The sequence below is a fragment of the Halorubrum sp. ARQ200 genome, from assembly GCF_005435115.1.
Classification (GTDB): domain Archaea; phylum Halobacteriota; class Halobacteria; order Halobacteriales; family Haloferacaceae; genus Halorubrum; species Halorubrum tropicale.
Genome location: NZ_SGTZ01000015.1, coordinates 52,715 through 94,208 on the forward strand (window position 1 = coordinate 52,715; position 41,494 = coordinate 94,208).

A 41,494-nucleotide genomic window follows, 5' to 3' on the forward strand; every position below is an offset into this window, starting at 1 on the left:
TCGGACCTCGAAGAGCCGGTCCGCGTCGAGCCGCTCCCGCACGCCGAGGTGACGAAGGACCTCGTCGTCGACATGGAGCACTTCTACGACCAGATGGAGGCCGTCGAGCCGTACTTCCAGACGAACGAGTACCCGGACGGCGAGCTCGAAGAGCAGCGCCAGGACCGGGCGAACCGCGAGAAGATCAAGATGTCCACGCGCTGTATCTGGTGTGGCGCGTGCATGTCCTCGTGTAACATCGCCGCGGGAGACAACGAGTACCTCGGGCCGGCCGCGATCAACAAGGCGTACCGGTTCGCGATGGACGAGCGCGAGGGCGAGGAGATGAAACAGAAGCGCCTGGAGATCATCGAGCAGGAACACGGCGTCTGGCGGTGTCAGACCCAGTTCTCCTGTACGGAGGTGTGCCCGAAGGACATCCCCCTCACCGAGCACATCCAGGAGCTGAAGCGGGAGGCAGTCAAAAACAATCTGAAGTTCTGGTAAACCCGACAGACAGTATCAAGGGACTCCGGAACTTACGAAATTACATACCAACCATGTACGAACACGACGTCGTCGTCGTCGGGGCCGGCGGGGCGGGACTCCGGGCGGCGATCGCGGCACAGGAAGCGGGCGCGGACGTGGCGATGGTGTCGAAGCTCCATCCCGTCCGGTCCCACACCGGCGCGGCAGAGGGCGGCATCAACGCGGCGCTGCGCGACGCCGACTCCTGGGAGGACCACGCGTACGACACGATGAAGGGGTCCGACTACCTCGGCGACGCGCCCGCGGTCGAGGCGCTCTGCCAAGAGAGCCCCGAGGAGGTCATCCGCCTCGAACACTGGGGGATGCCGTTCTCCCGCGAGGACGACGGCCGCGTCTCCCAGCGGCCGTTCGGCGGCCTCTCCTTCCCGCGGACGACGTACGCGGGCGCCGAGACCGGCCACCAGATGCTCCACACGATGTACGAGCAGGTGGTCAAACGCGGGATCACGGTGTACGACGAGTGGCACGTGATGGACCTGGCGGTCACCGACGAGGACGACCCCGCCGAGCGGACCTGTCACGGCGTCGTCGCCTACGACATCCAGAGCGGCGAGATCAGCGGGTTCCAAGCCAACGACGGCGTCATCCTCGCCACCGGCGGGATGGGCCAGGTGTTCGACCACACCACGAACGCGGTCGCCAACACCGGCGACGGCGTCGCGATGGCGTACCGCGCGGGCGTCCCGATGGAGGACATGGAGTTCATCCAGTTCCACCCGACGACGCTGCCGTCGACCGGCGTCCTCATCTCCGAGGGCGTCCGCGGCGAGGGGGGAATCCTCTACAACAGCGAGGGCGAGCGGTTCATGTTCGAGCACGGCTACGCGAACAACGCGGGCGAGCTGGCCTCCCGCGACGTGGTCTCCCGCGCCGAGCTGACCGAGGTCAACGAGGGGCGCGGCATCGAGGACGAGTACGTCCACCTCGACATGCGCCACCTCGGCGAGGAGCGCATCCTCGACCGCCTGGAGAACATCCTCCACCTCGCGGAGGACTTCGAGGGCGCCGACGGGCTCACGGAGCCGATGCCGGTCAAGCCCGGCCAGCACTACGCGATGGGCGGCATCGAGACGAACGAGTTCGGCGAGACCGTCATCGACGGGCTGTACGCCGCCGGCGAGTGCGCCTGCGCCTCCGTCCACGGCGCGAACCGCCTCGGCGGGAACGCGCTGCCGGAGCTCATCGTCTTCGGCAAGCGCGCCGGCCGCCACGCCGCCGGCGAGGAGATGGGCGAGGCCGAGATCGAGACCGGCCGCTCGGGCGACTGGCAGCCGGCCGACTACGAGTTCGGCGTCGAGGTCGGCGAGACCGGCGGCTCGGGGCCCGCAGCGGCCGACGGCGGCGCCGTGGCGACCGACGCCGACAGCGTCCTCGGAGCGGCCGTCGACCGGGCCCAGGAGCGCGTCGAGGAGCTGCTCTCCCGGAAGGGGCGCAACCACGCGGAGATCCGCTCGGCCGTCCAGGAGACGATGACGGCCAACGTCAACGTGTTCCGCGAGGAGGGCCGGTTGGAGGAGACGCTCGAAGACCTCCGCGAGGCCCGCGAGGCGTACAAGGACGTCGCGGTGTCGGACCCGTCGCGGACGTTCAACACCGACCTCATCCACACCATCGAGACGCGGAACATCCTCGACATTGCGGAGGCGCTCACGATGGGCGCGCTCGCGCGCGAGGAGTTCCGCGGCGCCCACTGGCGTAAGGAGCACCAGGAGCGCAAAGACGAGGACTGGCTGAAGCACACGCTCATCTCGTGGAACGACGGCGAGCCCGAGCTGTGGTACAAGCCGGTCGTCCTCGAGGGCGAGAACAAGACGTACGAGCCGAAGAGCCGCTCGTACTGAGCCGTCAAACGACGCGCGGCCGCCGGCGACTCGCTTCGGTATCCCCTCGCTTTCACCCGATCGATCCGGATCGTTCACGGTCTCCTATCCGTCGACGGTCGAAACCGGCCGTCGATACGCGTCGATTTCCGGTTCGTTAATCGACGTTGCCCGCACGAGCCCCGAGGGAACCGGCGGAAGACGTGCTCTCCTGTGCCTTCCGGCGATTTCGACGAACGTTGAATAGGGGATTTATTATCGTCGAACTACACTGATCGGACAAGATGATCGAGACGGAAACCGCGTCCGCGGCCGCCCCGGCGTTGCCCCGGGAGCTCCAGTCGCCCCGCGCCAAACTCGTGTACCTCTACCTGACCACGAACGGCGACGCCACGGTCTCGGAGATGGGCGAGTCGCTCGGCATGAAGAAGCTCTCCCTGTACAGCATCCTGAAGACCCTCCGCAACGAGGGGCTCGTCGACTGCGACGGCGACTGTTACGTCCCCAACTGACCGCGGCCGCGGCGCCGACCGAGCGGCCCCCCGGCTCGCGACCTCCGGCCCGCGACGTCGCTGTTCTCCCTTCGCGCTCCCCGCCGCAGCGGAGCGTTTAGGGTGGCGGAGCGCCCACGTCGACCGTGGACGCGAACCAGACGGAGTTCGAGAACCCGTTCGCGATGGACACCGACTGCGAGAACTGCGAGGCGCTGTGCGGCGCCCGCGACCGCGTCGTCCACGGCTACGGCGACGTCGGCGCCGAGTTCCTCGTGGTCGGGACGGCGCCGACGGCGGCCGCCGAGCGCAACGGCGTCCCCTTCACCGGAGAGGGGGGCGGCGAGCGCGTCCAGGCTATCTTCGCCGACCTCGGCTTCGTCCGGTCTGCGCCGGGCGCCGCGGAGCCGGACGTACAGAACGTCTTCTTCACGAACCTGACGCGGTGTCGCCACCCGGAGCGCGGGCCGACCGACCGCGAGGTCGACACCTGCGAGCCGTTCCTCAACGCTGAGATCCGGATGATCAACCCCCAGATCATCGTGCCGGTCGGCGAGCGGCCGCTCAGGGAGCTGGCCGTCGAGTACACGACGCGCCGACCGGACTCCTTCGACGTCGACGCGGAGCACGCGACGACGATCCGCGGGCGTGGGTTCGAGCTCGTGCCGATGACCGAGCCGGCCGCGATGACCGACGAGGAGGCCGACGCCTTCCGCGACCACATGCGCGAGAACGTGTTGAGCCGGGACTACCGGCAGACGAAGGGGCGGCGGAGCCGGTAGCTTTCGCGGCCCGGCCTCAGTCGTCGAGGTCGACGTCGTCTAAGATCCCCTCGGTCGCGTCCTTGCTGTCCGCGCCGAACGCGCAGTCGACGAGGATGTGCCCGCCGAGCGTCGACGGCGAGATGACCTGATCGGCGCCGGCGCGGCGGAGCTTGTCGACGTTCTCCCGCTGCGTCGCCGCCGCGACGATCCGCACGTCCGGGTTGAGCTGGCGGGCGGTGAGGATGGCGAGCGCGTCGCGCGCGTCGTCCTCGGTGGCGGCGACGACGGCGCGGGCCCCGGCGACGTTGACCCGTTCGAGCGGGTCGACGTCGCTGGGGTCGGCGGTGTACACGGGCACGTCGTGGTCCGTGAGCCGCCTGGCGACGTTTTCGTCCGGCGTCACCACCGCGTACTCGACGCCGTCGCGGGCGTCGAGCTCTTCGAGGATCGGTTCCGTCAGGTCCCCGTAGCCTAACACGAGGACGTGGTCGTCGAGGAGGTCTATCTGTCTGTCTGTCATTTTCCCGAGCGCCTTGGAGAGCTGCGCCTCGATTGCGGGCGTGAGGAGGACCCCGAGCGCCACCGCGAAGGCGGCGACGTTCACCACGAGCGACGAGAGCGCGAACAGCTGCGCGATGTCGGAGGCCGGGCCGGTCGCCGGGTGGACGTCCCCGTACCCGACGGTCGAGGCCGTGACCACGGTGAAGTAGAACGCGTCGACGATCGTCTCGATCCCCTCGAACTGGTCCCTGAGGGCGTACGAGCCGACCGTTCCGTACGCGACCGCCCCGACGAGCGCCGCGCCCGCGGCCAACTGCGTGGGCGAGGGGCTGAACCGCCGGTCGAACCGCCCCCGGTTGATCACGAGCGTCGGCGCGGACAGGACCGACAGCGCCACGAGCGGGAACGACAGGACGGACGCCTGTAACAGCCCTTGAAGCGCCGTCAGCGGCAGCAGCACCGCCGTGGAGTACCACCCCACCCGGTACCCGTCCCGCAGCGCGAACCCGCTCGCGAACATCGCGAAGCCGGTGATCGTCCCGGTGAACCCGACCGTCTGCCGGACGACGCCGCCGACGTACGGGGCGAGCGGGCCGTCGACGCCGAGCCCGCCGATCTGCGCGAGCCCGGCGAGGATGGAGAGGATCGCGACCCCGAACGTCAACGCGATCGACGCGCGGACGGTAACCCAGTCCCGGGTCAGCTCCATATCCCCGGGTCGCCGAGACCCAACTTAAACCCCGCGAGGCCGGTCCGACCCGCTCGCCGCCGGCGGGAACGGCGGTCGCCCGCGGCGCCCCCGCGACCCGCCCGGATCGGCGCGCCGACACACGTTTAACCCCGCCGGCGGTTGGGTGGCCCATGTCGCTGCCCGTCGAGATCGTCTTCGGCGTCTACCTCGGCGTCATCACCGGGATCGTCCCCGCGCTGGTGGCCGGGGCCCTCGGGTTCGTGTTCAAGTACGTCACGGACGTGACGATTCCAGGGCTCGGGGTGGTCGTGCTGTCGCTCGCCATCGCCGGCGTCAACGGCGGGCTGCTCGCGCTCAACGACGAGACGATCCGGTCCTCGGAGCGCGCGCCGGCGATCCTGACGGCGATCGTCGTGGTGCTCATGCTCTCGATGTACGCCCACGCGCAGGGGGACAAGCTCGGCGCCAGTGTCCCCAAGCGGATCTCGCTCAAACAGCTCCGCGACCGGACGCTCTCGACCGACGTGATCGAACTGGTCGGCGGCCGCGGCCGCGTCTCCGTCGAGGTGAGCGGCGAGGTGGACGACATGGAGGGGTACCCGCCGCTGCCGACGGACACGCGCCGCGCGATCGTCGACGGCGACTGGACGTTCCCCGCCGACCTCCCGCTCGCGGAGCTCGAAAGCCGGTTCGCGGAGCGGCTCCGGACCGAGCTGGACCTCGCCGACGTGGCCGTGCGGATCGACGAACAGGCGCGCGCGACGGTGTCGGCCGCGCCGCCGACCGGCGCGCTCTCGAAGCGGGTGCCCGCCGGGAAGCGCGCGGTGTCCGTGTCGGCGCTGGTCCCGACCGGCATCGCCCGCGGCGACATCGTCCGCGTGATAACCCCGGACCTCGACGCCGAGGGCGCCGTGATCGCCGCCCGGTCGAGCGGGGAGCCGGAGCCCGGGGCCGCCGCCGCGTCGACGCCCGCCGCCGCGGGCGACGACCCGGACCCGGACGACGACGCCCGGACGGACGGCGGCGAGGCGGCCGTCGCCGCGCCCCCCGCGGCGACCGCGCCCACGACGACCGGCGGCGAGGGGCGCGTCACGCTCGCGCTCGACCGCTCGGAGGCGACGGCGCTCCTCCGGGCCGACCGCGGGCGCGTGCTGGTGCTGTCGCGGGGCACCCGTCGCGAGTACGAGCTCACGGCCCTGCTGCGTCGCGCCGGGAAGCGGTTCCGGAAGGTCTCGGTGGTCGCCGACGGCCCGCTCGACGGCCACACGATCGGCGAGGCCGAGGTCCGCGAGGCGTACGACGTGGCCGTCCTCGCGGCGCGCCACGAGACGTGGATGGTCGCGCCGGACGGCTCGCAGTCGCTGTCAGCGGGCGACGACCTGTTCGTCGTCGGGAGCCGCGACGCGCTCGACCGGTTCGCGGGGGTGGCCGCGTGAGTCCCGCCGGGTCGGCCGCGGTCGCCGCTGGCTTCGACGCCGGCGTCGCCGCGAGCGGCCTCGCCGTCGGGGCGGTCGACGTCGGCTTCGCCCGCCCGCGGCAGGCGGCGGTCACGCTCGTCACGTTCGCGGTCGTCGCCGTGATCGTCGCGGCCGGCGCCGCCCTGGCTTACCGCTGGTACTTCCGCACGGAGATCCCGGAGGGGGTGACCTGGCTCCTCGGCGTCTCGGTCGTCGCGCTGTACCTCAACACGACCTCGCTGGGGTCGGTGGCGGTCGGCGACAATCCCGCCCTGCTGGCGCCCGAGAGCGTCTTCTTCAACCTCGTCTCGCTCGGCGTGGCGGCGGTGACCGCGCCCGTCGGCCGGTACGCCGGCGACCGGCTCGCGGTCGACGTGTTCGCGCTCTCCGGCGCCAAACAGCTCGACGGCGAGCTGAGCGGTATCGTCCGCGCGGTCGGGCGCTTCACGGCGGTGACGCTCCCGTCGGTCGACGAGATACGCGACATGGACACGTACGACCCGGTCTCGGCGGACAAGAAGGCGGAGCTCGCGGAGACGACCCTGCTGTTCCCGCGGAAGCTCTCCGAGACCGAGCTCCGCGAGCGGCTCATCGCCCGGCTCAAAGACGAGTACGGGGTCGGCTACGTCGACGCCGACCTCGGACCGGACGGGACCGTGGGGTACTTCGCGGTCGGCTCCCGCGCCGCCGGGCTCGGCCCGACGCTCGCGCCGGGGTCGGCCGCGGTCGCCGTCGCCGCGGATCCCCCGAACAACGCCACCGTCGGCGACACGGTCCAGCTGTGGCGCGACGACCCCGAGCCGGAGCGGGTCGCGACCGGCGAGCTGCGCGGCGTCGCCGGCGACGCCGTCACGGTCGCGCTCGACGAGTCGGACGCCGAGCGGCTGACCGACGAGGGCGGCTACCGGCTCGTCACGCTGCCCGCGGAGCCGCAGGCCGACCGCGAGTTCGCCTCCCTGCTGCGAAACGCGGACGAGACCATGGCCTCCGTCACCGTCGCGGCCGGCAGCGAGCTCGACGGGAGCACCGTCGGGGAGGTCGGGGCCGTCGTCGCCGCGGTCCGACCGGCGGGCGGCTCCGTCGAGCCGATCCCGCCGCGAGCGTACGTCTTCGGCGCCGGAGACCTGGTGTACCTCGTCGGCCGCCCGGGCGCGATCCGGCGGTTCGAGACCGCCGCCGCGGTCGGGGGCGCCGGCGACACAGACGACGGCGGCGCGGACCCCGACGGGACGCAACGCTCTTGAGTCGTCCGCGCGGGGATCCGGCATGGAGTGGAAGCTGTTCGCCGACCTCGCGGAAATCGCGGGCGACCGCACGGTGGCGGTCGACCCGGGGCCGGGCGACACGGTCGGCGACGCGCTTGACGCGCTGCTTGACGCACACCCCGACCTGCGGGACCGCGTGATGGAAGACGGCGCCGTCGCGGACCACATCAACGTCCTTCGGAACGGGCGGAGCGTCCGCCACGACGAGGGGCTCGACGCCACGCTGGAGGCGGGCGACGAGCTCGCGCTGTTCCCGCCCGTGAGCGGCGGCCGCTCCGTCCGATAGATCGGTCGTTTCAAACGCGCGCCGACCCCATCCGGAGCCATGACCGACAGCGACGAGGGCGACCACGGCGACGACGGCGGCCACGACCCGCACCGCGAGGAGTTCCACGAGGACCCGGTCGGCCACACGCGCGCGGCCGCCGGGATGACGGTGAGCGAACTCGTCGACGGTTACGGGGACGCGGGGATCGGTGCCGCCGCGGTCAACGAGGCCGGGGACGTGCTCGCGGAGATGTTCGACAACGACGACTGCACCGTCTTCCTCTCGCTGGCGGGCGCGATGGTCCCCGCCGGCATGCGCCGGATCGTCGCGGACCTGATCCGCGACGGTTACGTCGACGCCCTGGTGACCACGGGCGCGAACCTCACCCACGACGCCATCGAGGCCATCGGCGGGAAACACCACCACGGACGCACCCGCGACCCCGAGAAGACGCCGCGCGAGCACGACGAGGGGCTCCGCGACGAGGGGGTCGACCGCATCTACAACGTCTACCTCCCGCAGGAGCACTTCGCCGACTTCGAGGGCCACCTCCGCGAGGAGGTGTTCCCGGCGCTGGAGGCCGACCCGGACGACGCGGGGAGCGGCGCCGTCTCCATCGCCGACCTCACGCGCGAGCTCGGCCGCGCGAACGCCGCGGTCAACGAGCGCGACGACGTCCCCGAGGGGCCGGGCGTCGCGGCCGCCGCCTACGAGCACGACGTGCCGATATACTGCCCGGCGGTCCAGGACTCCGTGTTAGGGCTTCAGGCGTGGATGTACGCCCAGACGGCCGACTTCACCATCGACGCCCTCGCGGACATGACCGAGCTGACGGACCTCGCGTTCGAGGCCGACGACGCGGGCTGCCTGCTCGTCGGCGGCGGCGTCCCGAAGAACTTCACGCTCCAGACGATGCTCGTCACGCCGCGCGCCTACGACTACGCGGTCCAGGTCACGATGGACCCCGAGGCGACCGGCGGGCTCTCCGGCGCGAGCCTCGACGAGGCGCGCTCGTGGGGCAAGCTTGAGAAGGACGCCCGCAACGCCTCCGTCCACGGCGACGCGACGGTGATGCTCCCGATGCTCGTCGCCGCCGCCCGCGAGCGCGTGGAGTAGCGGCGCGGGTTCGATCACGACCACGTCTCCGTTTATAAACCGACCCGCGGCGGCGCGTGCCGACGAGCGCCCGAAGGGCGCGGGTCGCACGCGCGAGGTCGCCGGCGCGTAGCGCCGGCTGCCAGAGAATCTTCGATTCTCGCTGGACGCGGCGACCGGAGCGAAGCGGAGGGAGCCGCGAGGCTGGGGAGGTGTGAAGCGCGGTGCTGTGCGGGGCGGGACTCAAAGGGGCAGTCGCGAGGACGGCGCACGCTCGTTGCGCGCTTCAGTCGCTCACTCCGTTCGCTCCTTCCAGTGCTTACGTCGCCTGCGCCGTCCTCGCGGCCGGGGCTTTGGCAGCGTTCACCGCCGATCCGTCAGCACTCAGTTATAAATGAGCGACCGTTACACACACAGCTACGCGAGCGAAAGCGAGAAGAAACCGAAGAGACGCCGGTTCAGTTGTCGCCGTTCTTCGACTGCCAGGCGTAGTCGCGCCGGGATGCGGACTCGCCGAAGCCGCACGAGGAGCAGCGCTCCTTTTTGACGTGGTAGGACTTCTCACCGCAGCGTCGACACTTCACGTGGACCGTCTTGTTCTTCTTTCCCTGAGAGGGCGTACCTGCGCCGGTCATGCTTTGATGGTGACGACGTTATCGCCGCGTATAATCGTTGTGTCTTCGATCGCGACCGCGAACTCGCCGTCGAGGTCGCCGTCGACGCGGTCGTCCACGTCGGCTTCGGGCTCGATGACGACGTTCATGTGCTGGTCGTAGCCGCCGAGGACGCCGTAGTAGGTCGTCCCGTCCTTCAGGTGTACCGTCACGGGCTCCTCGAGCGACGCTTCGAGCACGTCGAGGGGTCGTCCACTCATTGTCGGATCGCCGCCCGTCGCGGTAATAAAAATACCGGGACGGAGCCCCCGAGGCCGGTCGGTTTGACACGACCGCGGGCCCGCCCCTCTCGGCCCGGCACTCACCCCAGTCGCTCGCGCACGAACGCGGTCGCCGGCGGGACCGCCCGCGCGTACAGGGCCGCGTACGTCAGCTCCGCCTGGGTCCGTCTCGGGTCGGCGTACCCGGCGTCGATCTCGTCGGCGACGCGTCCGAGCGAGGCCAGCGCCGGGCGGACGAACCGCGCCGCGAGCGGGTCGCCGCCGTCGACCGCCGCGACGGCCTCGCGCGCCCGCTCCGCGGCCGACCGGAGCGACGACTCCGACGGCGGGTTCCGGTGGCCGCCGTCGCGGATCGCCCCGACGGCCCGCCGCCGCGCCTCCACCGTCGCCAGCGCGGTCCCGGCTTCGATCACCGCGGTGGCGTAGTTCCCGTCGTCGGACGCCCGCTCGACGCCTCTGACCGCCGACGCCGTCCGCCGCTCGGTCGCGACCGCCAGCTCCTGAGCCACGGTCCCGCTCAGGTCCTCATCGGTCGGGACCGCCTCGTCGCCGGTGCGTCGACGCACTTCCGCGCGCGTCCGGCGCACGGAGCCGTCCAGCGTCTCCGCGGCCGCGACCAGCGACGCCCACTGCGGGTCGATCCCCTCGCGGTCTCCGTGAAACGCGTCGCGGAGGCCCGCGGCGTCGGTGGCGGCGGCCCGCGCCCGCTCGACGTCGCCGACCGCGTCGCCGGCACGGAACGGCGCCGCGACCGGGTCATCCGGGTACCGGACGGTCGGAACGAGGTGCCGCGCGCACGCCGCGAGCAGCGACTCGACCGGCTCGTACGCGAGCGCCGCCGCCGCCGTCGACTCGGCGCGGTACTCCAGGCCGGCCGCGAGCGCCGCCCGGTCCTCGCGGACTGTGCGACGGCGAGCGGCGAGGTCGGCACTCTCGTCGACGCCGGTGGCCGCCCGGTAGGCGCCGCGGACCGTCGCCGCCGTTCCGCGGGCGCGCCGCCGCGCGGCGAGGGCCTCGGTCGGCCACGGGTCGGTCGGCTCCGCGTCGACCCGCTCGACCGCCCGCGCCCTGTCGTCCGCGATCGCCGCCGCGACCGCCGCGTTCGGGAGCGACGGCTCCGCGGGGACGGCGTCGAGCAGGTCGCGGGCGCGCGACTGGTGAGCCGCCGCGAGGGAATCGGGGACGGTCGCCGGGAACGGCGCGGGGGGCCACTCGACCGCATCGACGAGGCCCGGCGGCACCGCGGTCGCCTCGCCGCGATTCGTCTCACCGTCGGCGAGCGGCGAGGCGGCACAGCCCGCGACCGCCGCTGCGCCGGCCGTTGCGAGCCCCGCGAGGAAGCCTCGGCGTGACCGGGGATCGCGGGTCACGAGCCATCACCTCCGGTCCCGGTCGAGGAGTCGGACGCGGTCGACGCGCCGGTCGGGTCCGAGCCGTCGGTCGCTCTCGACGCGTTGAACGCGGCCGGGCGCCGTCCGGTCCCGCAGGAGCCGGCCATGCTCCGGCCGCTCCCGCGCGACCGTTCGGCCGCGACCGGCATCCGGATCGCGAACCCGACGGCGTGGATCGCGTCGCGCTCGCAGTCGACGTCGGCCGGGCGATACGCGCGACAGAAGTCGACGTGCGGCTGGAGGTCGCCCTCGGCCAGCGGCCCGCGCTCGACGCGCACCGACCGGAACCGGACCTCGCGACACGCCTCGACCGGCATCGTGTGGAGCGACACCGACGAGGACGCGAAGTCGGTGGCGGCGCAGAACTCGCGGAGCCGCTCGGCCGGCGGGGTCTCGGCGAAGGCGAGCGCGGAGCGATCGCCGTCGGAGGTCAACACTCGCGACGTGGTCCGCCGTTGGACCGCGCGCTCGTCGGTCGACAGCGTGAGCACCGTCTCGCCGTCGGCGACGAGCGCGCCGCCGTCCTCGTCGCGGACGCGCTCGATCTCGACGTTCTCCAGCGGCGGACCGGTGGTCGGGTAGCTGTTCGACGCGGTCTCGCTGCCGGCGCAGCCGGCCAGGGCGGCGATCCCTGACGCGGCCGCGAGGAGGACTCGGCGGCGGGAAACCTCGGACATCGGCGGTGATTCGCCCGACTGCGTGAAACGCTTTGTGGGACGCGACCCTCCCGCGTCGGACCGCCGAGCCCCCGCTCGGACGCGAACCACCGTCGCGGGGCCGAACCCGGGAGTTTTTAACGTGGGCGAGAGTACGCCGAGGTACCACACTCCCGCGGGACACGGTGAGTCGCGACGACTCGGCCGTAGCGGGGCCTCAACGACGCGCGGTACGACGGTGCGCCGACGGCTCCTTGCGGGGTTTCAGTGACCGGCGCCGACCACGGCGTCAGACACGAACACACCATGGAAATCGAAATTGCGACACTCGGCGGTTACGAAGAGGTCGGTCGACAGATGACGGCGGTCCGCGCGGGCGAGGACATCGTCATCTTCGACATGGGCCTGAACCTCAGTAAGGTCCTCATCCACGACAACGTGGAGACCGAGAGCATGCACAGCCTCGACCTGATCGACATGGGCGCCATCCCGGACGACCGGGTCATGAGCGAACTGGAGGGCGACGTTCAGGCGATCGTCCCCACCCACGGTCACCTCGACCACATCGCGGGGATCCCGAAGCTCGCCCACCGCTACGACGCCCCGATCGTCTCGGCGCCGTACACGATCGAGCTGGTCCGCCAGCAGATCGAAGACGAGGGTAAGTTCCAGGTCGACAACGACCTCGTGAAGATGAAGCCGGGCGCGTCGATGGCGATCGGCGACTCCGAGCAGGTCGAACTGGAGTTCGTCAACGTCACCCACTCGATCATCGACGCGATCAACCCGGTCCTCCACACGCCCGAGGGGGCGGTCGTCTACGGCCTCGACAAGCGCCTGGACCACGACCCCGTCATCGGCGACCCGATCGACATGGAGCGGTTCCGCGAGATCGGCCGCCAGGACGAGGGCGTCCTCGCGTACATCGAGGACTGTACGAACGCCGGCCGGAAGGGCCGGACTCCCTCCGAGTCGTACGCGAAGAAGCACGTCGAGGACACGCTGAAGTCGATGGAGGACTACTCGGGCGGCATCGTCGCCACCACGTTCTCCTCCCACATCGCCCGCGTGAAGACCCTCGTCGAGTACGCCCGCGAGATCGGCCGCCAGCCGGTCCTGCTCGGCCGCTCGATGGAGAAGTACTCCGGCACGGCCGAGCGGCTCGACTTCGTCGACTTCCAGGGCGACGTCGGCATGTACGGCCACCGGAAGTCGGTCGACCGCGCGTTCAAGCGGATCATGAAGGAGGGGAAGGGCAACTTCCTCCCCATCGTGACGGGCCACCAGGGCGAGCCCCGCGCGATGCTCACCCGCATGGGCCGCGGCGAGACGCCGTACGAAATCGACGACGGCGACAAGATCGTCTTCAGCGCCAGCGTCATCCCGGAGCCCACCAACGAGGGCCAGCGCTACCAGAGCGAACAGCTGCTCCGGATGCAGGGCGCGCGCCTCTACGACGACATCCACGTCTCCGGCCACCTCCGCGAGGAGGGCCACTACGAGATGCTGCAGGCGCTCCAGCCCCAGCACCTCATCCCGGGCCACCAGACGCTGGAGGGGCGCTCGCCGTACGTCGACCTCGCGACCTCGCAGGGGTACAAGCTCGGACGCGACGTGCACGTCACGCAGAACGGGTCCACCATCCAGCTCGTCGAATGACGAGCGAGACGAAGGAGGCGCGGGTGCTCGACGCCATCCGCGAGCGGCGTGAACTCGTCAACGCCGCTATCGACGAGGAGCTGCCGGTCCAGGAACCGGAGCGGCTGTACGAGGCGACCCGATACATCCTCGAAGCCGGCGGCAAGCGGCTCCGCCCGACGGTGACCACGCTGGCCGCGGAGGCGGTCACCGGGACCGAGCCGATGGGCGCCGACTTCCGCGCGTTCCCGTCGCTCGACGGCGACGACGTCGACGTGATGCGGGCCGCGGTCGCCATCGAGGTGATCCAGTCGTTCACGCTGATCCACGACGACATCATGGACGAGGACGACCTGCGGCGCGGCGTCCCCGCGGTCCACGAGGCGTACGACGTCTCGACGGCGATCCTCGCCGGGGACACGCTCTACTCGAAGGCGTTCGAGTTCATGACGGAGACGGGCGCGGACCCGCAGCACGGGCTCGAAGCGATGCGGATGCTCGCGTCGACCTGTACCGAGATCTGCGAGGGCCAGGCGCTCGACGTCGCCTTCGAGAACCGCGACGACATCCTCCCGGACGAGTACCTGGAGATGGTCGAGCTGAAGACGGCGGTGCTGTACGGCGCGTCCGCGGCGACGCCCGCCCTCCTGCTCGGCGCCGACGAGGACGTGGTCGACGCGCTCTACCAGTACGGGATCGACTCCGGCCGCGCGTTCCAGATCCAGGACGACGTGCTCGACCTGACGGTCCCCTCCGAGGACCTCGGCAAGCAGCGCGGCTCCGACCTCGTCGAGGGGAAGGAGACGCTCATCACGCTCCACGCCCGCCAGCAGGGCGTCGACGTCGACGGCCTCGTCGACGCCGACACGCCCGCCGAGGTGACCGAGGCGGCCATCGACGACGCGGTCGCCGCGTTGGAGGAGGTCGGATCCATCGAGTACGCCCGCGACACCGCTGAGGAGCTCACGGCGCGGTCGAAAGAGCACCTCGAACTGCTGCCCGAGAGCGGCTCGCGCGGCCTGCTCGAAGACCTCGCGGACTACCTCATCGTCCGCGGCTACTGAGCCGAGCGCCGGCGGCCGGTCCCGTCCGGGGACCCGGCACCGGCGGTCCGGGCCGGGACGGACACCGCTTTACCAGCGGCCCCCGTTCGGTCGGCCGTGTCACGGTACCGGAACGTCCTCCTGTTTTTCACCCTCGCACTGCTTTGGGGCGGCTCCTTCGTCGCCATCGAGGTCGGCCTCGACTACTACCCGCCCGTGCTGTACGCCGCGTACCGGTTCGACGTGGCGGCGCTCGCGCTGCTGTCGTACGTGCTGGTCACGCAGGACGACCCGTTCCCGCGGACGCGCGGCGACCTCGCCGCGATCGGGTTCAGCGGCGGGCTCTCCGTGGCCGCGAACAACGCCCTGCTGTTCGTCGGCCAGCAGTACACGACGAGCGGCATCGCCTCCATCACCTACAGCCTCGTGCCCATCGCGACCGCGGCGGTCGCAGCCCTGTGGATCGGCGGCGCCGACCTCGATCGTCGCGGTGCTGTGGGGGTCGTCTTAGCGTTCCTCGGCGTGGGGCTCGTCGCGCAGCCGGACCCCGCGAACCTCGGCGGGGGCGTCGCGGTCGGCGTCGGGCTGATCGCGATCGGGGTCATCGCCGTCGCGGTCGGTAGCGTCGGCCTCCGAACCGTCGAGACGTCGTTCACGAGCGTCGCGCTCACCGGGTGGGCGATGGGGTTCGGCGCGCTCGCCATCCACGCGCTCAGCCTCGGCATCGGGGAGAGCCAGCGGCTCCCGGCCGCCGCCCCGCCCGCGCTCCTCTCGCTGGGGTTCCTCGGGCTGCTCTCCTCCGCGGTGGCGTACACCATCTACTTCACGCTGCTCGACCGGCTCGGCCCCTTCGAGATCAACCTCGTCTCGTACGTCGTTCCGATCGTGGCCACCGTCGCGGGCGCCCTGCTGCTCGCCGAGCCGGTAACGCCGTACACGGTCGCGGGCTTCGTCGTCATCGTCCTCGGGTTCGGCCTGCTGAAGCGCCGCGAGATAGCCGACGCGGCCGCCGGGATCCGGTTCCCGGGCTGAGAGAAGGGCGTTACCACCGCAGTCCGTCGCACCGCGCCGCACCGCGCTCCGCCGGACCGGTGGCGCCGCTCTCGCGGCCGGGATTCCGGCGGTCGACGGGGTCGCTCACGCGTCGACCACCGCTATCGGGTCGCCGACGGTCCCCCCGAACAGCGAGGCGTGGGCGGCGAAGAGGTCGCGCTCGGCCGCGGCGTCGACGATCACGGTTCGCCCGTGTCGCGTGACTTCCGCGTCGGAAAGGGCGGTCTCTCCTTCGCGAGCGGCCTGCGCGACCGCCTCGGCGGTCTCCCGGTCGAGGCGTCGGGGGTCCGCCACCGCGCCGTACCGCAGCGCGACGGCCGGGTCTCCGGTCTCGTCGCCGCCCGCGTCGCCGTTCGCGTCGCTCCTCTCCGCCGGCGCTCCGCCGTCGGTCACGCGGAGCGACGCCCCGACCGCGCCGGAGGCGTCGACCGCGGTGCGGAGCGCGTCCGGCGCGTCGGCGAGCAGGTCGCGGAGGCGGCCGCGGGCGTCCGGTCCGAGGTCGACGCACACCGTCGCGTCGCCCCCGAGCAGCGAGGGGAGCGGGCCGTAGTTCGCGGTCGCTCCCGCCCGTCGTCCGGCGCCGCCGCCGACGCTCCCGCCGATTCCGGCGTCGCGGTGCGCCGCCGCGACGGCGGCGGTCGGGCCGTAGGCGGCCACGACCTCACCGGGGGTCACGGCGACGGCCGACCCGAGGTCTCCCGCCCGGAACCGGGCGAACCCGGAGCCGACGTCCGGCTCGCGGGTCACCGCTGGGTCGGCGTCGAGCTCGGCGGCGAGCGCGGTCGCGTCGACGTCGCCGACCGCCGCGACGCACCCCTCCGGGCCGTCCGCGGTGAGGGCGGCGCCGCCGGTCGCCTGCCGCACGTCGGCGAGCGACGCGCTCTCGTACCGGCCGAGGAGCCGCCGGAGTCGACTCCCCACCCCGCTCGGGAGGCCGGTCGCCGTCAGGACCGCGGGGTCGACCCGGCCGGTCACGACGGTGTCGACGGCGCCCGACGCGGCCGCGGCCGGCTCGTAGGCGCCGGCGGCGACCGCCGATCGGGGGCCGGAGGAGCCGGCGCGGTCGCGGGCGCTCGTCGCCACGTCGTCCGCCGGATCGCCGTCGGGCGCGCCGGCTCCGGTCGCGGCCGATTCGATCGCGAGGGCCGCGTCGGCTGGGGGTTCGGTCAGGGCGTCGATCGGTCCGCCGACTCCCAGCCCGGTCGCCGCGAGCGCCGCTATGCGCTTCGCGAACGTTCGCTTGGAGGGCATCGTTTCACCTGACTCCTGACAGGCAATAATACTACCGAGTGGCGGTCGTCGGTGGATTCGTGCCGTGCCGGCCGGCGCTCAGCCGTCGAGCCCGCGGACGTCGTCGATGATCTCGACCGCGTGGTCCTCCGGGGAGACCCCCTCGTACGCGAGGACCACTGTTCCCTCGTCGTCGAGGACGTACGTGTTCCGGAACACGCCGTCGAAGGTGTTCCCGAACATCTGCTTCTCGCCGTAGGAGCCGTACGCGCTCGACACCGCGCCGTCGGGGTCAGAGAGGAGCGTGAAGGGGAGGTCGTACTTCGCGGCGAACGGTTCGAGGTCCTCGACGGGGTCGTCGCTGATCCCGACGACGGCGACGTCTTCCGCTTCGAACGCGTCCCACTCGTCGCGGAAGCCACACGCCTCGTCGGTGCAACCGGGCGTGTCGGCCCGCGGGTAGAAGTACACCACCGTGTGATCGGCCGCGGTCGGGTCGACGGTGACGGTCTCGCCGCGGTGGTCGGTGAGCGTGATCTCGGGTGCGGAGTCGCCCGGTTCGAGCATACGTATCTGCCCGTCTCGAAGGGGTTAGGCGATTCGGTCCCTTTTTACCGGATACTCGCATCCTACCGGTATCGATGGCGTGGCAACCGACGCCGTACACGGCCCCGCTGCTCCTCGCGGCCGTCGCGTCGTTCGGGTTCGCCGCCTACGGGGCCGCCAACCGGTCGCGCGGCGGGCACGCCCTCCTGTGGAGCTTCGTCGCCGTCGCGGTCGCCGCCGGCGTCTGGTCGCTGGCGTACGCGGCCCAGCTGTCGGCGACGGCGCTCGGGCCCACGCTGTTTTTCAACCGCTTCGTCTGGCTCGGCTCCGCCGGCCTGGCGGTCGCGTGGCCGGCGTTCGTCCTCTCGTACGTCGACCGGACCGCGTGGCTCGGTCGTCGCCGGTTCGCGCTCCTCTGGATCGTCCCCGTCGCGGTCGCGGTCGCCGTCTGGACGGCCGGCGTCGACCCGCTCTTCTACGCCGATCCCTCCCTCGTCGACGCCGGCGGGTACCGCGTCCTCAGCTACACGCCGACGCCGGCGCTGCTCGGGTTCGTCGGCTACACCTACGCGGTCAACCTGTTCACGTTCGCGGTCCTCGGCTACGCGACGGTCTCCCGCGACGGCGTGTTCCGCCGGCAGGCGGCCGTCCTCTTCGTCGCCGCCGTCGCGCCGATGGCGCTCAGCGCGGCCGGCATCGCGGGCGTCGTCGGTCCGGACGCCGGGTTCGTCGACTTCACCCCCATCGCCTTCAGCGGCACCTCGGCGCTCTTGGCGTGGGTCGTGTTCCGGTACCGGCTCCTCGACGTCTCGCCGATCGCCCGCGACGCGGTGTTCGCGAACCTCTCGGACGGCGTCGTCGTCTGCGACGCCGACGGCCGCGTGGTCGACACCAACGACCCGGCGGAGGCGCTGTTCCCGGACGCAGCGCTCGGCGCCCGGGCCGACGAGGCGTTCGACGACGTCCCCGCGGTCGCCGACGCGGTGACGGACTCGGCGGCCGACGACGAGTTCCGCGTGACGCTCGACGGCGACAGTGCGCCGCGGTTCCTGACGGTCGACGTCCACGACATCACCGGGCCGGGGACGACTCGCGGGGGGACCGTCCTGCTGTTCCGCGACGTCACCGAGCGGGAGACGCTCCAGCGTCGCTACCGCGCGCTCATCGAGAAGTCGCCCAACGCGATCGCGGTCTGCGGCGATGACGGCCTGCTCCGCTACGTGAGCCCGTCGATAGAGCGGCTGCTCGGCCACCGGCCGACGGAGATCGAGGGCCGACCGATCATCGACCTCGTCCACCCCGAGGACCGGCGCGAGGCGCAACAGGCCTTCGAGCGCGCCTTCGACAGCGCCGAGCCGCAGTCGCTCACGCACCGGATCGCGCGCGCCGACGGGAGCTGGCGGCGGTTCGAGACCGTGATCGAGCGGCTGTTCGCCGACGCGGGCGAGGTGGTCATCACCGCGACCGACGTGACGGACGCCCGGCGGTACGAACAGCGGCTTCAGGTGTTGAACCGCGTGCTGCGACACGACCTGAAGAACGACACAAACGTCATCGGCGGCTACGCGGACCTGCTCCGCGACCACGTCGACGAGGAGGGCGACCCGTACCTCGACATCATCGACCGGAAGGTGCGGACGCTGACGCACCTCAGCGACCAGGCCCGGGAGATCGACGTCGCGCTCCACAGCGACGCGGGGCGGGCCGAGATCGACCTCTCGGAGCTGGTCGAGCGGCTCTGCGCGTCGCTGTCGTCGTCGTTCCCCGAGGCGACGGTGACGGTGTCCGTCCCCGAGTCGGCCCGCGTCTCCGCCGACGAGCTCTTGGAGTCGGCGGTGCGGAACGTGCTGGAGAACGCCGTCGTCCACAACGACGGCGACGACCCCCGCGTCGAGGCGACCGTCGTCGCCGACGGCGACCGGTTCCGGCTCGACGTGGCCGACGACGGCCCGGGGATCCCGCCGGTCGAGCGGACGGTGTTCTCCGAGGCGCGGGAGACGGCGCTCGAACACGCGAGCGGGCTCGGCCTCTGGCTCGTCCACTGGATCGTCACGGAGTCCGGCGGCGACATGGAGATCGACACGCGCGAGCCGACCGGCACGGTGGTCCGGATGTGGCTCCCCCGGGCGGCCGAGGCGAGGGAGTAGGCCCGCCCGCCACCGCGGCGTTCCCGCTCAGACGTGGCCGCGGACGACGTGGCCGCCGCAGCCGCACTGCTCGACGTACCCTATGTCGACGGCGTCGCCGAACGCCGACTCCAGCGCCCCGGAGAGGTACTTCTCCGGGTGGCCGTGGTCGCCGTGGGCGACGAGGTTGACGCGGTTGCCCGCGGCCGTGTGCTCGACCGCGTCGATCGTCTGTCGCACGAGTAGGTCGCGGTCCGCGGCGTGTTCCGGGCCTTCGAGGTTCGCGGACCAGGAGTTCTCGTGGACGCGGTCGGTCACCGGGTCGGCGCCGTGGTCGTGTTCGTCGTCGGGGTCGGACGGTGTGCTCGACATGTCTCGTCTCAAGCGCTCGAGCACCGTCCGTCTTCGAGCGAACATGTTCGAGCGGCGTCCCGGCGCTCGACGGTCCCTCCCGAACGATTTCGGGAGGAGTTACATCGCCGCGGGACCCGACGACCCAGCCGTGAGCCCCGACCCGTTCGACGACGCGGACGAGCGGCTGGACGCCCGCGAGATAGACGGCGAGCCGTTCGGCGACGTCGTGGCCGCGCTCGACGGCCTCGACGGGGGGGAGTCGCTCTGTCTGGTGAACGGCTTCGAGCCGGTGCCGCTGTACGACGTGCTGGCGGAGCGCGGGTTCGAACACGAGACGGCGAACCTCGCCGACGACGAGTGGCACGTCGAGATCACGCGCCCCTGAGCCCCGGCCGGCTGGCCGGTTCGGCTCCCGCGGCGTCGACCGCTCTCCGCAACCTCTTTGCGCGCGGTCGCCGAACCCGCGTCCATGAGTCACGGACCTCTGGACGAGGACGCGGTCAAGAGCTACCGCGAGGCCGGCGCGGTGCTGGTCGAGGCGATGAACGAGGCCCGCGAGATGGTCGAACCGGGCCGGACCCACCTCGAAGTCGCCGAGTGGACGGAGGACTTCGTCCGCGAGCAGGGGGCCGGTCTCGCCTTCCCGGTGAACATCAGCGTCGACCCCGAGGCGTCCCACGCCACTCCGAGCCGCGACGACGAGGCGGCGTTCGGCGAGGAGATGGTGTGTCTCGACGTCGGCGTCCACGTCGACGGCTACATCGCCGACGCCGCGGTGACGGTCGACCACACCGGCACTCCGGAGCTCGTCGAGGCCGCCGAGATGGCCCTGGAGGCCGCGCTCGACGAGGCCGGCCCGGGCGTCGAGGTCGGCGTCGTGGGACAGGCGATCGAGGACGTGATCCGCGGGTACGGCTACACGCCGGTCCTCAACCTCTCCGGCCACGGCGTCGAGCGGTACGACGCCCACACCGGCCCCACGGTGCCGAACCGCGGCGTCGACCGCTCGGTCGAACTGGAGCCCGGGCAGGCGGTCGCGATCGAGCCGTTCGCCACCGACGGCCGCGGGAAGGTCGGCGAGGGGACCGACGAGGAGATCTTCGAGCAGCAGGGCTCCGCGAGCGTGCGAGACCGCCGCGCCCGACAGGCCCTCCAAGAGATCGAGGGGTTCGACGACCTCCCGTTCGCGGCGCGGTGGCTGGAGACCGACCGCGCCGAGATGGCGCTGCGCCGCCTCAAGCAGGCGAACGCGATCAAGGGGTACCCCGTCCTGAAGGAGGACGACGACGCACTCGTGAGCCAGGCGGAACACACTCTCTTGATCACCGAGGACGGCGTCGAGGTGACGACCGCGGGGATCCACGGCTTCGACGACTGATGGACCGGATCTTCGCGCCGTGGCGGATCGAGTGGGTCGAGCGCGACGCTGACCCGATCGACGGCTGCCCGTTCTGCGTCCTGCCCGAGCGCGAGGACGCCCGCGAGGCGCGGATCGTCGCCCGGAGCGAGCGCAACTACGTCATCCTGAACAACGCGCCGTACAACCCCGGCCACGCGATGGTGATTCCCGACGCACACGTCGAGGACCCGACCGACCTCGACGACGCGGCCCTCCTCGATCACGCGCGGCTGAAGGCGGCGACGCTCGCCGCGCTGCGACGTGACATGGACCCCGACGGCGTCAACACCGGGCAGAACCTCGGCGGCGACGCCGCGGGCGGCTCGATCGACCACCTCCACACCCACGTCGTCCCGCGCTGGAGCGGCGACACGAACTTCATGCCCGTCACCGGCGACACGAAGGTGATCGTGGAGGCGATAGAGCGCACCTACGACCACCTCCACGACGGGTTCGCGGCCGGCGAGCACGTCGTCGATTCGGGAGACGCCGACGCGGGCGACGCGGTCGAACTCGACTTCGACATCTGAGCCGGCGGCGTCGATTACTCATAATCACCGGCGCGGTGGCGCGTGCCGATGAGCGCCCAGCGGGCGCGAATCGCACGCGCGAGGGAGTCGGACCGGCGCAGCCGCGCCGGTCCGACGAGGCTGGGGAGGCGTGAGGTGCTGTGCGGAGCGGTGCGAGGCGGGACTTTGGAATGTTGACCGCAGCGTCGTCGTTCATCTATCTCAGATCGCCGGCTTCGACTCGGGTCCCGCCTTCACTCGGGATTCATTAGTACACCAACTCGCCCGAGATGAACTTCCGGGTGCGCTCCTTCTCGGGGTCCTCGAAGATGGCTTCGGTCGGCCCCACCTCCGTGATACCGTCGTCGAGCAGCACCGCGACGCGGTCCGCGACGCGCTCGGCCTGGTGCATGTCGTGGGTCGCGAGCGCGACCCCGATCCCCCGCGACTTCGCCTCGCCGATCGCCTCCTCGATGACCGCCGTGTTCCGCGGGTCCAGGTCCGAGGTCGGCTCGTCGAGCAGCAGGACGTCGGGGTCGTACGCCAGCGCCCGGGCGAACGACACGCGCTGGGCCTCGCCGCCCGACAGCGCGTCGGCCGGCTGGTCGATCTCGTCTTCGAGCCCCACGACCGCCAAGGACTCCTCGACCGCGTCGGTGGCGTCGTTCAGGCGGAGGGCCGAAGTGAGCCGGTCGGCCCACGAGCGTCGGACGCGGAGCCCGTACTCGACGTTGCGCGCGACCGACCCGCTGAAGAGGCTCGCCTCCTGAAACACCATCCCGACGCGGCGCCGCAGCGCGAGGCGCTCCGAATCGTCGACCGCCCACGCGTCGGTCCCGTCGAGCGCGACGGTCCCCTCGTCCGGCTCCAGCGAGAACGCGAGCGTCCGGAGCAGCGTGGTCTTGCCGACGCCGGAGGGGCCGATCACCGCGACGACTTCGCCCGCGTCGACGTCGATCGTGAGGTCGCGGAACACGGGCTCGTCACCGTACGCGTGCGACACGTCGTTCGCGCGGAGCATCAGTCCGTCACCTCCCGGGGCATCAGCCCGCCACCCCCCGGTCGCCGAAGCGGACGACGATCGCGTTGACCGTCAACACGAGCGCGACGAGGACGGCGCCGAGCACCATGGCGGTCTCGTACTGCCCCTGCCGCGCCTCGAGCTGGATCGCCGTCGTCAGGGTGCGCGTCTTCGAGATGCCGTCCGCGCTCGTGATGTTCCCGCCGACGATGAGCACCGAGCCGACCTCGCTGATCGCGCGGCCGAAGCCGGCCAGCACCGCGGTCGCGATCCCGTACCGCGCCTCCTTGATCACGACGAGCGCCACGTCGACGCGCGTCCCGCCGAGGACGCGGGCCGCGTCGCGGACCCCGTCGTCGACGCCGCTCACGGCGGCGAGGCTGATCGCCGTGATCGGCGGCGTCGCGAGGACGAACTGCGACATGATCATCGCCTCGCGGGTGAAGATCAGCTCCAGCGAGCCGAGCGGCCCCTGGTTCGAGACCGTGAACAGCACGACGAGCCCCACGACCACGCTGGGGAACCCCATCCCGGTGTTGACCACCGACTTCACGAACCCCTTGCCGGGGAACTCCGTGAGCCCGATGGCGACGGCGGCCGGCACGCTGACGAGCGTGCTCAGCGCCACCGCGGTCAGGCTCACGTACAGCGAGACGGCGATGACGCTCCCGACGTACCCGTCCCTGAACGAGACGCCGAGGAGCGACGCCGCGGGCCGCGCGGCGTCGAGCAGCGCTGGGACCGACTGGACGGTCGCTTCGAACGGCACGACTACGAGTCGTCGCTCTCGCTACTCCAACCCTCCGGAACGTACTGCTGGAAGTTCGGGTCCTCGGAGACGGCCTCCGGGAAGAACAGCTGCTCGCCGTTCACCTGGTACTCCGAGATGGCCTCCTGGACGCCCGGGCTGGTGATCCAGCCGATGTACGCCATCGCGAGGTCGTAGTTGGCGTTCTCGTGGACCCCGGGGTTGACCGCCATCACCCCGTACGGGTTCGAGAGGATATCCGGCCCGCCCTCGATCGGTCCTTGTACCAGGATCGTCAGGTCGATCTCCGAGCGCTGCGAGATGAAGGTCCCGCGGTCGGAGAGCGTGTACGCGCCCTGCTGGTTGGCGATGTTCAGCGCCTCGCCCATTCCGGTGCCGGTCTCCTGGTACCAGTCGCCGCCGGGCTCCGTGCCGGCCGCCTCCCAGAGGTTCAGCTCCTTCGTGTGCGTGCCGGAGTTGTCGCCCCGCGAGACGAACTGCGCCTCCGCCTCGGCGATGGCGGTGAGCGCCGCCGTCGCCGAGTCCATCCCCTCGATCCCGGCGGGGTCGGCCTCGGGGCCGACGATCACGAAGTCGTTGAACATCAGGTCCCGCCGGTTGACCCCGTACCCGTTCCGCATGAACTCGTCTTCGAGCCCGCGGGCGTGGACCATCACGATGTCCGAGTCGCCGTTGCGGGCGGTCTCCAACGCCGCGCCGGTCCCCTGCGCGACGGCGTCGACGGTGACGCCGTACATCTCCTCGAAGTCCGTGTGGATCGCGTCGAGGAGGCCGGTGTCGTACGTGCTCGTCGTCGTCGTGAGCGTCAGCGTCTCGCCGGCGACGCCGACCGACTCGGTCGTGCTTCCGCTCCCGTCGGTCCCGTTCCCGCCGTTCCCGCCGTCGCCGCTGTCGCCGCTCGTCGACGAACAGCCCGCCGTGCTCGCGATCGCTCCGGCGACCAGCGCGGTCACGAACCGCCTCCGTTGTATCGACATAGATACAACGGTGGGTCGACGCTACATATAACTTCCGCGCCGCGGCGGGCGACGGGGCGAAAACGCCATGACGGCCCGGGGGCATCCTCCGGGCATGGGAGAGCCGACCGAAGCCGGTCCGGACGCGGCGGCGGGACGCGGGCGGGCCGCGCTCATCGAGGACGGCGTCGAGTTCGACGGCCGCGACGCGGCGCTGCTGCGCGCGGTCGACGCGGCGGGGTCCGTCGCGGGCGCGGCCGCCGACCTGGGCCGCTCGCGCGCCCGCGCACTCTCGCGGATCGAGGCCTTAGAGGAGGCCTACGGGACGCTCGTCGAGCGGCGCCGCGGCGGCGAGGGCGGCGGCGGGAGCCGGCTCGCCGCGTCCGGCCGCGCGCTCCTCGACCGCTACGACCGGCTCCAGGCCGTCCTCGCGGCGGCCGCGGCGGTCCCAGAGACGGTGCTCGAGGGAACCGTGACGGCCGTCGACGGCGAACTCGCGGTCGTCGACACCCCGGTCGGGGAACTGTCCGGGCTTCACGGGGGAACGGGAGACGACGCGGACGGCGGGAACGAGAACGGTGGCGTCGGGGACGGCGCGAGCGGAGTGAACGTCGGCGACGCGGTTCAGGTCCGGATCGGCGCCGACGCCGTCACGGTCAACGACGCGGCCGACGCGGTGGACCCCGACGCGACGAGCGCCCGGAACCGCCTCGCCGGCCGCGTCTCGCGCGTCGACTCCGGCGAGACGGTGTCGATGGTCCGGATCGCGGTCGGGGCGGCCGAGGGCTCGGCCGACGCGACCGACGTCGAGGTGGCCGCGCTGATCACCGCCGAGAGCATCGAGCGGCTGGGCCTCGCTCCCAGCGACTCGGTCTCGATCCGCTGGAAGGCGACCGCGACGCGACTGGTGGCGCACGCGGCGTGACGCTGTCCGGTGGGCTCGCCCGTCGGTGGGGTCGTCCGTTTCGGTGAGGTCGATCGCCCGCCGGGGCGTGGGAACCGCTCTCGCGCAAGCGAACGGTTTTTGCGTCGACCGACGGGAGAGGTGGTATGGACGAGGACACCCCCGAGGGGGCGACGCCGGACGGCGACGGGCGCGGGTCCGACCCCGCCCCCGGGCCGTCGGCGCCCCCTCGGACCGACGGCGGGACCGAGCGCGCGGACGAGCCGACCGAGGACGTCGCGCTCGACCCGTGGGGGTCGGCGTCGGTCGGCGACTACGCGGACCTGTTCGAGGAGTTCGGCATCGAGGCGTTCGACGAGGTCGCCGACGAGGTCCCGGACCCGCACTACCTGATGCGCCGCGGTGTCATCTTCGGCCACCGCGAGTACGACGCGGTCGCCGAGGCGATGGCGAACGACGAGCCGTTCGCGGCGCTGTCCGGGTTCATGCCCACCGGCGACCCGCACATCGGCCACAAGCTCGTGTTCGACGAGATCATCTGGCACCAGGAGATGGGCGGCGACGCGTTCGGACTGATCGCCGACCTCGAAGCCCACTCGGCGCGCGGCATGTCGTGGTCCGAGATCGACGAGCACGCGCGCAACTACCTCCTCTCGCTGCTCGCGCTCGGCTTCGACGCCGAAGAGGGCGAGATCTACCGCCAGTCGGACAACCGCGAGGTCCAGGACCTCGGCTTCGAGCTCGGCTCGAAGGCGAACTTCTCGGAGTTCGAGGCGATCTACGGCTTCGACGGCGAAACGAATATCTCGCACATGCAGAGCGTGATCACCCAGACGGCGGACATCCTCTACCCGCAGCTCGTCGACGAGCCGAAGCCCACGGTGATCCCGGTCGGCCCCGACCAGGACCCGCACGTCCGGCTCACCCGCGACCTGGCGACCCGCGTGCGCTACTTCAAGGTGACCGAGGCGTTCGCCTCCTTCGAGCTGGACGACGACGAGCGGCAGCTGGTCCGGGCCGCTTACGACGCGCTCGCGGCGGAGCGCGCCGCCGGCGACGACCCCGACGTGCGCTGTGAGGACGCCGCCGAGTGGCTCGCCGACTACGAGCCGCCGGAGTCGGACCGCGAGAGCGTTGACCTCGCGGCCGCGAAGGCGAGCGCGCTCGACAAGCTCGAAGCCGGCGGGAAGGAGCCGCTCCGCCCCCGGGTGCGCTTCTTCGACCGCAACGCGACCGACGAGGCGTTCGAGGCGCTGATCGAGTCGGTCGACGGCGAGAAGCGCGTGTTCGAAGGCCACGTCGACGCCTTCGACCTCACGCGGGAAGAGGCCGAGTCGGTCGCCCGGGAGGTCGAGATCGACCACGACGGGTTCGGCTTCCGGCAGCCCTCCTCGATCTACCACCGGTTCATGACCGGGCTCACCGGCGGGAAGATGTCCTCGTCGATCCCGGCGAGCCACATCTCGCTGCTCGACGACCCCGAGGACGGGTACGACAAGGTGAAGGCGGCGACGACCGGCGGCCGCGACACCGCCGAGGAGCAGCGCGAGCTCGGCGGCGAGGCCGACGAGTGTCCGGTGTACGAGCTGTACGCCTACCTGCTCGCGGGCGACGACGACGAGCTGACGAAGGAGGTGTACTCGGAGTGCGTCAACGGCGACCGCCTCTGTGGCGGCTGTAAGGAGCAGGCAGCCGAGCTGATGCGCGAGTTCCTCGAAGACCACCAGGAGAAGCGCGAGGAGGCCGAGGAGCTGCTTGAGAACCTCGACATCGACCTCGACTCCGACCGGCGCGGCACCGGCGGCGAGCATTGAGGCGTCTTCGCTGAGTCGCGAGCCGATTCTCACGCCGTCTCTTTATACATAGACAGTGCGGTGGTGCGTGCCGACGAGCGCCCGCAGGGTGCGAGTCGCACGCGCGAGGTCGCCGGCGCTACGCGCCGGCTGCCAGAGGGACCTCCGGTCCCTCGCTGGAGTCAAGTCGCCGGAGCGAAGCGACGGCGACTGACGAGGCTGGGGAGGCGTGAGGTGCGGTCGCTGTGCGGGGGCGGGACTCGAAGTGGCAGCCGGGAGGACAGCGCAGGCGACGCACGCACCGCAAAGAGGGAGCGAACAGAGTGAGCGACCGAGTGAGGAGCGTGGTTCGAGAGAGCGAAGCTCTCTCGTCATCTCGAAAATCTTCGATTTTCGGGCGACAGCGAGCGTGCGCTGTCCTCCCGGCTGGGGCTTCGGCGGTGTTCGTGGCCGGTCTGCCAGCAACTAGTTATAAACAAACGACTGGGACTACGGTAGTGTTTATCGCCGGTCCAGATTCAACTATTTATAAATAACAGCGATCGACCTACAGCTCGTCTTTCACGTACACGCCCAGCAGTCCGCCGAGCGCGCTCAACACCACGCTGTAAGCGACGCCGCCCAACACGATGAGGGCGGCGACCAGGAAGACCCCGCCGGCCGCGAGACCCGCTTCGAGCGGGAACCCGAAGAATCCCAGAAACGGAAGGACCACCAGCGCGAGCAGCAGCAGTCCGACGATCGGGATCGACGCGATCGCGCCGGAGAGCGCGCCGACCCGAAGCCCGTCGTCGCCGTTCAGGTACCCGGCGACCGCGCCGCCGAGGAGCGGTGAGATGCCGGTGAACGAGAGGAGGGCCGACGCGATCGCGCCGACCACCGCGTTGAGGAGGGTGTTCTCGGTGTCCATGTGCGGTCGAACTCTCGGGGACGATATACGTCTTGCGGACGCCCGAAGGCGGCCCGGTCGCCGTCGGTCGGCGACGCGACCGCCGGCAGAGCGGCCCGCCCGGGCGGCGACGAGGCGATAGTTTATGAGGCGGGCGCCACCTCTCACGGGTATGAGCGAGGAGGAGACGATCCACGTCGCGGACGTCAGCGAGGGGATCGGCGGCGACGCGACGGCGGACCCCGGCTCCCCGGTGGAGCTCCCGGTCGTCGACGTGCTCACCGGCCGGTCCTTCATCACGGGCAAATCCGGCTCCGGGAAGAGCAACACCGCGAGCGTCGTCATCGAGAACCTGCTCGACAGCGGCTTCCCGGTTCTCATCGTGGATACAGACGGTGAATATTACGGACTTAAGGAGGAATACGAGATCCTCCACGCCGGCGCCGACGAGGAGTGCGACATCGTCGTCTCCCCGGAACACGCCGAGAAGCTCGCGAACCTCGCCTTAGAGCAGAACGTCCCGATCATCTTAGACGTCTCCGGTTACCTCGAAGAGGACACCGCCAACGAGCTGCTCTTGGAGGTCGTCAAGCAGCTGTTCGCGAAGGAGAAGCGCTTGAAGAAGCCCTTCCTGCTCGTCGTCGAGGAGTGCCACGAGTACATCCCCGAGGGCGGCGGGATGGACGAGACGGGGAAGATGCTGATCAAGGTGGGCAAGCGCGGCCGGAAACACGGCCTCGGCATCGTCGGGATCAGCCAGCGCCCCGCGGACGTGAAAAAGGACTTCATCACCCAGTGCGACTGGCTCTGCTGGCACCGGCTCACGTGGGACAACGACACGAAGGTCGTCGGGCGCATCCTCGGGTCGAAGTACGCGAGCGCGGTGGAGGACTTAGGCGACGGCGAGGCCTTCCTGATGACCGACTGGGACGAGTCGATCCGCCGGATCCAGTTCCATCGTAAGGAGACGTTCGACGCGGGCGCGACCCCCGGGCTCGACGACTTCGAGCGCCCCGAGCTGAAGTCCGTCTCCAGCGACCTCGTCGGCGAGCTCCAGTCGATCTCCGACGAGAAGGAGCGCCGCGACTCCGAGATAGCCGACCTCAAACAGGAGCTAGAGAAGAAGGACCGCCGGATAGCCGACCTCGAACGCGAACTGGAGGAGGCCCGCGACCTGAGCGACATGGCCGACCAGTTCGCGCAGGCGCTCCTCGGCAAGGCCGAGGCGCCGTACCGGAGCGGCGGCGGCCGGGCCCGGGTCGGCGCCAGCCCCCCCGACGGCGACGCCGTCGCCGACGGCGCCGACGGGCAGTCCGTGCTCAAGTCGTACGACGAGGCGGTCGCCGCCACGAGGGGCGACGACGACCCCGCGAGCGAGGCGGCGCCCTCCGCCGACGGCGGCACCGAGGGGGACGCGGAGCCGGCCGCGTCCGCCGACGGCGCTTCGTCGGACCCGGACGCCGAACCCGCCGACGCTGAACCCGCGGACGCCGAACCCGCGGCCGAGTCCGACCCTGCCCCGCCGGACGACGTCGACCCGGTCACCCGCGACGACGTGGCCGAGAGCGCGCTCCGGTTCGACGACGCGATCGAGCTCGGCACCCGGGAGGCGGTGATCGAGGAGCTGCGCTCGCGGATCGAGGCGCTCCCGGAGCTCTCGCGCGGCATGCTCCGCCACTACCGCCGCGAGGGCGCCAGCGACCCCGTCGCGGCCCACATCGACGCCGGCGGCGACGGCGACTCCGGGCACGCCTACAGCCGCCACCGGCCGATCCGGCGCGCGGGGCTCATCCGCCACGCCGGTCGCGGCCACTACGCGTACGCGGTCCCGGACCTCGTCCGCGAGGCGTACGCGGACCGCCTCGACGAGGCGCAGGTCCGCGAGATCGTCCGCGCGGTCGAGACCGCCTTCGTCCCCCCCGCCGAACTGAGCTATCCGCCGGACGCCGACCCGGCCGAGGTCGGGGAGGGGGCGGCCGCCGTCCCCGACGACGGTGCGGCCGCCCGAGACGGCGCCGACGCGGCACCAGAGGAGACCGAGGGGGTCGTCACCGAAGCCGACGCGACGGACGCCGACGCAGAGGCGGCGGCCGAGGCCGGCGAGGTCGCCGAGTCGGAGCGGGCCGAGCCGCCGACCGACGGGGGCCTGAGCGACGCCGCGCGGCGGTTCGCCGAGCGGTCCGAGCGCTGAGGCCGGCCGGTCGACGCGACGGGCACGACTCAGGAGGCCGCGGTGTAGGGGCTCAGAGCGGCAGCGAGAGGTACTCGCTCGGCACCGCGTTCCGCGCCGTCACCTGCGGGTCGACCACCTGACTGACCTCCAGGCCGCCGACGAGGCTGGAGAAGAGGTACGCCTCGGTGCGCGAGAACCCGTGGTGGTGCGAAAGCAGGTCCAGCATGTCGGCGTTCGCCAGCTCGACGGCCGCCTCCATCGTCTCGGCGCTCGCGACCGTCTTCACGGCGTCGCCGGTGTCGAGGAGGGGGCGGGCGGGCGAGACCGCGGGGTCCTCGATCACCGACAGCGTCGCGTCGACCTCGACCGCTATCTCGGCGCCCGTCCCGCACATCTCGCCGTCCGCCATCGCGGCCTTCGCGTCGCCCAGCGCCAGCATCGCCCCCTCCTGAAAGACGGGGAAGTAGACGGTCGTCCCGCCGGTCACGTCGGTCGTGTCGAGGTTCCCGCCGTGGTCGTCGGGCGTGAGCGTCGAGACCGTCTCGCCGTCCGTGGCGACGCCGATCGTCCCGATCACGGGCTCGATCGGCACGTCGATCCCCTCGAAGTCGACCGCCTCCGCGTCGGCGTCGACCTCGGTGATCCGCGTCGCCGGGTGGTCGATATCGGGGTCGTCCCGGAGGAGTCCGAACCCGGGGGCGGTGAGCACGCGGCCGCGGTCCTCCGCGACGCGCACGGCCTCGATCTCGACCGCGAGCACGTCGCCGGGGCTCGCGCCGGCGACCGCGATCGGTCCCGTCGCGGCGTTGACCTCCTCCGGGATCGCGCCGAGCAGGTCGTCAGCTTCCTGGATCGCGCCGTTCAGGCTGTCGACCGTCTCGATCGTCAGCGACTCGCCGTCCGCGGCCTCGTACACCGGGTCCATCTCCGGACCGAACTCGTACACGTGGCCGTCGCGGTGTGTGACCGTCTCTCGCGCCATCAGGCTCTCCTGGGCGCTCCGGGACTAAAAACTCCGGCCGCGTCAGCGCGGCGCGGCCGCCTCGGGGGGGACGAGCAAGACGTTGTTTGTCCCGCGCGCGACGATCGACTCCGCGGTGCTCCCGAGGAGGAGCCGCCGGAGTCGGCTCGTCCCGCGCGCGCCGATGAGCGTCGTCGTCGCGCCCACGCGCTCCTCTTCGGCCGTGATCTCGTCGACGGGGTTCCCGGACCTGACGTTGGTCTCGACATCGAACCCGGTCCGGTCACGGAGATCCGTCGCCAGTTCGTCCAGTCGCTCCTCGGCGGTCGCCGTCGACTCCGCGTCCCCATCGCCCACGTGGAGCAGGTACGCCCGCTCTGTCGCGCCCGTCAGCGACGGGAAGTAGTCGTAGGCGCGCGCCGCGTTCTCCGAGAAGTCGGTCGCGTACAGCACGTCCTGGAACAGGTGTTCCTTCCTGACCGCGTGCCCGCTCGCCGTCTCCTCGATCCGCTCGACGAGCAACGGCCTGACCGCCGTCCGCGCGACGTTGCGAACGGTGCCGCCGATGAGCCGATTCCGGAGCGGAGACTGTCCGCGCGACCCGACGACGATCATGTCCGCGTCGAGCCGCTCGGCCAATCCGTTTATCCGTCGGTGCGGTGTCCCGCGGGCGACGTGCGTCTCCACCTCGAATCCAGCGCGCTCGAACACGTTCCGCTGCGGGGCGAGCGCCTCCCTGGCGTCGCTGGCGGCGTCCATCCCCGGCAGCCCGCTGGACACGTTGTCCGGGACGACCGTCAACAGGTGAACCTCCCTGACGCCGATGTTGTCGAGACACTCCAGACAGGTCCGCGACTCGATCGCCGCTTCGTTCGCGTCCGAGAGGTCCGTCGCGAATACGATCCTCATACGTGACCGTTCGTGCCCCCGAGTAATATTGCTTTTGTTGTACAATATAGGGTATTCGGAGAGACGACACGGCGACCGACCGGCGTCGGCGCACCCCCGGCGGGAAGTCGCCGTCGGGGCGACTCGCCTCAGACGTCCCGGTCGGGCGCGGAGGCCGGTCCGTGATCGAGGAGCGGCGAGCTCGCGTTCGCGCACCCATCTCGACCGCAGACGCCGGCGTCGTCGCCCGCCCGCTCAACGCCGGGCGAGAGCCCACCGATCTCCCAGTCGACGGCGTGGCTCGTCGCGCGCTCGTGGTCGTCGAGCGCGGTCCGCGCCCGCCGGAGCGAGTCGAACGTCTCGTCGTACGCACAGTCGGTACAGCGGACGCGAACTGTCGTCGGCATGGCTTCCCGTTCGGTCTCGACCGTGGTAAGTGCCGCTATCGGCTCTTGCGCCGAGTGGTCCGGGGACAGACCGCCGCGCCTCCCGCATCCGTATTGGACTAAACACACAAGATTAAAACCGACGCGCGCAGTATTGTCTAGTGCGTACAAACAATCGACCATGAGCACCGAAATCGATATCGCGGAGACGCTGGACGTGAAAGGACTGAGCTGCCCGATGCCCATCGTGAAGACGAAGGGCGCGATCGACGACCTCGCCCCCGGTGAGGTGCTGGAGGTCGTCGCGACCGATCCCGGGAGTGTAAGCGACATCGACGGGTGGGCGACGGGCACCGACGGCGTCACGCTCCTCGAGCAGGAGGAGGGCGACGACGTGTACACCCACTACGTCCGCAAGGAGGCATGAGTATGGACGAGATCGGCATCATCGTCTCCAGCGACGACCCGAAGAACCTCGCGATGGCGACCAACCTCGGGCACGTCGCGCTGACGATGGACACGGACGTGTTCCTCTACTTCACCTTCGACGGACTGACGCACCTGTTGGAGGGCGAGAAAGACCTCTCGTCGGTCCAGCCGCTGCTCGACGAAGGGATGCCGAACCCCTACGACATGCTCGACCAGCTGATCGCCGACGGCGGAGAGGCGGTCACCTCGGTCGCGTGTACGACCACGCTGGACATGCTCCAGTGGGAGCAGGACGCCATCGACGACGACTTGACGACGCAGTTCGCCGGTGCGGTCACCTTCCTCGAGGCCGCTGAGGAGGCCGACCACGTGTTCACGTTCTGAACGCCGGCGTCGCGTCGGTCCGCTCCATTCCACCTCCCCTTCGTGCGCGTGCGCCCCGTAGACGCATCGCCGTCCGAAACGCCCTCGATCCTCGAACCCCTTCCCCTGCCGTTCGAGACTGCTCTTCATCACCGGTGCGTCCGAATCGGTGTACGACCGGGCTTAGCTTTAATCGGAGACGTACGGATCACAACCACCTTACGAAGTGCTCGAAACGCACACCTGTCCCGACGAAGAGGCCGTCCGGACTGCGGAGAGCCGCTAGAGGCGGTGGAGCTACAGGGGACTGACGCGCTCGGGACGCTCTCGATCGTCTCCGACGGACCGAACGACGGGCTCCTCGGCGGCCTCTGCGCCGGCGAGATCATCACGCCGGTCCCGTGCGTGCGTCCCGAGTGCCGACGGGCCCTCGTCTACGCAGTGTAGCGACCCGAGGCCTCCCGCGAAACTCCGCGGCGCCGACTCCCCCCGCGTCGAGACCGTCTCGCGAGCGGCCTCTGTCGAGCGACGCTCGGCTCAGCCCTCGACGACGGCGCGCTCTGGCTCGTCGTACTTCTCCTCGAACTCGCCGATGAGCTGGCCCATCTTCGCGTACCAGTCGTTGAGCATCCGCTGCATGTCGTCGGCGATCTGAGACGGGTCCGTCGGGCTGTACACGTGGTAGTAGCCGCCGTGGTCGTAGTTGATCTGCTCCTTCTGGATGAAGCCGGCCTTGAGGAGCCGCTGAACCGCGCGGTAGGCGGTGGAGCGCTCCCGGTCGACGCGTTCGGCCACCTCGTCGATCGTGAGTGCCTCGTCCGCCGAGACGAGCGCCTGGTAACAGTCCTTGTCCAACTGCTTCAGGCCGTGGAAACACTCGAGTAACCCCTCGCACTCCATGTCTCGCTGGAGCTGTTCTGACATCGAATCGGGCATTTTATGTCGTACATGAGGCGCTCCGCCGCTAAAAGTGTTGTGTGTGGGATGTACAATTCCACGCACTCCGTCGCCGAGCGCCGAACGTGAGCCGATCGGCGTGGTCGCTACTCGTCGCTTCCGGAGGCGTCGCCGCCCGCCTCGCCGTCAGCGTCCGTCTCGTCGTCGGTGTCGAGGCCGGCCGCCTCGAACGCGGTCTCGACCTCCTCGGCCGGCACCGTCCGGAAGCCGTCGGCCTCGGTCACGGTCGCGACCGCGAGGTCGGCGGGCTCGAACTCGTCGTCGTGAGCGGCCAGCGCCGCGACCGCGAGTTCGATGCCCGCCGCGAGCGAGAGGTCGTCGCGCCACTCCGACTCGAGGTGGCCCTGGATCTCCTGGCGGCCGCCGCCGATGACCGTCGCCTTCCACTCGTTGGGGGTGCCCGAGGGGTCGGCCGCGAACAGGCGCGGCTCGCCGTCGTCGATGCCGCCGATGAGGAGGGCGGCGCCGTAGGGGCGCGTGCCGCCGCGCTGGGTGTTCTCCTGGATGTGGTCGGTGACGAACTTCGTCAGCGTCTCGACGCCGACGGGCTCGCCGTAGCGCAGGCGGTTCCCCTGCGACTGGCGGCGCGCGAGGTCGATCAGCTGGCGGGCGTCGGCGACGTGGCCGGCGCTCGCGGTGCCGACGTGGTCGTCGAGCTTGTGGAGCTTCTCGATGCTCTCGGCCTCCATCAGCGACGAGGAGGGGCGGGACATCGCGACGAACACGACGCCGTCGGTCGTCCGGACGCCGACGCTCGGCGCGCCGCGCGAGACCGCCTCGCGGGCGTACTCGACCTGGTAGATGCGCCCGTCCGGCGAGAACAGCGACGTGCCGCGGTCGTACGCCTGCTGGTCGTTGTTCCCCATCATCGTCCATCACCCGCTCGCGCGGTGTCGCGTTCGCTCATTATCGCTACTTACGTCGGCCCGTTGAAAAAGCATCCGTAACCGGTACGTCTCGGAGACCGCCGAAACCCCGAGCCCGGCGGCCCCCTGCCCCCGAACGACCGCCGATGGAGTTTCCGTCGCGCCCGTCGCTGCGAGGCGGCGCGCGCGTCGCTTCCGTCGCCGACGGATATATCCACGGGTATCGCGTAAATCGTATGACCTTGACTCGTACACCATCCGCGGCCGCGCTACTGGCCGCCGTGACCATTCTCGCGACGATCGGCGGGGCCTTCGCGGCGGGCGGCGCGGCGGCGGTCCCGGACGCGCGGATCACCGTCGGCGAGGTGGGGGCCTCCCCGAGCGACCCGACCGTCGGGGAGCGGACGGCGCTGAACGTCACCGTCTCGAACTCCGGCGGCAGCGACGCGGCGGCGAACGTCACGACGGTTCGCGTCCGGAACGCCGACGGCGACGTGCTCGACAGCGTCACGGGCGTCGGCGCGCTCTCGGCGGGCGACTCGCTCGACGCGACGCTGTGGACGTCGTTCGACGAGCCGGGCGCGAAGCGGCTCACCGTCGAGGCGGTCGCGAACCAGTCGACGACCGGCGAGTTCGTGACCGTCAGCCGGGACACCGTGATCGAGGTCCGGCCGACCCAGGTCGCGCTCGACCTGCGGACCCGCGCGCTCGACCCAGAGGACCTCCAGAGCGACGAGGGAAGTGAGAGTTCGGCCGGCGACCTCGGCGTCGGCGGCATCCAGGGCATCTTCGGCGGTGGCGGCGGCCTCGACACCGGCGACGCGGACGGCCAGGGCGACGCGCCCCCGGTCGCCGACTCGCCCGTCGAGGTGACGGTGGTCAACACCGGCACGACGACCGCCGACCGGGTGAGCCTCCGCGCGGTCGGGACCGCGGTCGACGGCGACGAGCGGACCGTCTCGGTCGGCCCGTTCGTCGTCGAGGACGTCGCGCCCGGCGAGGAGCGGCGGGTGATCGTCGACCTCGGCCCGCTCGACCGACGGTCGGAGGTGACGGTCACCGCCGCCTTCCGCGCCGACACGGACCGGTTCGACGACCGGGGCGCGGACCGCAGCGCGCAGTCGACGGTGACGTACCCGGTCCGCGAGGCGGCCCCGACCGTCACCGACGCGACCGTGCGCGAGACCGCCGCCGGCGTCGTCGTCGACGCGAACCTCGGCAACGCCGGCGGCGGCGAGATGACCGGCGCGGTCGTCTCTGTCGGCGACGCGCCGGGCGTCGAGCCGACCGCCGCGGGCGGCGAGTACTTCGTCGGCACCCTCGGCGCGAGCGACTTCGTCGGGTTCGACCTGACGACCGCGGTGAACGCCTCCGTCGCCGACGAGATACCGATCCGCGTCACCTACACCGAGCGGGGCGTCCGGTACACGGAGACGCTGACGGTGGCGGCGCCCGAGGCCGACGACGACGGGGGGAGCGGCGGCACGCTCGGTCGGATCGGCGTCGGCGGCGTGGGCGCCGCTGGCGCGGTCGCGAGCGGCCTCGCGCTCGTCGGCCTGGCCGGCGCGGTCGGCCTCGCGGTCAGGACCGGACGGATCGGCGGGTCGACGGGGCGGCGACGCGGCGGGTCGGCGCCGTGAGCGGGGACGCCGCGGCCGACGCGACGGGCGACGCGGTGAACGGCGACTCCGAGGTCGACGCGGTGAACGACGACTCCGGAGTCGACGCGAGGGACGACGCCGTGACCGCCGAGGGTGCGGTCGACCGAACGACGGACTCCGCAGGCGACGCCGAGTTCGGCGTCGCGCTGCGGGACGTGGTGAAGCGCTACCCGAGCGGCGGCGGCGATCCGGTCGTCGCGCTCGATCACGTCGACTTCGCGGTTCGGCCCGGCGAGTTCGTCGCGGTCGTCGGCCCCAGCGGTTCCGGGAAGTCGACGCTGCTGAACGTGCTCGGGCTGCTCGACGACCCCACCGCGGGCCGGCGCCTGCTGAACGGGACCGACGTGACGAACCTCTCCGTCGCCGAGCGGACCCGGGCGCGGAAAGAGTCGATCGGGTTCGTCTTCCAGGACTTTCACCTGCTGCCGACGCTGACGGCCGTCGAGAACGTCGCGATGCCGACCGCGTTCGACCCCGGCGACGCGAGCGGCCGGGCGGCCGACCTGCTCGCGCGGTTCGGGCTCGGCGACCGCCTCGACCACGACCCGAGCGAGCTCTCCGGCGGGCAGAAGCAGCGCGTCGCCATCGCCCGCGCGCTGATCAACGAGCCCGCCGTGCTGCTCGCGGACGAGCCGACGGGGAACCTCGACACCGAGACGGGGGAGTCGATCCTCGGCGAGTTCGAGCGCGTCAAGGCCGAGGGGGTCGCCGTCGTCGCGGTCACGCACGACCCGCTCGTCGAAGAGTACGCCGACCGCGTCGTCGACCTCACCGACGGCGTGCTGACCGGCGGGCTGCCGGACGCGGGGGACGACCGATGAGCGACGGCGACCGGACGGGCGCCGGATCCGCCGGCTGGCTCCGCGGCTGGCGGCCCGCGGTGTCGATGGCGTCGCGGAACCTGCGGCGGAACCGCGTGCGGACGGTGCTGGCGGTGCTCGGCGTCTGTATCGGCGTGCTCGCGGTCGCCGCGCTCGGCATCTTCGGGAACGTGCTGGCGCTCGGCGCCGACGACGCCATCGGCGACATCGGCACGCAGGTCGTCGTCTCGCCGAACGCCGACGCCGGCGTGGAGTCGCTGTCGGACGCGGACGTGGCCTCGATCCGGCGCGCGGTGGGCGAGCCCGCAGTCGTTCCGCTGTACTCGGACAGCGCCACGGTCGCGCGGCAGGGCGACCAGACGTTCGCGACCGTGTACGGGATCGAGGAGCCGGCGCTGGCGTACGAGGCCGCCGAGGGCCGGCTCCCGGAGCGACACCGGCAGGGGGCGATTCTCGGCGCGGGCATCGCCGCGGACCTCGACGCCGGCGCGGGCGACACCGTCGAGATCGCGGGCTCGCAGGTCCGGGTGATCGCGGTGTTAGTCGAGAGTCAGACGTTCAGCCCGGTGGCGCCCGACGACGCCGTCTTCCTGCCCGAGTCGGCCTTCTCGGCGGACGGCTACGCGCAGGCGCTCGTCATCTCCGACACCGGCGCCGAGGCGCGCGCGGCCGCAAACGCCATCCGCGAGGAGGTGAACGCCCGCGAGGAGCGCGTCGACCTGTTCGAGCTGGCCGCCCTCGTCGACGAGATCAACGAGTTCTTCGACCTGCTCTCGACGTTCCTGCTCGGGCTCGGCGCCATCTCCCTCGTGGTCGCCGGCGTCTCAATCCTCAACGTGATGTTGATGAGCACCGTCGAGCGGAGACAGGAGATCGGGGTGATGCGCGCGGTCGGCGTCGCCCGCCGCGACGTGCTCCGCGTCCTGCTCGCGGAGGCCGGCCTGATCGGCGCGGCCGGCGCCGCGGCCGGCACGCTGCTCACCGTCCTGCTCGTCGCCGGGCTCGTCCTCGCGACGCCCGCCGTCGACGCCGCGCTCGTGATCGACCCGACGAACGGGTACTACCTCCTCCTCGCGCTCGTGTTCGGCGTCGGCGTCGGGCTCGTCAGCGGCGCGTACCCCGCGTGGAAGGCGGCCAACCAGCGCCCGGTCGAGGCGCTGCGGAACTGATTCTGTGGGGTGCCCGATAATCCGAATCGTCTCGACCATTTAAACTCCGAACGGCGCGCCGGCGAGCGCCCGGAGGGCGCGAGCCGCCCGCGAGGGAGGCGGCGGCCCGGCGCGGGCAGAGCCGCGCCGGGCCGTCCGCCGAGGCTGGGGCTTTGGAGGAGTTCACCGCAGAGTGAGCGATCACGTATAGCCGAGCGGCTGGGGCTTTGGAGGAGTTCACCGCAGAGTGAGCGATCACGTATAGCCGAGCGGCTGGGGCTTTGGCGGTGTTCCCCGTCGATTCACTATCAGCTATTTATAAGAGTCGATGACTCAGGCAAAACGCCCATGTATCGCCGCGTCCCGGCCCGAGCCATGTCCCCCAAGCGACGAGCGGTCCTCCTCCTCGGCGCGGGCGCGGTCGGATTCGGTGCCATCGGGTATCGCGAACTGACGGACTGCGAGGAGCTCGCCTGTTTCGCGTTCGAGCATCAGAGGGCAGACGACGTGGCGAGCAGACTGGTGATCGAACACACCGGCGGGACCGAACGGCTCCGCGCCGGGGACGTGTTCGTCACGAACGTCAGCGTGGACTACGAGGCGGGCGAGAACGACACCGTCGCGTGGGCCGAACTGGACGACGACCTCGGACCCGACGACGCGATCAACGGGGAGACGCTGCGGATACGGATCCGGTTCCCGGACCTCGTGACGGTCCGCTGGCGTCGCGACGGCGACGAAGAGGTCGTGGGAGCGTGGGTATACGACGACGACGTGCGGTGAGCGGCGTCCCCGGCGACTTCGTCGACCGCCCTCCCCGTGGTCCGACCGACTTCCGGCCCAAACGGCTTTTGCGCGCGGCGGGACAATCAGCGATTATGGCCCTCCGAGACGTCCGCTTGTCTCCGCATCTCATCGGCGGTTCTCCGGCGAGGACGGCGCTCCCGCTGGCGGTGGTCGGGCTCCTCCTGCTCGCCTCCGTCGGGTTCGCCGTCGGACTGAACACCGGGATCTCCCTCTGGTGGATCGCGCTTGCGCTCGGGATCGCCGTCGCGGCGGGGATCGCGGGTGCGGGCCTCGTTCCGACCGTCGGATCGCTGTGGCTCGTCGGGTTCTGGTGGTTCGCCTTCCCCCCGCTCGTCGGCTATCTCACGGGTAACTGGACGGGCGCGGGCCGGTACTCGTACCCGCGAATGGTGGGATACGGGTACCAATCCGCGCGTGCGGAACTGCTCGGCGGGATCGAAATCGGTGTCAGACTCGGGCTACAGTTCGCGGTCGTCGTCGGCCTCGTCGGGTACGCGGTCGGAGTGATCGTTAGTCTGCTGTCGACGCGAACGAGCGGGTCCAAATAAACTCGGTCGGTCGCTTATAGTTCGTTGATTGCGGATCGGTATCGAACACCTCCAAAGCCCCAGCCGCGAGGGCGGCGCACGCTCGCTGCGGTCCTCAGTCACTCGCTCCGCTCGTTCCTTGCGGTCCTTGCGTCGCCTCCGCCGCCCTCGCGACTGCCCCTTTGAGTCCCGCCCCGCACCGCTCCGCGCCGCAGCCTCACGCCTCCCCAGCCTCGTCGCCGGCGGCTGCGCCGCCGGCTGCCAGAGACGCGTCGCGCCTCGCTGCCGCTCGCTCCCTCCGGTCGCTCGCGGCGTCCCTCGCGCGTGCGGTTCACGGCCGCCGATGGCGGCCGCTCACCGGCACGCGCCACAGCAGTTGGTATATGAAAGCCGCCACCCCAATCGGAATCGGCTATTTAAACGCCGCGGCTCTGGAGCTTCTCCTCTTCTTTCATGTCCTCATTGGACTGACCCTTCATCCCCTTCCCAGTGCCGCTCGCGATCCGGGCGAGCTCGTCGGGGTCGTCCCAGTTGTTGACGGCCTCGACGACGGCGGTACCCATCGCCTCGGGGTCCTCCGCGCCGAAGATGCCGGAGCCGACGAAGATGCCGTCGCAGCCGTGGTACATCATCAGCGCGGCGTCGGCGGGCGTCGCGATACCGCCGGCCGCGAAGTTGACGACCGGGAGCCGCTCGGCCTCGGCGGTCTCGTGGACCAGGTCGCGCGGGGCGCCGTGTTCGCGGGCCCACTTCTCGCGCTCCTCGTAGTTGAGGCCGGTGAGTGTGCGGATCTGGTTCTTGATGGTGCGCTGGTGTTTGACGGCCTGGTTCACGTCGCCGGTGCCGGCCTCGCCCTTCGTCCGGATCATCGCCGCGCCCTCGCGGATGCGGCGGAGCGCCTCCGGAAGGTTCCGGGCCCCGCAGACGAACGGCGACGTGAAGTCGCGCTTGTCGGTGTGGTACTCGTCGTCGGCGGGCGTCAGCACCTCCGACTCGTCGATCATGTCGACGCCGAGGGACTCCAGGATCTCCGCCTCCTTTCGGTGGCCGATCCGGGACTTGCCCATCACCGGGATCGACACCTCGTCGATGATCTCCGGGACGCGCTCGGGGTCGGGCATCCGCGCGACGCCGCCGCGCTTGCGGATGTCCGCCGGGACGTGTTCGAGGACCATCACGGCGACCGCGCCGGCGTCCTCCGCGATGCGGGCCTGCTCGCGGTTGACGACGTCCATGATCACGCCGCCCTTCTGCATCTGCGCGAAGCCGCGCTTGACCAGCTTGGTCCCCCGCTTCAGCTCCTCCAGATCCGTTGCCTCTGGCATGGATATCGGTTGGGGCGCCGGCCACTTAACGGGTCGCTTTCGGGCGGATGGAGCGTCGAGCGCGGCGTTCCCGGCCCGAACGAATTCGGGACGCTCCCGCCGGCCCGGGCGCTGCCTTCCGCCCCGCCAC

The 41,494-nt window shown here is 71.2% G+C and carries 44 protein-coding genes (1 of these 44 only partly in view); 26 read left to right on the forward strand and 18 right to left on the reverse strand.

The features are described 5' to 3' along the window. The 4 genes from EXE50_RS14915 to EXE50_RS14930 all read left to right on the forward strand — a co-directional run. A protein-coding gene (locus EXE50_RS14915) for a succinate dehydrogenase/fumarate reductase iron-sulfur subunit (protein ID WP_053770749.1) crosses the window boundary here: on the forward strand, positions 1 to 486 show its 3' portion. It extends 399 nt beyond the left edge of the window; 486 of the gene's 885 nt are visible here — the last part of the coding sequence; its start codon lies off the left edge, out of view; it ends in the stop codon at positions 484 to 486. 53 nt (positions 487 to 539) lie between these two features. Continuing rightward, positions 540 to 2,369, forward strand: a complete 1,830-nt coding sequence (locus EXE50_RS14920; protein ID WP_137705441.1) for an FAD-binding protein — start codon at positions 540 to 542, stop codon at positions 2,367 to 2,369. Between the two features lie 263 nt (positions 2,370 to 2,632). Then, a complete protein-coding gene (locus EXE50_RS14925; protein ID WP_053770751.1) occupies positions 2,633 to 2,860 on the forward strand; it encodes a helix-turn-helix domain-containing protein in 228 nt (75 codons plus the stop codon). Positions 2,861 to 2,985: 125 nt separating this feature from the next. Beyond that, complete coding sequence (locus EXE50_RS14930; protein ID WP_121600187.1) at positions 2,986 to 3,621, forward strand: uracil-DNA glycosylase family protein; 636 nt, start codon at positions 2,986 to 2,988, stop codon at positions 3,619 to 3,621. 16 nt (positions 3,622 to 3,637) lie between these two features. On the opposite strand, the gene EXE50_RS14935 is transcribed toward EXE50_RS14930, so the two are convergent. Beyond that, positions 3,638 to 4,813: an NAD-binding protein gene (locus EXE50_RS14935; RefSeq protein ID WP_137705442.1), complete on the reverse strand. Its 1,176-nt coding sequence runs from the start codon at positions 4,811 to 4,813 to the stop codon at positions 3,638 to 3,640. A gap of 152 nt (positions 4,814 to 4,965) precedes the next feature. Between EXE50_RS14935 and EXE50_RS14940 the strand changes: the two genes are divergently transcribed. The 4 genes from EXE50_RS14940 to EXE50_RS14955 are packed head-to-tail and all read left to right on the forward strand — an operon-like array spanning position 4,966 to position 8,901. Further along, positions 4,966 to 6,231, forward strand: coding sequence for a potassium channel family protein (locus EXE50_RS14940; RefSeq protein WP_137705443.1), 1,266 nt, complete (start codon positions 4,966 to 4,968; stop codon positions 6,229 to 6,231). After that, complete coding sequence (locus EXE50_RS14945; RefSeq protein ID WP_137705444.1) at positions 6,228 to 7,496, forward strand: cation:proton antiporter regulatory subunit; 1,269 nt, start codon at positions 6,228 to 6,230, stop codon at positions 7,494 to 7,496. Before EXE50_RS14940 ends, EXE50_RS14945 begins: the two co-directional genes overlap by 4 nt. A 22-nt stretch (positions 7,497 to 7,518) precedes the next feature. Next, positions 7,519 to 7,803 (forward strand): ubiquitin-like small modifier protein 1, encoded by a 285-nt coding sequence (locus tag EXE50_RS14950; protein ID WP_137705445.1) that lies wholly within the window; start codon positions 7,519 to 7,521, stop codon positions 7,801 to 7,803. Between the two features lie 39 nt (positions 7,804 to 7,842). Then, positions 7,843 to 8,901, forward strand: coding sequence for a deoxyhypusine synthase (locus EXE50_RS14955; RefSeq protein WP_053770757.1), 1,059 nt, complete (start codon positions 7,843 to 7,845; stop codon positions 8,899 to 8,901). A gap of 437 nt (positions 8,902 to 9,338) precedes the next feature. Here EXE50_RS14955 and EXE50_RS14960 read toward each other — a convergent pair whose 3' ends face one another. The 4 genes from EXE50_RS14960 to EXE50_RS14975 form a co-directional block, all read right to left on the reverse strand. Next, entirely contained in the window at positions 9,339 to 9,515 is a 177-nt protein-coding gene (locus EXE50_RS14960) for a 50S ribosomal protein L37e (protein WP_053770758.1), read from the reverse strand. Continuing rightward, complete coding sequence (locus EXE50_RS14965) at positions 9,512 to 9,754, reverse strand: LSM domain-containing protein (protein ID WP_053770759.1); 243 nt, start codon at positions 9,752 to 9,754, stop codon at positions 9,512 to 9,514. Before EXE50_RS14965 ends, EXE50_RS14960 begins: the two co-directional genes overlap by 4 nt. Positions 9,755 to 9,855: 101 nt before the next feature. Next, on the reverse strand, positions 9,856 to 11,145 hold the full coding sequence (locus tag EXE50_RS14970) for a twin-arginine translocation signal domain-containing protein (protein WP_137705446.1): 1,290 nt from the start codon (positions 11,143 to 11,145) through the stop codon (positions 9,856 to 9,858). Next, a complete protein-coding gene (locus tag EXE50_RS14975) occupies positions 11,142 to 11,843 on the reverse strand; it encodes a hypothetical protein (protein WP_137705447.1) in 702 nt (233 codons plus the stop codon). The genes EXE50_RS14970 and EXE50_RS14975 overlap by 4 nt, the downstream gene beginning before the upstream one ends. Before the next feature lie 285 nt (positions 11,844 to 12,128). On the opposite strand from EXE50_RS14975, the gene EXE50_RS14980 reads away from it, so the two are divergent. From EXE50_RS14980 to EXE50_RS14990, 3 genes are all read left to right on the forward strand, one after another. Further along, positions 12,129 to 13,481 carry a ribonuclease J gene (locus EXE50_RS14980; RefSeq protein WP_053770990.1) on the forward strand — a complete coding sequence of 451 codons (1,353 nt, stop codon included), beginning with the start codon at positions 12,129 to 12,131 and terminating at the stop codon, positions 13,479 to 13,481. After that, positions 13,478 to 14,524 carry a geranylfarnesyl diphosphate synthase gene (gene idsA3, locus EXE50_RS14985; protein WP_053770762.1) on the forward strand — a complete coding sequence of 349 codons (1,047 nt, stop codon included), beginning with the start codon at positions 13,478 to 13,480 and terminating at the stop codon, positions 14,522 to 14,524. Before EXE50_RS14980 ends, idsA3 begins: the two co-directional genes overlap by 4 nt. Positions 14,525 to 14,620: 96 nt before the next feature. Continuing rightward, positions 14,621 to 15,535 (forward strand): DMT family transporter, encoded by a 915-nt coding sequence (locus EXE50_RS14990; protein ID WP_053770763.1) that lies wholly within the window; start codon positions 14,621 to 14,623, stop codon positions 15,533 to 15,535. A gap of 105 nt (positions 15,536 to 15,640) precedes the next feature. Here the strand turns inward: EXE50_RS14990 and EXE50_RS14995 are convergent, their stop codons facing one another. Together EXE50_RS14995 and bcp are read right to left on the reverse strand one after the other, a co-directional pair. Then, positions 15,641 to 16,807 (reverse strand): hypothetical protein, encoded by a 1,167-nt coding sequence (locus EXE50_RS14995; protein ID WP_137705448.1) that lies wholly within the window; start codon positions 16,805 to 16,807, stop codon positions 15,641 to 15,643. A 78-nt stretch (positions 16,808 to 16,885) separates the two neighbouring features. After that, positions 16,886 to 17,353, reverse strand: a complete 468-nt coding sequence (gene bcp / locus EXE50_RS15000; RefSeq protein ID WP_053770765.1) for a thioredoxin-dependent thiol peroxidase — start codon at positions 17,351 to 17,353, stop codon at positions 16,886 to 16,888. Positions 17,354 to 17,427: 74 nt separating this feature from the next. Between bcp and EXE50_RS15005 the strand changes: the two genes are divergently transcribed. Further along, positions 17,428 to 19,479 (forward strand): histidine kinase N-terminal 7TM domain-containing protein, encoded by a 2,052-nt coding sequence (locus tag EXE50_RS15005; RefSeq protein ID WP_137705449.1) that lies wholly within the window; start codon positions 17,428 to 17,430, stop codon positions 19,477 to 19,479. A gap of 27 nt (positions 19,480 to 19,506) precedes the next feature. On the opposite strand, the gene EXE50_RS15010 is transcribed toward EXE50_RS15005, so the two are convergent. After that, a complete protein-coding gene (locus tag EXE50_RS15010; protein WP_137705450.1) occupies positions 19,507 to 19,830 on the reverse strand; it encodes a CGCGG family rSAM-modified RiPP protein in 324 nt (107 codons plus the stop codon). 130 nt (positions 19,831 to 19,960) lie between these two features. On the opposite strand from EXE50_RS15010, the gene EXE50_RS15015 reads away from it, so the two are divergent. From EXE50_RS15015 to EXE50_RS15025, 3 genes are all read left to right on the forward strand, one after another. Continuing rightward, the gene (locus EXE50_RS15015; RefSeq protein WP_137705451.1) at positions 19,961 to 20,197 is read left to right on the forward strand and encodes a DUF2249 domain-containing protein; all 237 of its coding nucleotides are present in this window, start codon (positions 19,961 to 19,963) and stop codon (positions 20,195 to 20,197) included. An 84-nt stretch (positions 20,198 to 20,281) separates the two neighbouring features. After that, positions 20,282 to 21,190 carry a type II methionyl aminopeptidase gene (map, locus tag EXE50_RS15020; RefSeq protein WP_137705452.1) on the forward strand — a complete coding sequence of 303 codons (909 nt, stop codon included), beginning with the start codon at positions 20,282 to 20,284 and terminating at the stop codon, positions 21,188 to 21,190. Continuing rightward, positions 21,190 to 21,741: an HIT domain-containing protein gene (locus tag EXE50_RS15025; RefSeq protein WP_053770770.1), complete on the forward strand. Its 552-nt coding sequence runs from the start codon at positions 21,190 to 21,192 to the stop codon at positions 21,739 to 21,741. The genes map and EXE50_RS15025 overlap by 1 nt, the downstream gene beginning before the upstream one ends. 247 nt (positions 21,742 to 21,988) lie before the next feature. On the opposite strand, the gene EXE50_RS15030 is transcribed toward EXE50_RS15025, so the two are convergent. The 3 genes from EXE50_RS15030 to EXE50_RS15040 are packed head-to-tail and all read right to left on the reverse strand — an operon-like array spanning position 21,989 to position 24,487. Continuing rightward, positions 21,989 to 22,741: a phosphate ABC transporter ATP-binding protein gene (locus EXE50_RS15030; protein WP_053770771.1), complete on the reverse strand. Its 753-nt coding sequence runs from the start codon at positions 22,739 to 22,741 to the stop codon at positions 21,989 to 21,991. A 22-nt stretch (positions 22,742 to 22,763) separates the two neighbouring features. Continuing rightward, entirely contained in the window at positions 22,764 to 23,510 is a 747-nt protein-coding gene (locus EXE50_RS15035) for an ABC transporter permease (RefSeq protein WP_137705453.1), read from the reverse strand. Between the two features lie 2 nt (positions 23,511 to 23,512). Beyond that, positions 23,513 to 24,487: a substrate-binding domain-containing protein gene (locus tag EXE50_RS15040; RefSeq protein ID WP_053770773.1), complete on the reverse strand. Its 975-nt coding sequence runs from the start codon at positions 24,485 to 24,487 to the stop codon at positions 23,513 to 23,515. A gap of 94 nt (positions 24,488 to 24,581) precedes the next feature. On the opposite strand from EXE50_RS15040, the gene EXE50_RS15045 reads away from it, so the two are divergent. Further along, the gene (locus EXE50_RS15045; RefSeq protein ID WP_137705454.1) at positions 24,582 to 25,391 is read left to right on the forward strand and encodes a TOBE domain-containing protein; all 810 of its coding nucleotides are present in this window, start codon (positions 24,582 to 24,584) and stop codon (positions 25,389 to 25,391) included. A gap of 125 nt (positions 25,392 to 25,516) precedes the next feature. Beyond that, a complete protein-coding gene (locus tag EXE50_RS15050; protein WP_053770775.1) occupies positions 25,517 to 27,184 on the forward strand; it encodes a tryptophan--tRNA ligase in 1,668 nt (555 codons plus the stop codon). Positions 27,185 to 27,710: 526 nt separating this feature from the next. On the opposite strand, the gene EXE50_RS15055 is transcribed toward EXE50_RS15050, so the two are convergent. Next, positions 27,711 to 28,073 (reverse strand): DUF5518 domain-containing protein, encoded by a 363-nt coding sequence (locus tag EXE50_RS15055; RefSeq protein WP_053770776.1) that lies wholly within the window; start codon positions 28,071 to 28,073, stop codon positions 27,711 to 27,713. 151 nt (positions 28,074 to 28,224) lie between these two features. Between EXE50_RS15055 and EXE50_RS15060 the strand changes: the two genes are divergently transcribed. Next, complete coding sequence (locus EXE50_RS15060; protein WP_053770777.1) at positions 28,225 to 30,243, forward strand: ATP-binding protein; 2,019 nt, start codon at positions 28,225 to 28,227, stop codon at positions 30,241 to 30,243. Between the two features lie 52 nt (positions 30,244 to 30,295). Here EXE50_RS15060 and EXE50_RS15065 read toward each other — a convergent pair whose 3' ends face one another. The 3 genes from EXE50_RS15065 to EXE50_RS15075 form a co-directional block, all read right to left on the reverse strand. Beyond that, entirely contained in the window at positions 30,296 to 31,207 is a 912-nt protein-coding gene (locus tag EXE50_RS15065; protein WP_137705455.1) for an acetamidase/formamidase family protein, read from the reverse strand. Positions 31,208 to 31,249: 42 nt separating this feature from the next. Beyond that, positions 31,250 to 32,095, reverse strand: coding sequence for a universal stress protein (locus EXE50_RS15070; protein WP_121600205.1), 846 nt, complete (start codon positions 32,093 to 32,095; stop codon positions 31,250 to 31,252). Positions 32,096 to 32,223: 128 nt separating this feature from the next. Then, positions 32,224 to 32,481 carry a hypothetical protein gene (locus tag EXE50_RS15075; RefSeq protein WP_199241369.1) on the reverse strand — a complete coding sequence of 86 codons (258 nt, stop codon included), beginning with the start codon at positions 32,479 to 32,481 and terminating at the stop codon, positions 32,224 to 32,226. Between the two features lie 160 nt (positions 32,482 to 32,641). Here EXE50_RS15075 and EXE50_RS15080 point away from each other — a divergent pair, with 160 nt between their 5' ends. The 3 genes from EXE50_RS15080 (at position 32,642) to EXE50_RS15090 (ending at position 33,699) form a co-directional block, all read left to right on the forward strand. Beyond that, positions 32,642 to 32,887, forward strand: coding sequence for a sulfurtransferase TusA family protein (locus tag EXE50_RS15080; protein ID WP_137705456.1), 246 nt, complete (start codon positions 32,642 to 32,644; stop codon positions 32,885 to 32,887). A gap of 2 nt (positions 32,888 to 32,889) precedes the next feature. Next, positions 32,890 to 33,273 carry a DsrE family protein gene (locus EXE50_RS15085; RefSeq protein WP_053770781.1) on the forward strand — a complete coding sequence of 128 codons (384 nt, stop codon included), beginning with the start codon at positions 32,890 to 32,892 and terminating at the stop codon, positions 33,271 to 33,273. A 270-nt stretch (positions 33,274 to 33,543) separates the two neighbouring features. After that, positions 33,544 to 33,699 carry a hypothetical protein gene (locus tag EXE50_RS15090; protein ID WP_241982687.1) on the forward strand — a complete coding sequence of 52 codons (156 nt, stop codon included), beginning with the start codon at positions 33,544 to 33,546 and terminating at the stop codon, positions 33,697 to 33,699. A gap of 90 nt (positions 33,700 to 33,789) precedes the next feature. Here the strand turns inward: EXE50_RS15090 and EXE50_RS15095 are convergent, their stop codons facing one another. After that, positions 33,790 to 34,188: a helix-turn-helix domain-containing protein gene (locus EXE50_RS15095; RefSeq protein ID WP_053770783.1), complete on the reverse strand. Its 399-nt coding sequence runs from the start codon at positions 34,186 to 34,188 to the stop codon at positions 33,790 to 33,792. A 107-nt stretch (positions 34,189 to 34,295) separates the two neighbouring features. Continuing rightward, on the reverse strand, positions 34,296 to 35,078 hold the full coding sequence (gene psmA / locus EXE50_RS15100) for an archaeal proteasome endopeptidase complex subunit alpha (protein ID WP_199236409.1): 783 nt from the start codon (positions 35,076 to 35,078) through the stop codon (positions 34,296 to 34,298). Between the two features lie 233 nt (positions 35,079 to 35,311). On the opposite strand from psmA, the gene EXE50_RS15105 reads away from it, so the two are divergent. From EXE50_RS15105 to EXE50_RS15125, 5 genes are all read left to right on the forward strand, one after another. Further along, positions 35,312 to 36,715, forward strand: coding sequence for a hypothetical protein (locus EXE50_RS15105; RefSeq protein ID WP_199241441.1), 1,404 nt, complete (start codon positions 35,312 to 35,314; stop codon positions 36,713 to 36,715). 101 nt (positions 36,716 to 36,816) lie between these two features. Beyond that, entirely contained in the window at positions 36,817 to 37,557 is a 741-nt protein-coding gene (locus EXE50_RS15110; RefSeq protein ID WP_053770993.1) for an ABC transporter ATP-binding protein, read from the forward strand. Then, a complete protein-coding gene (locus tag EXE50_RS15115) occupies positions 37,554 to 38,726 on the forward strand; it encodes an ABC transporter permease (RefSeq protein ID WP_053770785.1) in 1,173 nt (390 codons plus the stop codon). Before EXE50_RS15110 ends, EXE50_RS15115 begins: the two co-directional genes overlap by 4 nt. Positions 38,727 to 39,080: 354 nt before the next feature. After that, the gene (locus tag EXE50_RS15120; protein WP_137705457.1) at positions 39,081 to 39,488 is read left to right on the forward strand and encodes a hypothetical protein; all 408 of its coding nucleotides are present in this window, start codon (positions 39,081 to 39,083) and stop codon (positions 39,486 to 39,488) included. A gap of 95 nt (positions 39,489 to 39,583) precedes the next feature. Further along, positions 39,584 to 40,060 (forward strand): hypothetical protein, encoded by a 477-nt coding sequence (locus EXE50_RS15125; RefSeq protein ID WP_137705458.1) that lies wholly within the window; start codon positions 39,584 to 39,586, stop codon positions 40,058 to 40,060. A 395-nt stretch (positions 40,061 to 40,455) separates the two neighbouring features. On the opposite strand, the gene pdxS is transcribed toward EXE50_RS15125, so the two are convergent. Further along, a complete protein-coding gene (gene pdxS, locus EXE50_RS15130) occupies positions 40,456 to 41,364 on the reverse strand; it encodes a pyridoxal 5'-phosphate synthase lyase subunit PdxS (RefSeq protein WP_137705459.1) in 909 nt (302 codons plus the stop codon). Positions 41,365 to 41,494 lie beyond the last annotated feature (130 nt).

Coding starts and splice junctions, on each gene's coding strand:
- EXE50_RS14920 (WP_137705441.1), top strand. CDS start 540: ATGTACGAACACGACGTCGTCGTCGTCGGGGCCGGCGGGGCGGGACTC.
- EXE50_RS14960 (WP_053770758.1), bottom strand. CDS start 9,515: ATGACCGGCGCAGGTACGCCCTCTCAGGGAAAGAAGAACAAGACGGTC.
- EXE50_RS15065 (WP_137705455.1), bottom strand. CDS start 31,207: ATGGCGCGAGAGACGGTCACACACCGCGACGGCCACGTGTACGAGTTC.
- EXE50_RS15125 (WP_137705458.1), top strand. CDS start 39,584: ATGGCCCTCCGAGACGTCCGCTTGTCTCCGCATCTCATCGGCGGTTCT.
- EXE50_RS14965 (WP_053770759.1), bottom strand. CDS start 9,754: ATGAGTGGACGACCCCTCGACGTGCTCGAAGCGTCGCTCGAGGAGCCC.
- bcp (WP_053770765.1), bottom strand. CDS start 17,353: ATGCTCGAACCGGGCGACTCCGCACCCGAGATCACGCTCACCGACCAC.
- EXE50_RS15050 (WP_053770775.1), top strand. CDS start 25,517: ATGGACGAGGACACCCCCGAGGGGGCGACGCCGGACGGCGACGGGCGC.
- EXE50_RS15010 (WP_137705450.1), bottom strand. CDS start 19,830: ATGTCGAGCACACCGTCCGACCCCGACGACGAACACGACCACGGCGCC.
- EXE50_RS15070 (WP_121600205.1), bottom strand. CDS start 32,095: ATGAGGATCGTATTCGCGACGGACCTCTCGGACGCGAACGAAGCGGCG.
- EXE50_RS15040 (WP_053770773.1), bottom strand. CDS start 24,487: ATGTCGATACAACGGAGGCGGTTCGTGACCGCGCTGGTCGCCGGAGCG.
- EXE50_RS15005 (WP_137705449.1), top strand. CDS start 17,428: ATGGCGTGGCAACCGACGCCGTACACGGCCCCGCTGCTCCTCGCGGCC.
- EXE50_RS14940 (WP_137705443.1), top strand. CDS start 4,966: ATGTCGCTGCCCGTCGAGATCGTCTTCGGCGTCTACCTCGGCGTCATC.
- EXE50_RS14980 (WP_053770990.1), top strand. CDS start 12,129: ATGGAAATCGAAATTGCGACACTCGGCGGTTACGAAGAGGTCGGTCGA.
- EXE50_RS14935 (WP_137705442.1), bottom strand. CDS start 4,813: ATGGAGCTGACCCGGGACTGGGTTACCGTCCGCGCGTCGATCGCGTTG.
- map (WP_137705452.1), top strand. CDS start 20,282: ATGAGTCACGGACCTCTGGACGAGGACGCGGTCAAGAGCTACCGCGAG.
- EXE50_RS15120 (WP_137705457.1), top strand. CDS start 39,081: ATGTCCCCCAAGCGACGAGCGGTCCTCCTCCTCGGCGCGGGCGCGGTC.
- EXE50_RS15060 (WP_053770777.1), top strand. CDS start 28,225: ATGAGCGAGGAGGAGACGATCCACGTCGCGGACGTCAGCGAGGGGATC.
- EXE50_RS15080 (WP_137705456.1), top strand. CDS start 32,642: ATGAGCACCGAAATCGATATCGCGGAGACGCTGGACGTGAAAGGACTG.
- EXE50_RS14950 (WP_137705445.1), top strand. CDS start 7,519: ATGGAGTGGAAGCTGTTCGCCGACCTCGCGGAAATCGCGGGCGACCGC.
- EXE50_RS15030 (WP_053770771.1), bottom strand. CDS start 22,741: ATGCTCCGCGCGAACGACGTGTCGCACGCGTACGGTGACGAGCCCGTG.
- pdxS (WP_137705459.1), bottom strand. CDS start 41,364: ATGCCAGAGGCAACGGATCTGGAGGAGCTGAAGCGGGGGACCAAGCTG.
- EXE50_RS15045 (WP_137705454.1), top strand. CDS start 24,582: ATGGGAGAGCCGACCGAAGCCGGTCCGGACGCGGCGGCGGGACGCGGG.
- EXE50_RS15095 (WP_053770783.1), bottom strand. CDS start 34,188: ATGCCCGATTCGATGTCAGAACAGCTCCAGCGAGACATGGAGTGCGAG.
- psmA (WP_199236409.1), bottom strand. CDS start 35,078: ATGATGGGGAACAACGACCAGCAGGCGTACGACCGCGGCACGTCGCTG.
- EXE50_RS15055 (WP_053770776.1), bottom strand. CDS start 28,073: ATGGACACCGAGAACACCCTCCTCAACGCGGTGGTCGGCGCGATCGCG.
- EXE50_RS14995 (WP_137705448.1), bottom strand. CDS start 16,807: ATGCCCTCCAAGCGAACGTTCGCGAAGCGCATAGCGGCGCTCGCGGCG.
- EXE50_RS15025 (WP_053770770.1), top strand. CDS start 21,190: ATGGACCGGATCTTCGCGCCGTGGCGGATCGAGTGGGTCGAGCGCGAC.
- EXE50_RS15075 (WP_199241369.1), bottom strand. CDS start 32,481: ATGCCGACGACAGTTCGCGTCCGCTGTACCGACTGTGCGTACGACGAG.
- EXE50_RS14955 (WP_053770757.1), top strand. CDS start 7,843: ATGACCGACAGCGACGAGGGCGACCACGGCGACGACGGCGGCCACGAC.
- idsA3 (WP_053770762.1), top strand. CDS start 13,478: ATGACGAGCGAGACGAAGGAGGCGCGGGTGCTCGACGCCATCCGCGAG.
- EXE50_RS15105 (WP_199241441.1), top strand. CDS start 35,312: ATGACCTTGACTCGTACACCATCCGCGGCCGCGCTACTGGCCGCCGTG.
- EXE50_RS14925 (WP_053770751.1), top strand. CDS start 2,633: ATGATCGAGACGGAAACCGCGTCCGCGGCCGCCCCGGCGTTGCCCCGG.
- EXE50_RS14975 (WP_137705447.1), bottom strand. CDS start 11,843: ATGTCCGAGGTTTCCCGCCGCCGAGTCCTCCTCGCGGCCGCGTCAGGG.
- EXE50_RS15085 (WP_053770781.1), top strand. CDS start 32,890: ATGGACGAGATCGGCATCATCGTCTCCAGCGACGACCCGAAGAACCTC.
- EXE50_RS15115 (WP_053770785.1), top strand. CDS start 37,554: ATGAGCGACGGCGACCGGACGGGCGCCGGATCCGCCGGCTGGCTCCGC.